We start from the raw sequence: 57,671 nt of genomic DNA on the forward strand, positions 1-57,671 counted from the left end.
GCTACACATCGATAACAAGTTAAGTGCAAGTCATCTGTATACGGAGCATCAGCGGGAAGCGTTGATTCGCGGTGGTATTCAACCGCTTTACAAAGGCAACCTAAAATCCGGTGATTACACTATTTCTGCTTTTATAACTGGCCTTGGGCCCGAAGGGCGCGAATACAAGCGGGCAGCCAAGTTGGAATTGAATAAAAGTGATGAGCCCGCCGTTATTGAACTGGTTATCTCAGACAACTCCGGAAAACAACAGCCGGAGTTTGAGTTGGTGCAGTGGCCAACGCCCTGATTAGCCATGTACTACCCATCTTTTACCCGCACCCTATCCCTGGCGCTCATCCTTGCCGCAAGTAACCTTTGCGCTCAGGAAGCTGATACTGTGGCCGAAACAAACGGTCCCAGCAATGAGCAGCGAGCCCCACAAAAATACCAAAGGGCTCAAGACCTGGCTTATGGCGCTACGCTTTACGAGTATTTTCAAGGGAATTACTTTGATGCCCTGAGCACACTGCTGGTTGCTCAACAGCGGGATTCAATTCAAATTCACAGGGATAACGCCGCATTGATAGAGGGCGGGATCAGCCTAGGGTTTGGTTTACATAGACGAGCAGCTGAACTTTTTGAACAGCAGAGTAATGTCGAGGCTGCGCCAAAATATCGCCGCACTGCCTGGTTAAAGCTGGCCGAATTAAATTACCTGAACGGTGATTTTGTCAGCGCAGCAGCACACTTGGAAAAGTCAGGGGTTGCCGAGGAGTCCTCTCTACCTCTCAACTTAGCGCTGCGCAATAAAGACCTCACCACGGCTCAAAAATTACTGGAAACCAGCGATTTATACCCTGCGGAAAAGTTATTGGGACATATCAACTTAGGCGCTGCCTTTGCCAGGTCCGGCCAATTGCCTGCAGCAATTCACGAATATCAAGTCGCTGTTGATTTTGCAGAAACAATTGATATTCCTTCATCTGAAATTCCCATACTCATTGATAAAGCCCATATTGGTATGGGGTACGCCCTGGCTCTTGCAGAGCAACACAGCGCAGCTAAAGAAGCCTTTTCCAGGGTTCGCCTCAACACGCCCTGGGCAACTCGCGCACTCCTGGGAATGGCTTGGTCCTCTATCAATGGTGAGGACTACCAAGCGGGCATAGACGCACTGCAATTTTTACTGGATAAACACCGCTACAGTCCCGCCGCACGGGAAGCGATGGTAGCCCTGCCTTATGGTTACGAAAAACTGGAAAATCGCTCTGTAGCCCTCAGAGCATATCAAAGCGCTGAAGCTTATTACCTGGAAACGCTTACTGAGTTACACCAGTTACAACAAGACCTGGCGACGGAACCGCTGGCCTATGATCCTGTTCAGCGCGAGGCTTGGCGCTATGGCTGGTTACAACTAGCCCAGGCCTCTCCCCTATTGCGCGATAACCAACACTTTCTGCGGCCAATCCTACAAAGTGACCACTTCCAATTGCGGCTCACCGAACTGCGCGATCTGCAGCAGCTCACCCAGGTCCTACAGACCTGGCAAGATAAACTACCCCAATTTGCTGACCTTATCGAAGAGCGTCACCTGCGCCGTACAACGATTATTGATAACTACAATAGCGCCCAGTTTGACCAGCAGTTGCAGATGGCAACACAGCAATATGATCATTTGAGGGCAGCTCTCGAGCATATTGAACAGGAGCGCGACGCACTCACTTTATTGGCGACCACCGCCACTCCAAATGAACAAAGTGAAACCCTCGAATTACTGGAAATTCTCACCGGCGCTCAAGAACGTCTTAAAAAAATCCAGCACAGCGGCAAGGCCAGCCAACAACAAGCAGAAACCCTGGCGAAAGCCCGGGGGATTTTGCTCTGGCAAGCCAGTGAACAGTATCACGAGAAGTTGTGGCAGCAGCAAAAATCCCTACAACTGCTCGAAGAGCAGTTACGCAGGGGGCGGGAACAACGCAAGAAAACAGATACCGAAGCACAGCGGGGGCCACAACTTCGCCAACTAGCCTATCGGGTGGTCACCGCCGGTGACGAAATTCCAGCTCAGCAAGCGGCGATTGGTCGAGCCAGCGAATTGATTGAAGCCGACCTACGCCGAGAGGTTATCGCCCAGCTGGGTAGGGAGCAGCAGCAAATTCACAATTATATGGCCCACACACGCCTGGCTATCGCACGTCTGCAAGACGCTGAAATGCAGGCGATCCCCGCAACCTCTCAGGCTAACAGTGACACGGATAATACCGGGGCCTCAGACAATGAATAACGCCCCTCACCCGGCAGCTGTGTTTGCCCTGCGCTCCCTGGCTATTGGTATTTGCTGTGCCCTGACAGCCTGTGGCAATCAACCGGTACAAACCCTGGCTGACCTGCCCCGCGCCAACCCACCCAGCCCCCAGGAAGAGGCACCGCAAAGTCCGCCCGTGCAAACCGTTATCGCGTTGGAAAACCTGGTGCAAAGTTACCGCATGGCACTGGAGAGCCACACCGATCCCAAGGTTCGGCAACAAATCCATCTGCGCCTGGCTGACTTGGAAATGGAACGACTGGAGCAAAAACAGTCCGACAATCCGGATACTATTGTCGACTACTCCAGCGCGGTCGATTATTACCAAAGCCTCTCTGCACAGCGCCCAAAAGATGATTACATTCTCTATCGCTTAGCCCGCGCCCGAGCACTGGACGGGGAAATGCCTGCGGCCTTACAGGCATTGGAAAAGATTGCCGGTAGCGCACCGGACTCACCGTTTATCGGCGAAGTCTTATTCCGCCGTGGCGAGGCGGCATTCAACCGCAAAGACTACCCCAGTGCCGCCCGAGATTTCCGTGCATTGCTCAAGCAGGGGCCGAGTCCATTTACGGATAATGCTCGCTATATGCTGGCTTGGTCAGAATTTAAATCGAGCAATTACCGCGCATCCACAGAAATTTTTCTCCAGTCGCTGGATATTTTGCACAGTGAGGAACAGGGGGAGGAACTCCCTGTTGGGCGGCAACGCCTGCGTGAAGACAGCCTGCGCGGGCTCGCATTAAACTTCAGCTACCTGGGAGGTGCTGAAGCCATTGAGCCTTTTAACCTCAATGGAGAGCCACGTCCCTATCAGCACCAGCTATACAGTGCACTCGGTACCTGGTATCGGGAAAAAGAGTTGTTCCGCAATAGTGCCGATACCTTTTTACAATTCGTCAATCACTACCCACAAACCCAGCAAGCCCCACAGCTTCATCTTCTCGCCGTTGAAACCTTGCAAGCGGGGAGACTACATAAGGAAGTTCTGCCCACGAAGCGGGACTTTGTGCGTCGCTATGGTGTGAACAGTGATTACTGGCAAGCAGCAGGTGAAACTCAACAACAGGAGTTGGCCAAAACCCTGCAACCATGGCTGTATGAATTGGCCCAGTTTGACCACGCCCGCGCTCAGGAATTGGCTCAGCAGGTCACAAAACTACCCGCGAATAAGGTGAAAGAACGTCGCCTTGTCAGCGCACAATCACTGGGTGCCTATCGCAGCGCCGCCGCGTTATATCAGGAATACGCGCAGACTTTTCCACAAGATCCACGCACGCCATCCATGGTTTTCCTGATGGCGGAGTGTCTTGAGCAGGCTGCAGATCACCCCGCCGCCTGGCGCGCTTACAGCCAGGTCGCCTGGGAATACCAAGATCCCAAGTATGCTGCCGAAGCCGGCTACGGAGCCATCCTCAGTGCAGCCAGAGTGCATGAACAAACTCCGGATCAAGAGTCGGAACAGAAAATCCTGTGGCTCGATCGCAATATCGAAGCGAGCCTGAAATTTGCACAGAGCTGGCCCCAAGACCCGAGAGCTCTGCCAGTACAGCTGGCCGCTGCCGATAAGTTGTTACAACAATCGCGCTTTGCCGAAGCCATCGCCGCTGCCGAGCACGCCGATCAATGGCAACCGCCAGCCAATAGGCAACAGCAAATAAGTATTGCAATAATACTGGCCCACAGCCATTTTTCCCTGAAGCAATATCCCCAGGCAGAGGCTGCCTATACCCGCGCGCTCGGCTACCAGCCAGACGATAAGCTGCGCAAAGACGCATTGCGCCAATTGCAGTTATCCATCTATCGCCAGGCAGAAATCATTTTGGCCCAGCGCGAGAGTGAGGATGCCGCTCCCAGTGAGGAAGCCCTCAATCACCTGCTGCGTATCCGCGATAGCGGGCGCACAGAGGTTGCGGCCACCGCCCAATATGATGCGATTAATTTTCTTATTCAATTAGGGCAGTGGCAGCGCGCCAGCACAGAACTCGCTGATTTCCGCCAGTTTTATCCCGCGCACACCTTGACGCCGACACTGGCTGCCAAAGCCATCGTTATCTTTGAAGCTCTGGAAATGCCGGCGGCTGCCGCCACAGAATTACTGCAATTAGCCGCTACAGATCCGGATCGGGAAGTTCGCCGTCAATCCCTGTTTATGGCAGCAGAAAACCTGCAAAAAGCCGGTGAATACAACAGGGCTATTGAAAGCTATCGCAACTACAGCAAATTGTGGCCAGAACCCGCCGAGCAACGTCTGGAAGCGCAATTTCAGCTGGTCGAAATCTACGCTCAGACCAAAAAGCCCACTAAGCGGAATTACTGGCTACAACAACTTGCACAGAACTCGCTGCAGTCACCCCGCGGGCGTTACCTGGCCGCTTATTCTCAAAGTGAACTGGCGGAACAAAGTTATGCGAAATTTGCTGAACTGGCACTGCGCTTGCCGTTAAAGACCAGTCTCGCTAATAAAAAGCGGGCCATGCAAACCACCGTGGCGGATTACCGCAAAGTCCTGGAGTTTGGCATCGCAGAATTCACCCCTCAAGCAAACTATCGCCTCGCGGAAGTTTACCGACAGCTCAGCCGTGACCTGATGGACTCACAGCGCCCTAAAAGCCTGAACGAGCTGGAATTGGAACAATACGAAATTCTGCTGGAGGAACAGGCCTATCCCTTCGAGGAGAAGTCCATAGAACTTCACGAGGCCAATATCCAGCGCACAGTTGAGGGTATTTACGACGACTGGGTTAAACGCAGCTTCCATTCACTGGGAGAGCTGTTACCCGCACGCTACAAAAAAGAAGAAAAAACCCTGGAGTGGAGTGATGCACTGCACTGAATCGAGCACCCAGAAATTAACTTCAATCGCACGGTTATTCACTACTGCGCTATTGGTTTTTTTACTCTCCGCATGTAGCGGTCTGCAAAAGACAATATCGCCCGCAGATAGTGACACCGCGCAACAACTGACAGAAAACCCCTACTTGCGGGATGGTAAAAGAGTACCGCAACAGGCCCGTGCGGCAATGGAACTGGCTCGCCAGAATTTTCAGGCAAATGATTTACCTGCGTCTGAATCGCAACTGCTCCAAATTACTGAAAAGTGGCCGGAGCTCTCTGGAGCCTGGCTTAACCTGGCAATCGTGCAACAGTCCGGCGAGAAATACGAGGAATCCGAGCGCAGCTTTCGCCAGGCTATTGCTGTAAACGATAACAATGTATTTGCCTGGAATCGTCTTGCCGCGCTGATGCGTGACCGGGGGCGGTTCGAAGATGCAGAGCAATACTACAACGCCGCCATAGAGCGTTGGCCACACTATGCCGATGCACACCGCAACCTGGGAATCCTCTACGACCTTTACCTGCAACAACCCGAGCGTGCCCTTCAGCATTATATGGCAGCGCAAGATTCCGGTACTGAACAGGATAAATTGCTCAGTGCATGGATACTCGAGCTGGAGCGGAGACTTTAACAATGAAATTATTTTCTAGCCTCATACTGAGCCTGTCTATCTTTGCATACGGCGCAACAGCAGAGGAAATAACAACGCTGGAGTCCACCGTAATTGGCAGTCAGGAACAACCTAAGGTTTTATATATCATTCCCTGGAAGCAAGCCGACAGTTTACAAAGGCTCGACAGCGTTCTGCCGCAAACTTTCTCCTCTGTATTTGAACATCAGGAATATTCTGAATTTCGGCGGGAAATAAAGCTGTTACAAGCTGAACAGGAAAAAACCGATTAGGCTGGCCCAGCAAAATTAAAAATAATTTTTTGCAGCGTATGGAAGCGGCACTGCTGAATTTATACAGCGAAGACATGGACCGCCGCAGCAGGCTTCAACGTCCCGCGGCCCTCTTTATACACCAAGGGTGGGAACTCAATCGCTCTCCCTTTGCACTACAAATTTATAACTTTATCTGTGGAGAATTAAATCATGGAATTCACTCAAGCGATGCTGCGTTTTTTCCAAAATGGCGGACCCTTCATGTACCCAATTGCAGTGGTCCTGGTTATCGGACTGGCAATGGTAGTAGAGCGCTGGATATTTTTATCACGCGCGCGGAATGCCAATAAAAAGGCGTATCAACAAGTATTGCCCATGTTGCAAAAACGCAGCTATCAAAGTGTCTTGCAGCTGGCCCGAGACAACGATGCAGCAATGGGCCGTATCGCCGCAGCGGGCATCAACACTTTGCAATTTGCCAAGCGCGAGGAAAATATTGCCCTGGCTATTGAGGAAGGGATTCTCGAAGCTGTTCCCCGTCTGGAAAAACGCACCAGTTACTTGGCCACTCTCGCTAATATTGCCACTCTGCTGGGCCTACTCGGCACTATTATGGGTCTGATTGCTGCATTTACTGCAGTAGCCAGTGCCGACCCATCTGAAAAAGCGACCATGCTCTCCACCAGTATTTCCGTAGCGATGAACACTACAGCATTCGGTTTGATTTCTGCCATTCCCCTGCTGTTGTTTAACTCAATGCTACAAAATAAAACCAATGAGATTGTCGATAGTTTGCAAATGGCCGGGGTTAAATTCCTTAATCTGCTGACCATGGGACGCCCACAGAAAGCGGAACAACGCACCGCTAACAGCTAAGGGATACCGCCATGCTGAACATAAATATTCGCCGGCGTGGATATGAGGAAGCGGAACTCGATATCACCTCGTTTATGAGTTTGATGACCATTTTGGTTCCTGTGCTACTGCTAAATATGGTGTTTTCCCATATCTCCGTGCTCAAGCTGAACCTGCCGGGTATCAGCGATGGAAGTTCCAGCAGTGTGGAGGAAAACCGCCAGCTCGAACTCGTTTTGCGCACGCAGTATGTCGATATCAATTATCCCGCTGGGCAGCGGGTTAAACGCATCCCACACGAAGAAAACTCACCGGATTTCGCCACGATATCTATCGTTTTACAGCAGATAAAACGGCAGTTGCGAGAAAAATCTATCGACAAAGATGATCTGGTGATCCTGTCAGAAAAGGGAACGCCTTACAAAACTCTGGTCACCGCCATGGATACTGCACGCAGCTACCGGGCTGTAGTGGCCGCATCTGTTGTTGATGCAGAACTGTTCCCCCAGATATCTCTCGGCGATGCACCGGAGCAGACAAAATAGCGGGGCCAAACTATGAAGATAAATGCAGCCGCAAAACTGCAAGAGCGCAGGCAAAGGCAAAAAAAGCAGCAGTCAAAACTGAACCTGGTATCACTGATGGATATCTTCACCATCCTGGTATTTTTCCTTCTGGTGAACTCAACCAGTGATGTTCAGGTTCTGCAGACTGATAAAACCATAAAACTGCCCAAGTCCACCTCACAACAGAAACCCGAGGTGACTACTGTAGTGCGGGTCAACAATAAACAGCTGTTTGTCGGGGACCGATTTATCGCCAGCATCGATGACATCGATCCCAGCGCAGAGAATATTGAAGCCCTGGTAACAGAGCTTAAATACCGTGCTGAACGAGCGGGAGAGCTGAGCGAAGCCCAGAAAACTCTGGGCCGAGCAGTGACTATTTTAGGTGATGAACAAGTTCCCTATGAGTTGCTGAAGCAGATCATGCACACCTGCGCAGCCGCAGACTTCCGCGATATGTCTTTCGCCGTAGAACAAACAGCGCCGGAAGATCCCTCGGGGGTGGAATCCTGATATGAGTACAGCAACCATTAGTTACGCCCCCTGGCAACTACAGGAAACAGTGCTTCCCTGGTCCGCCTCAAGAGAGGAGGATCAGCGCTTTATCAAATTGCTGCGCGGTGGCCTGATAGCCCTGGCCATCAGTGGCATTGCCGTTGCACTGGCGCCAGTACCCGAACTCACCCGGGAACAGGCCGAAAGGGTGCCACCACAGCTGGCCAAAGTGATTCTGGAAAAAAAGGAATTGCCAAAACCCAAGCCAAAGCCGAAACCCAAAGAGCAAAAGAAGCCCGAGGAAAAGAAAAAGCCCGAAGAGAAACCCAAAAAGAAAGCGGAAACACCCGACAAGCCCAAGCCTGTGGAGAAGCCGCGCAAGGTTGAAAATCCCCCGGTTGCCAAGGTACAGCAGGCCCGGGAGAAAGCGGCCAATAGCGGCCTGAATGCACTCGCCGATGATCTGTTGGATATGCGCGAGAGTTTTAATACATCGGATATTAGCCGGGGCCAGCTCAGCTCGGGGAATGCTACTGCCACTAAAATAGAACGCAGTATGATCGCGGATAAGTCAAAAGCCTCCAGCGGCGGCGTTGCCGCCGGCAGAGTGAGTCGCGATACCGGTGGTGTCTCACTGGCCGGGCGTGAGAACACCCGAGTGCAAAGTACCCAGGCAAAGGGTTCAGCCAATGAAGCGGTGGCCAAGGCCAGAGGGCAAAAATCCATACGTACCGACGATTCCATTCGCAGTGTTATGGAAGCCAATAAAGAGGCTATTATTGGAATCTATAACCGTGCGTTGCGCAGGGACCCAACTCTGCAGGGAAGGCTCACCGTACAGTTGGTGATCGCACCGAATGGTGCTATCGCGTCGATCAAATTGGTAGAGAGCGAGCTCAATAACCCGGCACTTGAACGCAAGTTGCTGGCGAGAATCCGCATGATCAATTTTGGTTCTGCCAACGTTGAGAGTACTACCAAGAACTACTCAATCGACTTCCTGCCTTCTTAAGTTCCGAGTAGCTATCTTGTCTGTAGCGTGGCGACACAGGGACGTGCCGCCATTTGAAGGGAGTTAATAGGTGGACAAGAAGCTGATCCACCCAATTAACTAAAGTAAATCCAGCGCATAGCGACGCAATGTTTGCATAGGAATAATTTCCAGCGCCTTCACATGTGTACTCTGTAAAAATACCCGGGGAGCCATATCCAATTTCTCCGCTTCGAGCCAGCGCGCGGCACAGAGACACCAACGATCCCCTTCCTTTAAACCGGGAAAATTAAACTCCTCTACCGGCGTACTCAAGTCATTGCCGCGACTGCGGGAAAATTCCAGGAACTTATCAGTCACGGCAACGCAAACGGTGTGAGAACCGAGATCCTCTTTACAGGTGTTACAGCAGCCATCGCGAAAGAAGCCTGTCTTCGGGTCCAGGCTACAAGGCACCAGTGGATCGCCAAAGACGTTGACTGAATTTTCTATCTCCATTCCTGACTCTCTCCACTTTTATCACCAATTAGCTGGATATCCACCAGTTGCCAGCGCAGACCATTGCGTTGCATCAACAGACGCAATTCAGGGCGGCCATGCTCACCATATTCAACACTCAGATGATTGAGGTCGGTAAAATGCCACCCCATGCGCTGCCAGGAATCTTCATCTTCTTCCGCTGCAGAAGTCTCATTCCCGGAAATATCCGGTGTTTCACTACCCTGTCGATAAATTTCCCGCTGAAATGCCTCCAGATCCTCTCCCCCACGAAGAAGGTCGGCAATGCCCTCAGGAGTAATAAACTGTTGTAAAAGTGGATCCATAAAGAAATTTGCACCAGCACTCAGTAATTCATCAAATTCCTGAGGAATAGAATTACTTAGGGAGTTCCTAAGTTGCTGCTGTATGCGGATCTTTAAATTGTCACGTAAAACAGGAAAATCGACATAATGCTCTAACGTGTCGATACTCTCAGTTCTAACCTGCGGCTGATCGGATTTAGCCATTTTCGCCGCACGTTGCAATTGCTCGATGGAATAAAACGGCAAGGCGACATATCCAGCGGCAATCAATACCAAAACCAGACCGCTCATCCACAGTATTTTTTTCATCAATTCTATTCCTTAGTCACTCCTCGGAGATTTTATGCTGAGAAAGATGTATCACCTAATTTGCCGATGTATTGGCGTGGCATTGTTCGCCACTCCCGCCTATGAGATATTCCCCTCCCAAGACTCTGCACCCCATAAATAATCTAAATCTCAATAAGGACAGCTAACAGGATGAGTGACATCTATAAGGCCCCTGAAGCAAATTTGGCCAATAGCCCAGTGAGTGACGACTCAGGCTCTATTGAAAAGGGCATTGCCGGGGATTATTCGTTTTCTATTGGGGAGACTCTTAGCGAAGCTTGGCAACGCACGAGTGGTAATAAAGGCACCGTTTGGGTGGGAGCATTGCTTTATTTCGTTGCCATTATTGCAATTACTATCGTCGCCACCTTAATTACTGGCGGCACTGCGGCTTTCAGCCCCGACAGCAACCCAGGCCCATTTGCCGAGGCTCTCTCTCAGCTGATCGTGACCTTTGCCGGCGCACCCTTGGCGGTGGGTATGACAATGATTGGTATCAAGATCGCCCGCGACGAGCAGACTTCTGGTACCGAGGTGTTTGCTCATTTCGACAAGATAGTGCCTCTCGGCTTTGCGACCATCGTTATGTATCTACTAATTGGGGTTGGTCTGATATTGCTGATAATTCCGGGTATTTACCTAATGATTGCTTATCTGATGACAATGCCCCTAATTGCCGATCGCAATCTGAGCCCCTGGGAGGCTCTGGAAACCTCCCGTAAAGCCATCACTAAGAACTGGTTTGCCTTCCTTGGTTTCGCAATTGTTATGATACTGATCTTTTTAGCTGGCAGCATTCCTCTGCTTATCGGCCTGATTTGGGCAATCCCCCTTTGTAGTATCGCTTTTGGTGTTGCCTACCGAAAAGTTTTCGGCGTTCCCAATCACAATTAAATTTCTCTACCAGACAGGAGCGGTGGCTTGCTGGATACCACCTATAACGTCGAAACACCTGAGGGGATCGATTTGCGCGCGCGGGCCGCTGGGCCCGTGCCACGTATCCTTGCGTATGCAGTGGATGTGTTTTATCGATCATTGATATTGGCCGCGATCGGCTTTGCCTTGCTATTTGCCGGCTTTGCCGGTGCGGGCATCTGGCTCGTCTGCGCCTTTCTTCTCGAGTGGTTTTACCCGGTGCTTTTTGAAGTTTTACGCGGTGGGCAAACACCGGGCAAAAAGGCCTTTGGCCTAATGGTGGTCAACGACAACCTTACGCCGGTATCCTGGGGAGCATCCATCGTTCGCAACCTGTTACGCTTCGCGGATTTTATGCCATTTGCCTACGCCACTGGCGTAATAAGCATGACACTGGGGCGTCACTTCCAGCGCCTTGGCGACCTGGCAGCAGCCACCCTGGTGGTCTATCGCGAAGAGGAAAAGGCACCAGTTACCCTGCCGGATACTACCCCGCTCCCACCACCGCAAAACCTCCGCCAGCAAGACCAACAGGCACTGGTTAGCCTTTTGGAGCGCCACCAGGATTTAAGCGAAGCGCGTCAGCAAGAGCTCGCAAATCTGCTCGAGCCGATTACTCGGAAAAGGGACAGCGATGCCTTGAGCTACCTGCGCTCCGTAGGCAGTTGGCTACTCGGTGGCAGGGGATAGGCAGAGTTACCTATGAAGCAGAGAGACTTTGAGAATCGCTACCGCGACAGCTGGGAGCAATTAGAAGCCTGGCTGAAAGCGGATCGGAACAAGTCCGAAGTTGCGGCCCTGGACCTACCCGTCGCCTATCGCAACCTTTGCCAGCAGCTGGCAATGGCTAAGGAGCGGCAATATACCAACCGCCTGATAGACCACCTCAACCAGCTGGTTATGGCGGCACATCACCGTGTCTACCGCCAGGAAACCTTGCGCCGCAAGGGATGGTTGCACTATTTGTTGGCAGGTTTTCCCCAAGCCGTGCGCGCTAATAGCCGCGCAGTACTGCTGGCATCCGCTTTGTTTTTAATACCTGGCCTGATCCTGGGAATCGGCACTTACAACAACGATGCCCTGGTGTACGCAGTAATGTCACCGGAACAGGTTATGGGTTTTGAATCCATGTATGATCCGGGCAACCGGGTACTGGGCCGCGAGCGCGGCTCTGATACCGACCTGTTCATGTTCGGTTTTTATATCAAAAACAATATTGGCATCGCCTTTCGCACCTTTGCCGGCGGTGTACTGTTTGGCCTTGGCTCAATTTTCTTCCTGGTGTTTAACGGCATCTATATTGGCGCAGCGTTTGGGCATATCACCCGGGTGGGCTTTGTCTCCACCTTCTACCCATTTGTGATTGGCCACGGCGCCTTTGAGTTGACCGCCATAGTCCTGGCGGGAGCAGCGGGCCTGATATTGGGACGCTCTCTAGTGGATCCGGGCCAGCACAGGCGCACGGTCGCACTGCGCTTGGCCGCTGTCGAAGCAATGAAGATTATGTACGGCACTTTCCTAATGCTGGTGATTGCCGCTTTCCTTGAAGCCTTCTGGTCCTCCAGTGCCAGCACACCGATTGCGATCAAGCTCGGGGTAGGCGCCCTGTTTTGGGTACTGGTCTTTGCGTACTTCATCCTGGCGGGACGCAGGGAGGGCGCAACTCATGCAAATTAAGAATCTGGCCGTGCGAGCCCGCTTACGCTCTCCCTGGGAGTCTGTCGATCTCGGTATCGCCCTGGCACGAAAATACTGGTGGCAACTTTTTATAGTCTACCTGTTGCCTGCAGCACCGCTATTTGCTTTGTGTTATTGGCTGTTTCCAGAGTCACCAACGCTCTCCATCTTATTTATTTGGTGGCTGAAACCCGTATTTGATCGGCTGCCCCTGTTTATGATCAGCCGCGCATTATTTGGCTCACCGGTATCCATTGGTGAGGCATTGAAGCATTTCTTTAGCCAGAATCGTCGCGACTGGTTAATGTGGCTTACCCTCCGTCGGCTGAGCCCCACACGCTCTTTCGATATGCCAGTTACCGTGCTGGAGCAATCCACGGGCAAGGCCCGTACCTCGCGCCTTGGGGTACTGCACCGCAAACACTCTGGGGCCGCCACCTGGCTAACACTAACGCTTTACCATATTGAGATATTTCTACTTGCCGCATTAAGTGTGATGGCATTTCTGTTTATCCCTGAACAGTATTCCGATGGGATCGATTGGATCCCTCTGCTCCAAGGGGACACTCAATGGCTGGAATGGATATATAACGGGCTCTACCTGTTTGTTATGGCAACAGTAGCCCCCTTCTATATCGTTAGCGGATTTTGCCTTTATATTGGCCGTCGTATTGAATTGGAAGGCTGGGATATAGAAATCCAGTTTCGGGACCTGCTGGAACGCCAGCAGCGTGAACAGGAGTCTCACCGCAAAAGAAAACCAAGCACTGCTGCCCTAATCCTGATCTGCGGGCTCACCTTTGGCTCATTAATTCCAGCGCCCCCCGCCAGTGCCGCATCCTTGGAAACCCCGCAGCAGGCCCAAGAGCATATTGACGAAATTCTCGCCGGCGATGACTTTCATCAAATGAAAGAGATCAGTGGTTGGCGCAAAAAAGACAAATCTGAAACAGAAGCCGTCAAAGAAAAGTTCCCCGAGTGGTTAATTAACTTTATCGAATGGCTTTTTGAGAACTCTAAAGATGCGCCTGAAGTTGACGATGAAGTTAAATGGGGCCCAACAATTGCGAAAATCCTGGAGCTGCTGCTTTGGATTGGCTTGGTATTCGGCCTGGGCTATCTGCTTTGGAGACATCACGATAAAATTCTTCAGAGCTTGAAATGGCAGCCTAAGCCAAAGAAAAAGCAGCCCGTCCCCGAAACCCTGTTCGGCCTGGATGTACGCCAATCGAGTCTGCCCGATGACGTTTGCGCGGAGGTCATGCGCCTGTGGACAGAGGGAGACAAGCGAGCCAGTTTGGGACTATTGTACCGCGCCACCCTCTCTCACCTGATTGAAGACTTCGAGTTTTATTTTGGCGATCACCTTACCGAAAGTGAATGCGCACAGCTGGTACAAGTAAGGCAACAGGAGCCGAATGAAGTACAGCGCCCAGTAAGTCCCGCCCTGAGTCAATTTGTACAAGAGCTTACTGCAAACTGGCAGCAGCTTGCCTATGCCCACCGGCCGCCAAAAAAGGCTCAGGTAAGCTCACTTTGTAGCCAATGGCAGGAGGAATTTGGCAATGACCGCTAAGAGAATTCTGTTGGCAGCTTTGGTCATAAGTGGCGTTGCACTTGTATGGCTATTCCTCACTTTCTACGAGCGCTACTCCAAGGAGATCGACAGCGGCTGGAGCATGGAAGCCAGACGAAATCCCTACCTGGCAGCAGAAAGATACCTCACCGATATCCAACTGGCGCCGCGTCAGGCAGATAATATATCTGTACTCCAAGGCCTCTCCTCCGATGCCACCCTGTTTATCAGCAGCTCCAGCCAGGTCTATAACCCCACCAAGGCCCAAGAGCTTCTCGAGTGGGTCGAGCGCGGTGGCCACGCCATCGTTGTAGCCTATACCGGCAACTTCGACAGCGACTCCGGGCGCAGTGAAAACCGCGATTGGCTACTTGAGTCCATGGACGTCTCCATCGAAGAGGGGCACAACAAGTTCGAACTGCAAGAAACCCTGGAGCAACTGCTCGGGGAGGATGCGGTACTCGAGCCTGAGCAGAGCCCCGCTGATGCCATGCGGGAGCACAATCGCAAACTGGACGAAGGCGAAACGGAAGATGAGCCGAAGGAACAAGAGGAGCCTCGCAACCCCGATGTGTCAGAAGAGGATCTGGTAACCCTGCCTGTTGAGGGCGGCAGCGAAATACAGCTATACCTCGATGCCAGCCACCTGCTCTACCATCCTTCGTTTAATGACGAGACTATCGACGGTGGGCCTGTTTTCTGGGCTAAGGTACGACGCGATGATGTCGGCGTACCGTTTATGCAGTTCGAGCGCGGCAACGGTGTGATTACCTTGATGACTGACAGTACCCTGTGGCAGTCCCAGCGTATTGGCCACTTCGATCACGCCTATTTCTTACAATTGCTGGCCGGCGAAGGAGAGTTTGTCTTTCTCACCCGCCCCCGCTTTGAAACCCTTTCTAAGGTTGCTCGTCAATACGCTGCAGAGTTTTTTCTCGCCGGCGCACTGGCCTTACTCGCTTGGCTATTACTACACGGGCGCCGCTTCGGCCCCTTGCAGCCGGAGCCAGAAGTGTCCCGCCGTTCTCTGCTAGAACATATATCCGCCTGCGGCCATTACTACTGGCAGGACGACCAGGGGGAAACCCTTCTGCGCGGCCATCGGGAAGAACTTCTACGTCGCCTTGGCGCCACCCATATCAACGCCACTAAAAAACGCAAACTGTGCGACAAGCTCTGTGCCTCCACCGGTATGGATGAACGGCTAATAGTTGAAACCCTGTGGGGCAAGCCCCCCACAACCGAAGAAACATTTACTGAACACATGCGTAATCTGCAGCGAATTGAGGCAGTCCTATGAACGAGACCACCCTTCAACCAGAACAACAAACCACGGGGCTATCACCTGACTGGCAGGCTGCGTCCGCCAAACTTCAGATACTGCGCAACAATATCAACCGGTTGCTGATTGGCCAGGAGCAGGTGGTTGACCAGGTACTCGTAGCTCTGCTGGCTTCTGGCCACGTACTGCTCGAAGGTGTACCCGGACTCGGCAAAACCCTTCTGGTGCGCACCCTGGCCAACTGCTTTGGCGGCAATTTCCGCCGCATCCAGTTTACCCCGGATTTGATGCCCGCCGACGTTACCGGCCACGCCATGTACAACATGGGAGAGAGCCGCTTTGAGGTGCGTCGCGGGCCGGTATTTACCAACCTGCTGCTGGCGGATGAAATCAACCGCGCCCCCGCCAAAACCCAGGCCGCCCTGCTGGAGGTGATGCAGGAGAAGCAGGTCACTATCGACGGCCAGGCACTGAAAGTACCCAGTCCATTTATGGTACTCGCCACTCAAAACCCCATCGAGCAGGAAGGTACCTACCCGCTGCCAGAGGCGGAACTGGACCGATTCCTGCTGAAAGTCCTCATCGATTACCCCAGCCTCGAAGCGGAACTGAAATTGGCCGCCGCCGCCAGCAGTGGCCGAATTGAGCGCAGCCTGCAGGAAAAGCTGGCCGGGGAAATTACTGTCGAGGGATTGCAACAACTTCAGGCCCTGGTGCCCCAGGTGGGATTGGACGAACAGGTATTGAATTACGCCGTGCGGCTGGTGCGCGCCACCCGCCAATCACCGCAGCTGCGCAGCCCCGCCGGCCCGCGCGCCAGTATCGGCCTGCTGCAGGCAGCCCGCGCCAATGCGCTGTTACAGGGACGGGAATTTGTACTGCCGGATGATATCAAGGCCATGGCCATCCCGGTAATGCGCCACCGTATCGGCCTATCTCCAGATATGGAAATTGACGGTGAAACTGCTGACACGGCGCTGGCAATGATTATCGACAGTGTTGAGGCGCCGCGACTGTGACACAGACTGTAGCTGCAACAGAGCAACAGGCAGCACCAGCGCAAAGCGGTCGCACCGGCCCGAGTCCGCGCCTGGTCAAACTGCTCGGCTACTGGTGCCTGGCGGCTCTGGCAATTACAGCAGCGCGAATTTGGTTTCCGCAAGCCAGCTCATTTATCGGCAACCTTTGGTGGGGAGCGAGTGCCCTGTTAATCAGCGCCACCCTGCTGGACTATCTCACCGGTTACCGTGTAACCGGTCTGCAGGGGCTGCGGCGATTGCCCGGCAACCTGGCCCTGGGCGTACGCAATACTGCGCGGCTAAAACTTCACAATACCGGCCCACGCCCACTATTACTCCAGGTTTCCGACTCAATCCCACAGCAACTGGGATCGACAGGGCTGCCGCGCTCCGCACAACTTAACCCGGACCAGGAAATCACCATCGAGTACGACCTGGTACCCCGTCGCCGCGGCAGCGCCTCTTTTGGGCGAATCGAGGTACTGGCCAACTCCCCCTGGGGACTCTGGCAGACAAGGGTATGGTTGGGACAGGAGCAGACCGTCAAGGTCTACCCCAATTTTCTCGGTATCTCCTCGCTGCAGTCTCTCTCCACCGAACAGAGCCTGCGCCTGATGGGATTGCACCAGCAGCAGCGTCGCGGTGAGGGCATGGACTTCCGCCAGCTGCGGGAATACCGCCAGGGAGACAGCCAGCGACAAGTGGATTGGCGCGCAAGTTCACGGCTGCGCAAACTGATCAGCCGTGAATACCAGGACGAGCGCGACCAGGAAATTATTTATATGCTGGATTGCGGCCGCCGAATGCGCGCTAAAGACGGCGAGCTGAGTCACTTTGACCACGCACTCAATGGCTTGCTGCTTTCAGCTTATGTCGCCATCAAACAGGGGGACGCGGTCGGCTTGCAGGCATTTGCTGCGGCACAGGAGAGCAGTGGTGGACAGCTGCCTCCAGTAAAAGGCGAAAGTGCAATCAACCTACTGTTGAATAATGTCTACGACCTCCACTCTGGCACCAGTAGCGCAGATTACACTAGCGCCGCACAACAGCTGATGGCCCATCACAAGCGCCGTGCCCTGGTAATCCTGATTACCAACTTGCGCGATGAAGATAGTGATGAACTCCTAGCCGCAGTCAAATTGCTGTCGCGCAATCACCTGGTGATGATTGCCAGTCTGCGGGAGACTTCTGTGGACAAATTGCTGCAACAGCCGATTCAGAGCTTTGATAGTGCAATAAACAGTGCAGCAGCGAGGGACTTCCTGCGCCGCCGAGAGCAATTACTTCAGCATTTGCAGGCACACAATGTCATAGTGGTTGACTCGAGGCCGGAGCTTTTGCACCAGTCTCTGGTAGAGGCCTATTGGCGCCTAAAGCGCAGCGGCAGAATCTGAATCGTCAAATTCACCGAGTGGGGACTCTCCGAGCCCCCACTATTTAAACCTTCTCTATAACCTTCCCACTAACCGCAATAATCCAGGGCTGTCCGGGAACTCTCCCCAATCCCGGGAATCTCTTATTGAGCGCGCTACCTCCTGGAACCTTTAGCTTCCAGCAAAGTTAGATTTATTTTTAGAATGCGCTGAAGAAAAGAAATTAAATTCCGACAAAACCTGATAAAGCTCAATTTACCTCGTATTAGTTCGCAAAAGTTAACTTGGGGCAGTGGCACTTTGCTGTATCACCCGTTAACCTCTTGTTACTCATCTCCGGGTATTTAAAATGGGCCCGGGAAAAGTACAGACCTTCTTATTTATGAGCGGTAAGCGCACCATCCAATACTGTTCCCGTCTGTCCCAGTGGCAGGCGCTATTGCTATTGCTGGTATTTCTCAGCGCGCGAGGCCTGGTTCCTGCAGGTTTTATGCCGGCAGATTTTGCAGCGGGAACGCCCTATGGGCTCTGCCATGGCGATAGCCGCAGCGCTTTATTGCTCAATGCCCTCAAAGCGAACTCTCACAGCGATCATCACGGCGACCACTCTTCAAGCCACAACCACGATACGCTTACCGCTCACTCATTTGCCGATAACCATTGTAATTTTTCCGCCGCTGCCAGTATTGCCAGCGCACCAACTACAGAACTGGAAATAGTCCTACCCGGTTTTACTCAACCGCCCTCTTATCCGGCTTTTTTCCGCGTTATCTCTAACGCTTACAGCCGCCCACTAATTCGCGCCCCCCCGGTTTAATTCCTTTTTTATTCCAACATCATCACTCCGCAGTTCGCTGTGGACCGCAAGTCTCATTGCTGTCTTAACATTTTCAGCGCTTTGAGCCTTGCCAAAATACGACCACTTTTTCAGGTGGGGATATGTCGCGTGCGCCAAATATTACTCAGGCCTGCGCGCTCACTGCTGCGTGTTCGAAACGCCAGCGAAAAGGATTGAAAACCATGCATCAGAGCATCAACGCAAAAATTTTTCTGAAAAAACCTCTCAGCCTGGCACTTGCTGCCTGCTGTACCTTTTCAGCACATCTCGCAGCGGAAGAATCCGAAGAGTCAGAACCATTAAAAGATAGTGAAATGGAACAAATGGTGGTTACTGGGGTAAAGACTGAACTCCCCCTCAATCTGGTAACCGACCCGAAAAAACCCCGTCAGCCATTACCTGCCAATGACGGCGCCGACTACCTGAAAACAATTCCGGGATTTTCCGTAGTGCGTAAAGGCGGTACCAGTGGCGATCCGATGCTTCGCGGAATGGGGGGCTCGCGCCTGGGAATGGTAGTGGATGGAGAAACAATGGCGGGTGGTTGTCCCAGCCGAATGGACCCACCTACAGCCTATATTTTTCCCGAGGCAATGGACGAAATTGAAGTTATTAAAGGGCCACAGAGCGTCCTCTATGGCCCGGGAAATTCCGCCGGCGTAGTTGTATTTAATCAGCAGCAGGAGCGCCCCACTGAAAGCGACTGGAATATGCATGCGAGCCTGCTCGGCGCCAGTGCCGAGCGTCGCGATGGTCTATTCGATATCTCCTATAGTTCGCCGCAGTTTTCTATCCGCAGCTCCTCGACCTCGGCATCTGCGGACGACTACGAAGACGGGGATGGCAATGAGGTAAATTCCAGTTATGAGCGCTGGAGCAGCCAGGTCAATTTGGCCTGGACACCCAGCGACGATACACGGGTCGAGTTTGATACTGCATTTAGCGATGGTGAAGCTGCCTATGCAGATCGGGGAGTCGACGGTTCCAAGTTTGCCCGTGAGAGCCACAAAGCGAAATATGTCCGCAGCAATATCAGTAGCTGGCTCGACTCAATTGAGCTCCAGGCCTACTACAACTATATCGACCACATCATGGATAACTACAGCCTGCGCGAGCTATCCAGCACCGCTACCCCCATGGTCATGAATCTCGATAGTGAGACCACAGGTTTCAAGGTGGCTCTGGTGTTTACGCCTATGGACGATGTGGAATTGACCAGTGGAATTGATGCCCGGGAAAATCGCCACACCGGCCGCTCGACCATGAACCAGTCCACCATGGACTACCGGGATATGAAGCGAGAGGCCGATGCCGAATTTAGCCAGCTGGGGTTATTTTCTGAGGCCAGCTGGCAAGTCGCAGCCAATCAACGCTGGATCGCCGGTGCACGAGTGGATGATTGGGAAGTAAAAGACCTTCGCGATGAAGTTGCTCTATCCATGATGTCCTCAGTGGATAACCCCACTGCGGGAGAAACTCGCTCAGAGCTATTGAGCAGCGGCTTCCTGCGCTATGAATATGGTCTCGAAAGCGGCCCCAATAGTTCTGCCACACTCTTTGCCGGGCTCGGCTACACTGAGCGCTTCCCCGATTATTGGGAAATTTTCTCCTACGAGACAGCAGACTCCTACAGCGCACTGGATATCGAATCAGAAAAGACCACCCAGCTGGATATCGGCTATATCTATCGCGGAGAAAAACTCTCTGCCAGTGTCTCCGGATTCGTCAATCAGATTGATGACTACCTGATGATTGAGAAGGATTACGAAAAAGCGGCAGTAATGAGTAGCATGGACTCTATGGGTAGTATGAATATGGATACTATGGACTCCTCCGATATTCGCACTACCTCCATTGTCAGAAACATCCAGGCGCGCTCCTGGGGTTTGGAGTTTGACTCCTCATATCAGCTCAACGAGCAGTGGCGCACTGAATTCACCGTAACATCTGTTCGCGGTGCCAACGAAACCGATGGCACTACCTTGGCACAACTGCCGCCTCTGGAGGGCCGCCTGGGACTCTACTATGAACAGGCCCAGTGGTCAGCAGGTGTTTTATGGCGCGCTATCGCAAGCCAGGACCGGGTGGATATCGGCAAAGGCAATATTGTTGGTCAGGATATTGGTGCAACCGACTCTGCCAACGTCGTTTCCATCAATGCCGGCTGGAAACCCAGTAAAAGTGTACTGGTAACTACCGGTATCGATAACCTATTCGATGAGACTTACGCTGAACATATCAGTCGCTCTGGAGCCAATATTATTGGTTTCGATCAGTTGACCCGGGTTAACGAACCGGGACGCACCTTCTGGCTGAAAGCCATTTATCGAATTTAAAAGCTATTGGGGCCCCAGGGCCCCTTTTCCATTCTATAAAAAAATCAGTATTTAATTAAGAAATTTCTACGAATAAATTATTGAGAAAAATAGGTTAAAAGGCGGAGGGCATACTAAAAGCGGTAGGAAAAATTCAAACTCAGGGTACGCAGATGCCCGAGGTTAACACGTTCTATTTTGCCAATATTATTGTAGTTATACTCTAATGAAGTATCGAAATCCTGAGTCCACATAATTCGGTAACCCACTCCGGCGTTCCAAAAGGTATCACTGCCACTGGCATCAATAACATAGATATATCGATCATCCGGATAAAATGGTGGGTATTCTCGATACCAATAGCCTCTTCTTATAACATTGTTCAAATCCACATCGGCATAATTATATCCCACCATCCAATAGAGACATTGAACGTGACAATTCAGGGTAAAATCAATTTTAAAATTTAAACCTACCTGATCTACTGTGACATGATTGTCATCAAAATGTGACGCCCGCAGCTCAACTTGCCAGACTCCTACCGCCGGCGTAATTCCAAGGCTGACATAGCCAAAAGAATCCCGCTGCTTATTTAACTGCTGCTCGCCACTCCCAAAACCAACGGTACCGATAATCCGGTACTCTCCCGTGGCTACACCATCAAAAGGATTATTCGCCTCGAATCCATAACTGGACGCAGCTATAAAAAAGGAAAGCAGGTAGACGGATAGCTTTATCATCGCCACTCACATCAAAAAGCCAGTCATCAAGTTCAAGCTCAGTGAATTATTTCAAGTTGTTTCTACATCAATAATGGCCCAGACGCCTCCTACAAAAGCCGGGTTTTTCTTCAGGTTGTCTACATCACCTGCTTGCGGCATTGGCTGTCCAGCCTGACGGAGCTCTTCCAACCGCTGAAAAATCGTTTCAGCCATTTTTTGCAGGGTCCCCTCAAGGGTATCGGCATAGCAGTGGCAATGCGGCAGATCCGGTGCAATGGCACCAAATCCGGCATATTCAATATTGTGCACCACAACCGGGTAGCGCATTGAAAAATACTCTTATGTATTAGCTTTCCAAAGCGTAGACTGCTTTACATTTTACGGGGGAATTTGGCAAGGAAATTAGCTAATTAGCTGGGAAATAATATTTCGCGCTGGCACAGATTCAACACTATAAGTGACAGCACTTAGCAGGAAGAACTGCCGTATTCAAATTAAAACCTGCAGCACTACAGTTTTTCACACAAGAAAATATTTGGAATTTAGTTAACGGGGCATTCTACCTAATAGGGCCCGGCGGGAAAATAGCATGCTGTTATAGGTGCGCCGCAGCGCAATATCATTTGCATCGACTGCATTGGAGAGGGCTTCAAAATGCCGCTGCAACCAGTTTATTTCCTCCTCCAGTTCCCGACGCAAACAGCGAATTTCACCTTTATCCTGGTTAAAGCGCAGATCGGGTCCAGACATCTGTGAGCCTCCTGAATTTGGAAATATCCAGATCCCCTTTAAAGCCTCCACCAGTGGTGGTGGAGGCACAAATATACTCTCTATATGTTTACTGGCGTCACACCCTAAGCAGCGGACTTATCCAGCAGTAGGGATTGCCAATCAAAAGAAGAATCGCCAATTACATAGAAAAAGGGATTCAGCAGAGAGTCTTTGGTGTTGTAGCGCAACAAATTAAACTCTTCGTCCACAACAATACCACCTGCTGCTTCAACTACAGCCTGAGCTGCCGCAGTATCCCACTCGCAAGTAGGAGCGAGACGCGGATACAAATCTGCTGCACCCTCAGCAACCAGGCATAATTTCAGCGACGAGCCCATATTTTTGCACTCGACAGCACCCAGTTCAGACTCGATACGTTGTACCAACTGGTCGACGGTGCCGGTTCCATGGCTGCGGCTGGCCACAAGCTCAACAACTTCACTATTATCCAGGCGCGGCCTCAGTGGACGCACCCGAATTTCAGTTTCGCCATTGGCATCGCGCTTAAAGGCTCCTTCGCCCTTGCAGCCGGCATAAGTGATATTCAGTACCGGTACGTAAACCACCCCCAAAACGGGCTCGCCATTTTCGATTAACGCGACATTTACGGTAAATTCACCGTTGCGTCGGATAAATTCTTTGGTGCCATCGAGCGGATCGACAATCCAGTAACGCTGCCACTGACTGCGCTCTTCGAACGAGGGCATTTCCTGCTCTTCTGATAAAACCGGTACTCCCTCGATAAGCTGTGCCAACGCCGGTTCCAGTACTTTGTGAGCGGCCAGATCTGCGGCAGTTACTGGGGAATCATCTTTCTTTGTCTCGACTTCCAACTCAGCGCTGCTGTGATAAACCTCGAGAATCGCCTCTCCCGCGCGTTTGCAGATCTCTATCACCTGCTCCAAAAGTGCTTTATCCATTACAACTCCATACTCTTTGAATTCACCATTATAAAATCTTAGGCGGAGAAAAGGTCCTGAACGGACAGATAGCGCTCACCAGTGTCATAGCTGAACACCAGTACCCGGCTGCCCGCATCCATCTCCCCCTCGCGCTTTTTCAGGGCCGCAAGGCTGGCACCGGAGGAGATACCCACAAAAATTCCCTCTTTTAATGCGCAACGACGCGCCATTTCAAAACTGTCTTCCTCACTCACCAATACAGTACCGTCGAGTACTTCCGTATTGAGTACCTGGGGTACAAAGCCGGCGCCGATACCCTGCAAACGATGCAGGCCTTTTTCTCCACCGCTAATCACCGGTGATTTCTCCGGCTCTACCGCATAGACCTGTAATTTTGGAAAGTGCTCTTTTAATACTTCACCACAGCCTGTGATATGCCCGCCAGTACCCACACCGGTAATCATATAATCCAGCCCCTCAGGAAAGTCTGCCAAGATTTCCTTGGAGGTAACATCCCGGTGCACCTGGGCATTGGCGCGGTTATTAAATTGTTGGGGCATCCAGCTATTCGCATGTGAGGCCAATAACTCCTCCGCCTTAGCAATAGCGCCGCCCATACCGCGCTCTTTAGGTGTAAGGACCAATTCTGCGCCCATTGCTTTCATGACCTGGCGACGCTCTACCGACATAGACTCCGGCATGGTCAGGATCAGGCGATAACCCTTCACGGCAGCAACCATCGCCAGTCCAATACCCGTATTACCAGAGGTCGGTTCGATTATTACCCCACCGGGCTGCAGGGCTCCACGACGCTCAGCATCCTCAATCATCGCCAAGGCAATTCGGTCCTTAATACTGCTGCCCGGATTAAAGCGCTCTACCTTCATCCAAACTTCTATATCGGGGCGGAAGAGGTGATTGATTCTTACGTGAGGGGTATTGCCGATTGTTTCCAGAATATTGGCCGCTTTCATCGGTGAGGCTCTCCATGACTAGTGCTCAAGGCAAACAACTGCCGGGCATGTATTTTCGATGTTCCATATTACCCCAGAAATGTCCCGCGGCCGGCACTGGAGAAAACTCAATTGGAATTAGAGAGTACAAGCTATCGATGATGCGGAGGAAAAGCGTTAAATTGATGGGGAGGTATACAAAATAAAAATAAGGTAAGTACCTATGTCCGTAGAAAATTCCGTACCCCAGCACAACTTTCGCAATTACCTGGTACCGATGTTCCTGGCCAGTGCCACTTTATTCATCTTTCTGGATACCTGGAAGCTAGATAACTTGTGGATGCCCGCGCTAAAAGCGCTGCCGATACTGTGCCTAATGATGATTGCCAGACTGGAGCTGCGGGGCAAAACCCTGCTTTTCACTTTTCTAGCCCTCAGTTCCTCCGCCATCGGGGATGTACTCCTCGAAATGCAATTCCCCCAACACTTTGTGTTTGGACTGGGTGCTTTTCTTATTGCCCAGCTAATCTACGCGCTGGGCTTCCTGCGTTTTGCGGAGCCCCCCAATCGGCGCAACCTTATTCGGACACTGCCTATAGTGATTGCCGCACTGCTTTTGGCTCAAATTATCCTCCCTGCTGCTGGGGATTTAGCCCCGGCGGTATTAGCGTATCTGCTGGCTATCCTCGCCATGGCAGTCGCCGCCGCAATGCACAAGGGTGACGCCACCCTGCTATTTGCCGGGGCGGTCATCTTTATGGCTTCAGATACATTGATTGCTATTAACAAGTTCATCACCCCTCTACCGCTAGCCGATGCCGCCATTATGCTCACCTACTACAGTGCGCAACTATGTATCCTGTACGGAATCCGCCGCGCCCAGGCATAATGCAAACGATCCGGGAAGGCAGTGGCAAGCCAACTAAACTTGTCTTCCCGCCCCATTTCAAAGAGGTACATAGCTCCCATGCTCGATTGGCGAAGTATCGATACCGTATTGCTGGACATGGACGGCACCCTGCTGGATTTGCATTACGACAATCATTTTTGGCTCACGCACCTGCCCAAGCGCTACGCTGAAGTCCACGGCTTTGACCCACAGGAAGCCCAGCAGAAGCTCGAGGCTGAGATCAATGCTCGCCGCGGTACGTTGGAGTGGTACTGCCTGGACTTCTGGGCGGAAAAACTGGAGCTGGATATCCTCAGCATATTGCGCGAGATTGAGACCCGCATCGCCCTGCGCCCTCACACTGAGGCGTTTCTGAGCGGCCTGCAACAACTGCAAAAGCCCACCTACCTCGTGACCAATGCGCACCGTCACGGGCTGGATCACAAGCTGGAGATCACCGGTATTGACCGCTGGTTTGACGGCATCATCTCCTCCCATGATTATGGACATGCCAAGGAGAGTGCCAATTTCTGGGACTCTCTGCGAGATAACCTGGAATTTGACCCGGAGAACACCCTGTTTGTCGACGATAACCAATCTGTTCTGAGCGCGGCCCAGGACTACGGTATCGCCCACCTATTGTGTATTCGCCAACCGGATAGCCGCGGGCCCAAACGGGAAATCACCAACTTCCCGGCGATCCATCATTTTGATGAGATCATGGCTTTTAACCGCAGCAGACTGGACACCGGGTCCGCCTGATTTCACAAGGAAACCATGGAAAAAGTACGTATCGATAAGTGGCTCTGGGCCGCGCGCTTCTTTAAGACTCGCAGCATTGCCAAGCAGGCGATCGAAGGTGGAAAAGTCCACGCCGATGGCCAGCGGGTCAAAGCCAGCAAGGAAGTCACTACCGGTGTCAAACTGAGCATCCGCCAGGGCTGGGATTTACTGGAAGTTGAAGTAATCGCTCTATCGGATCAGCGGCGCGGCGCCGAGATTGCGCGCACCTTATACCGCGAGACCGAAGACAGTATCGCCCGTCGGGAAAAAGAGAAAACCGAGCGACAGGCAGCCAATGCCGGGATACAACAGGAGCGGCCCAATAAAAAGCAACGCCGCCAGATACACCGCTTCCTGCGGGAACAAGAGTAGACTCAGCAGACAAAAGTGGTGAAATTTCCGCCATTTCCCACTTTAGCTGCTAAACTGCCCCCACTTAACCGGATAGAAAACAGCCATGTTGAAACGACTGATCGCCATTTCCCTGCTGGTTTTGCTCGGTACCCAAACCGCCCTAGCAGACAGCCGAGAACACGAGCAGCTCAAGCGCTCAATCATCAAGATTTACACCACCGCCGCCGCCCCGGATTATTTCAATCCCTGGGCCCTGCTCAACCCCAAGCAGCTGTCCGGTTCCGGTGCCGTCATCCGCAACCAGCAAATCCTGACCAACGCACACGTAGTGGCCAACGGCAGCTTTATCCAGGTACAGCGCCACGGCGATGCAAAGAAATTCCGCGCCCGAGTGAAATTTGTCTCCCACGATGCCGACCTCGCCCTGCTGACCGTCGATGACGAAAGCTTTTTCAACGATACCCGCCCTTTGGCCCTCGGAAAATTACCCGACCTGCAGGAAGAGGTCACCGTCTACGGCTACCCAATTGGTGGCAAATCCCTTTCGATTACCCGCGGAGTACTCTCCCGCGTGGAGCACCAATATTATGCCCATGCGGAAAGTTACCTGATGGCGGGCCAGATAGATGCGGCCATCAACCCGGGCAACAGCGGCGGTCCGGTTATCTCCAATGGCCGCATCGTCGGCGTGGCCATGCAAACCAACCAGAGCGCTGAAAACCTGGGTTACTTTGTCCCCCCCAGTGTGATCGCTCATGTCTTAGAAGATGCCAAGGACAATGTGCACCAAGGGTTCCCCGAACTGGGACTGGTAACCCAGAGCCTGGAAAGCCCATCGATGAAAAAGGCCGCCGGTCTCGAGGAAGACCAGGATGGTGCCATGGTCGTTAAAGTATTCGACAACTCCCCCGCAGCCGAAGTGTTCAAACCCGGCGATGTCCTGCTCGAAGTCGATGGCTTTAAAGTAGCGGCGGACCGGACTGTGGAGTGGAGGGAAAACCAGCGCACCAACTACCACTACGCCGTGGACCGCCACCATGTCGGTGAACGTTTACCGGTGCGCTTCTCCCGCGATGGTAAAGAGCAGACCGCTGAGGTCACGCTGGCCGCAACACCTCCCTCACGCGCTATGGTGCTGGGAGAGCAATTTGACCGCCAGCCCCGCTACTATATCTACGGCGGTGTTGTCTTTGTGCCCCTGAATATGAACCTGATCAAACGCTGGGGCAAAAACTGGCACTCCAAGGCGCCTATTGACTACCTCTATGCCCGCAATCAATGGAGTGACGAGGAACGCCGCGAGCTGGTCGTCGCCCTGAAAGTACTGCCTGCCAATGTGAACCTCGGTTACCACGACTGGAAGAACTGGATCATCGACTCAGTAAATGGCCACAGCATCAAGGACTTCGACGAGTTCGCTCAATTGATGGAAGGCAACAAGCAGGACTTTGTAGATTTGCGCGACCGCTCTGGATACCGGATGGTCTTGGATTCGGCAGAGGCCCAGGAACAGCAGCCTCTGATACTGCAGACCTACCACATCCCCCAGCGTCATTCGCAGGGGTTATTCAGCCAGCTGGCCAATAAAGAAGAATAGAAATATAGAAAGGCATGGAGTAGCCGTGAAATTACTGTGTCTACGTTCCGTAATAGGCGGCCTTATACTGGCCGCTAGTGCAACCGCAAGCAGCGCAGAGATGTACCGCTGGGTCGATGAAAATGGCCGGGTACACTTTGGCGATCGCCCCCCGACTGACGCCAAAGCCGAGGATGTTTCGGGGGATCTGGCCCCGATCAATTCTATTGGCTCCAATGGCAGTCGGCGGCCTATTTTAACAACCGCAACGAGATCGAGAGTTTCTCAAAAGGTTGATGATGAATACCGCGAGCGCCAATTGCGCGAGAAACAGGAAAAGCAGCAAAAGATGAAGAAAGCCTGCGACAAGGCCCGCAGTGACCTTGAGGCCATTCAAGGGCGGGTTGTGTTTCTCGACAATAACGGCAAAGAAGTGCGTCGCACCGAGCGGGAGAGACAGCAAATAGCTGAAAAGCTCCAGCGGGAAATTAAATACTATTGCGGCTAGTTACTTTCCTACTTGAGCGCTGACCCATTGTGATAAAGGGGTAGCGCTCTACATTCTTCCTCTACTGCACCAGCAATGATCAGCGACAGCTACCATTTAGGCATATCCACCTCTAAAATCCTGCGGTTTTAATACCGAGAGCCCCCGACCTATGTCCGATCAGCTGGAACGCTTTATTTTCTCCAAACACGATATTCGCGGACAGGTGGTGACACTTACTGATTCCTACCGCGATGTACTGGAACACAACCCGCTGCCTACGCCAGTGGCCCGCCTGCTGGGGGAATTCCTCACCGCAGCCAGCCTGCTTTCAACCACACTGAAATTCGAAGGTGTCCTGAGCCTCCAGGCCCGTGGCGAAGGCGATGTGCCGATGATTATGGCGGAGTGCACTCACCACAGCGACCTGCGCGGCATCGCCCGAGTTGCTGAGGGTGCACAAATCGACGAAAACGCCACCCTGCGCGATATGATCGGCCCCCGTGGAGCCCTGGCCATTACCCTTGAGCCAAAGCGCGGTGAGCGCTATCAAGGTGTGGTTCCCATGGAGCAGGACAACCTGGCCGGCTGCCTGGAAGACTACTTTAAGCAATCGGAACAGCTGGCTACCCGTGTATGGCTGGAAAGCAGTGACAATACCGTCGCCGGTCTTATGTTACAGATTCTGCCAGGCAATAATGCCGCCACGGAAGAAGAAAATCAGGACGCCTGGGAAACAGCGATTCACTTGGCGGAGACCGTAACTGACGAGGAGTTATTTACCGTTCCCCACCCAGAGCTGATTCACCGCCTATTCCACCAATTGGAGCCGGCAACCCTGGGTACCGACACTATTCGCTTCAAGTGCAGCTGCTCGAGAGAGCGCAGCGCCCGCGCGCTGGTTTCCCTGGGTGCAGAGGATGTCTACCGCCTGCTGGAAGAGCAGCAGGGTGAGATTATCGCGGACTGCCAATTCTGTAACACCCAGTACCGCTTTGACCGGGACCAAATTGAGTCGCTCCTCAACGCTCCCCCCCACACTCTTCACTGATCCTCGAAGGGCTGCGCAACCGCCGAATCCTCAGCGCAGCCCTACCACCTGACACCCCTAACCCCTCCATTAAATTCAAAAAAAAGAATAATTAGGGGTGTAGCCATAAATGGTGTGAATTTAGGTCGACATTATTTTCCATGACAGCGCTGTCATTGACTACAAAATAGCCATAGTTGGTATCCGCATATTTTGAATTTTGCAATAATGCGCCCCCAAAATTTTCTACGGCTGCCTAAACCTTGGGCAGCCCCATTTTATTTACTGTCCAACTTTCACGGGTATTCCACGAATGGCACAGATCGACGACTCCGCGATGGTCTTCAAGAACCTATCACCGGCACAATTGGTAGAGCAGGCTCTGACGCGCGGCGAGGGCAAGCTGTCAGATACAGGCGCTCTGGTGACTGAAACCGGCGCACGCACCGGTCGCTCCCCGGCTGACCGCTTTGTTGTAGAAGAGCCCTCCACTGCCGACAGCATCGCCTGGGGCAACGTCAACCGTCCTTTCCCGCAGGATAAGTTTGACGCCCTGTGGGATCGTGTAGAGGCTTTTGTTGCTGGTCACGATACTTTTGTTCAGCACCTGCATGTGGGCCAGGATGAAGACCACTACTTGCCAGTGGTAGTGACCACCCAAACTGCATGGCACAACCTGTTCGGCCGCAACATGTTTATCCGCGCCGAAAAGTACAACCCCAAGTCCAAGGAAGAGTGGCAAATCCTCCACGCTCCTCACTTTGTCTGTGAGCCCGAGCGCGATGGCACCAACTCCGAAGGCTGCGTAATTATCAACTTCGGCCAGCGCAAAGTACTGCTGGCCGGCATGCGTTACGCCGGCGAAATGAAGAAGGCCATGTTCTCCGTACAGAACTTCCTGCTGCCAGAAAAAGACGTAATGCCAATGCACTGCGCGGCTAACGTCGGCGAAGATGGCGATACCTGCCTGTTCTTCGGCCTGTCCGGTACCGGCAAGACCACCCTGTCCGCGGATCCCGAGCGCTACCTGATCGGTGACGATGAGCACGGCTGGACCAAGGGTGCCGTCTTCAATATGGAAGGTGGCTGCTACGCGAAAACCATCGACCTGAGCCAGAAAAATGAGCCGGTAATCTGGGATGCCATCCGTTTCGGTGCCATCGTTGAAAACGTGGTAACCAACGATCACGGCACTGCTGACTACTGCGACACCAGCCTGACTGAAAACGGCCGCTGCTCCTACCCGCTGGAACACGTCGAAATGCGTCAGCTGGAAAACCGCGCTGGCGAGCCGAAGAACGTTATCTTCCTGACTTGCGATGTATCCGGCGTACTGCCACCGGTATCCATCCTCTCCAAAGAGGCTGCGGCTTACCACTTCCTGTCTGGCTACACCGCCCGCGTAGGCTCCACCGAACTGGGCGCAGAGGCCGGTATCCACCCGACTTTCTCCACCTGCTTTGGCGCGCCGTTTATGCCCCGTGCACCGCGCGAATACGCAGACCTGCTGATGAAGCGCATAGAAGAGTTCGGCTCCAAGGTCTACCTGGTAAACACCGGTTGGACCGGCGGCTCCGGCGACAACGGCAAGCGCTTCCCGATTCCGGTAACCCGCGCTGTCGTTGCCGCTATCCAGAGCGACGCCCTGGAAGGCGTTGCCACTGAGCACCTGGATGCCCTGAACCTGGATATCCCGATGGAAGTGCCCGGCGTGGACAAGTCTTACCTGAACCCTCGTGAAGCCTGGGCTGACAAAGCTGCTTACGACGATCAGGCAGGCAAGCTGGCCAAGCTGTTCGCCGAGAACATTGAGAAGTTCAATGTCAGCGAAGACGTTAAAAATGCAGGCCCTAAAGCCTAAGTAGAGGTTGTCGGGCACAGTGCGCTGTCCGTGACCCAAAAGCCGCTGCTCCCCCAGGAGCAGCGGCTTTTTTTGTGGCTGATCCCAAGCCCGCGGCCCGTCGATTTTTGCGGCTATAGTGAGTAAACAGGCGCCGACGATTTTAGCGTCGGTGGAATAACTCTCTCAGCAGCAATCGGAGCACTATGTCCGCAGGTAACTCGTTTACTCGCTTCGAAACTCTGTTCCCACACAAGCCGCCCGGGCAAAGAGTCAATCGGGTGGTCGTCAGTGCCCTCGCTTTAATACTCAGTGCCATCCTGTTTACCCTCTGGCTCTATCTATTCCTCTCCTCGCAAGAGAAGTCCTATGTCGAGCAGCGTGGCTATCGCCTCGCCAACGAGGAGACCTTTAACAAATTCCTGCGAGAGGGCAGTAACCGCTCCAGCGTACAAGCACTCAATCAATTGCTTCGGGACCGGGGTGTCGCCGAGGTTTTTCCTATTCGTGATCTTCTGCGACAGGGAGGGGACTGGCTGGAACTGGGGGAACCCCCATTCGCCATACCGCCCAGGGACCAGTGGTCCAATATTGTGAAAACCCTCACCCTGGTGCGAGATCAGGTAATGCCGCTAATTGGCCCTGTCACTGTGGTTTCCGCTTACCGCACTGATGCCTACAACCGAAAACTTGCGACCGAAGACCAGCCCCGCCACCGTGACTTTTGCGGGCTGGACTTAATTCCGAATTCCAATATCGGTAAAAACGAACTCGCTGAAGAGCTAAGCACACTGGACGCACGCCTCGGTCCCGATAGCAATGTCGGGATGGGCCTGATTAACGATGTCCTGTTTCATGTCGATACCTGTGGCTATCGCACCTGGTAATTGAGGGAGCTGCCCGATGGTTATGCAAAGTAACAAAGAGTGCGTAGAAATCGGCCAGCGTCAACTGCGCCGGCGGATCATCATCATTGGGGCAATCGCACTGGCGATTCTCACCGGTCTATTTGTTTTTACTTACGAACGAGCGCGCGAGGCTGATGACCGGGTGAAATCCCCTATCGATATCCTACCGCTGCTAATGATCCCGGAGGTTTACGATATACAGGGCTATCCGGCAGCTTCCGAGAGGGCATTCAGCCGCTTCCTGAGCAAAGGCAATAACCATGCACGCTTTACTCAACTCAAAAAATTCCTGCGCTCCAACCGGGTTGACCAGGTTGTGCAACCCTATGAACTATTGCGTCAGGGCAGTGACTGGCAGGATTTGGACGAACCCGCATTCGCCATCCCTCCCAAGGAACTCTGGTGGGGCATCGTAAATACTCTGCGGGTAATCGAGCGGGAAATAGTGCCCCGCGTCGGCCCAGTAACAGTGGTCTCCGGGTGGCGCACAGTGGATTACAACCGTAAGGCCGGGGGTTCCAAGGGAAGTAAACATCTGCATTTCTGCGGGCTGGATATAGTTCCGAAAAAGAAGTTCTCCCGAGAGCAATTGGTACCCGTACTGAGGGATATCCACAAGCGCAACGGCCGCGAGTGGCAAATGGGCCTCGGAATCTATCGGGGCATTCGATTTCACGTGGATACGTGCGGATATAGGCGCTGGTAAAACCCCACCGCATCTGCTTAGATAGAGCAAAAATTAGGCGCCCTACCACTGGGCTGCCGAAAGAGAAGCAGAGGAAGTCGCAGTGCAAGAAAAACTGGAAAGGCGCTCATTTATATTGACCTTGTTATTGGTCAGCGTAGCTTTTTTACTCCTAATAAAACCCTTCTTTACCCCTATTTTTTGGGCTTGTGCCACCGCACTGATTTTCTACCCCGTGTACCGTCTGCTGATGCAGCGCTTTCCCAATTCGCCTAATTTAATGGCTCTGCTAACCCTGTTTATGTGTATCGTTCTATTGGTGATACCCGTATTGGTAGTGGCCACCTCTTTTATTAATGAAGCGGTAACTCTGTATCACCGGATCCAGGAAGGACAAATTGATGTTTCTAAATCCTTTGAGCAGATTCGCAGTGCTTTCCCCAGGGTTAACAGCACGCTCGAAAGTATTGGCGTGGATGTCGAGGAGGCCAAGCAGCGCCTGATGGGTGGAGTGATGAATGCCGGTAGCTTCGTCGCAAAAAATGCGATTGAGGTCGGACAGAATACTGTTAACTTTTTCGTTATGTTGGGTTTAATGCTTTACCTCACCTTCTTCCTGATTCGCGATGGCGAAAGGCTGGTAAACCTGATTATCCATGCCCTACCACTGGGTGATGAGCGCGAGCACCTTTTGCTGGCAAAGTTTGCTGAAGTCACTCGCGCAACCATCAAAGGAAATCTGGTAGTCGCTATTACCCAGGGCGGCTTGGGCGGAATTATTTTCTGGGTGCTGGGCCTACCGGCACCGGTCCTTTGGGGTGTATTAATGACCCTGTTGTCATTATTGCCCGCCGTCGGTGCCGCATTGATCTGGTTCCCCGCTTCTATTTACCTCTATGCTATTGGCGAACCCATGAAGGCAACGATTTTACTCGCCTATGGTTTCACCGTGATCAGCCTGGTAGATAACCTGTTGCGCCCAATATTGGTGGGCCGAGACACAAAACTCCCCGACTATTTAGTGCTTTTCTCCACTGTCGGCGGTCTGTTTATGTTTGGAATCAGTGGCTTTGCGATAGGCCCTCTTCTCGCTGCACTATTCCTCGCCTTCTGGGAAATTTTTATGCGTGAGTTTGTGCATCCCGAAGATGTCTTAATGCCACAAAAACCTGAAGATCTTTAACCTGTTCCCCGGGGCGGAAAAGCCTTAATTCCGCCCCACCCAATTAATATGCAAAGTCAGCTCGCACAACAGCTCAGTGGGCAGCCTCCTATAGCTCTTTCAGCTGCAAATTGAGATCGCTCATCGGCGACTGATCAACCAACAGTGCTCCCTCATTTGCCCGATCCAAATCCGCCACCAGTAAAATCACTGTTGAGAAAGTCAGGGCCAAAGCTATAACTACCTGGGCAGATCCCCCGCGACTTATACCCAACTGGTATCCAATTGCCAGCATCGCCAAAATGGTCATAAAGTACAGGGAGAGCCAGAGTGGACCCGGTATACGGTATTGCAGCCCAACCACAACCCTGGCGCGGTGCAGATCTACCATCCCGTTAACCTGCTCGGCAAACTGGCGTAAATAATCGGCGTTGTAATCCTGTGCGATGTGCGCCTCGATCATACGCCAAAGAGCCTGGTGAATTTCCTCACTGCGAGCTACATCTTCCGGAGTGACGGCGATTGATGGGTCAATATCCCTAAGATTTGCATATTCAGCTATTAGGTCTCGCGCCTTATCCTGCTTATCCAATTGCAGAAAGCTCGCATTTAAATATGCGGCCTGGATGGTATTGACCTCCTGCAACAGCAATGCCTTGCGTTCATTAAATCGGTCGGCTGTCATATTAAAGGTAAATGCCAAAACGAATGCGACCAGGCCCAAAGTGGCAGCTACCGCACTGCCCAGGGAAGAATCCTCCTTGATACTGGCATTCACTACCCGCCGCTGACCCAGATAAATCCCCACAGCTAAAGCGCAAAGCACTACGGCAACTGAAATGGTATAGATCAGTGGAAGTGGCAGAGTATAGAAAAGGCTGTCAAAGCGCATTTAAGCCCATGCAAAACGGCAAGTCCATAACGGTGCATTGACGCACCAATATTCTTACTTTGGCGCATAAAGCATAGCAGTTATAGCAGAGCTATTGGCCAGTTAGGCCTTTGGGCAGTAGCATAGGCGTATCGGTAAACTTCAAGGGAAATATTCGTGAAATATCTGCTGACCCTCTTAATTACGGCGTTTATCAGCCTTCCCAGCCTCGCTCTGGAAGTTGGTGAAATGGCACCAAATTTCACTTTACAGGGGTCTGATGGCCAAACCCACACATTGGCGGACCTCCAAGGCAAAAGCGCTGTTGTGATCGCCTGGTTTCCCAAGGCATTCACCCGTGGCTGCACCATAGAGTGTAAATCGCTCGCCCAAAACGGTCACTTGATCAAAGATTATGAAGTCACCTACTTTATGGCCAGTACAGATGATCTTGACGATAACACCCGATTTGCTGAAGAGAGCGAAGCGGACTTCCCGTTACTCAGTGACCCCACCGGTGAAACGGCTAAAGCGTACGATGTACTTATTCCCGTAATGAATATCGCCCGTCGCGTTACCATTTATATCGGTAAAGATGGACGAATTAAAAAAATTGACAAAGATATTAAACCGGCAAGCAGCGCAGAGGATATAGCGCGAACGCTTGGTGAATTGGGTGTTAAAAAGGAGTCAGCCTGAAAATAAATAGTCCGGAGTGACTAAATATATGGTGGAATAGCCCAGTGCTCTATTGGGCTATTGGGAATCAATGACAAAAGATATCCCAAAACAGCAATCCCGCCCTTCAAATTCATCCAACCACTTGCAGACATTCAACGTAACCTCTCCTCGGCTGGATTTATCGACATACTCTTGCAGGTGCTCGGGTTTCCCTGAGGAAAAAACCCGATCATCCGCAGCTTTTAATGCATCAGCATTATTTGACCAAGGAAGTTCCCGGTCTGTCTTACCAGTCACTTCACCACCGGCCAATTGACATATTTGGCGATTACCCCATAGATATACGCCTGTTTGATCTTTAACCCAAAATAAAAATGGAACCTCGGCAACTACTTTCAGTTCATCAGCAGTCATATCGTCTCAATCATTTAAATACCAGCAATTAACTCTAATTTTAGCAGGCAATAAGAATATCACTCAGGATTCTATACATAGCTGCATTTTCAAATTTATTCGCTGGAACAAAAAATACCTATCTAAATAAATATTAATAGATTACTGCTAGTAAAAGACTCAATCAGGAAAAAAATAAATTAAGAGCGGCCTGATAATGAGATATGAGTATATTTCAAGTAGGTCTTCCCATCGTGTTTGGTAAGACCTCACTGTTATTTACTCTCCACCAATTTCCAATTCTTTTAACTTCCGTGTCAGGGTATTTCTACCCCATCCCAACAGATCAGCTGCATCGCGTTTACGCCCAGCTGTATGCTTTAGCGCAATTTCTATTAACGCTTTTTCAAATGCGGGAACAGCCTCATTTAAGATTTCGCGCTGCCCAGAGGATAGGGCCTGGTCGGCCCATAGGCGCAGAGCTTTTTGCCAGTCTGCAGGTGTTTCTGTCGTCGCTCCCTGCTGATGCAACTCCTGTGGCAAATCTTCAATATGTACCTCGCGTCCGGAGGCCATTACGGTAATCCAGCGGCAGGTATTTTCCAGTTGTCGCACATTACCGGGCCAATCCAGCCCAGAGAGATACTCCTCAGTTTCCTTGGTTAGGATCTTTGACTCCACCCCCAGATCTTTTGCCGCAGCATTAAAGAAATGCCTCACCAATCGCGGAATATCCTCACGGCGATCCGCCAGTCTTGGAATATGGATGCGAATAACATTCAGGCGGTGAAACAGGTCCTCGCGAAATTTATGCTGACATACCAACTCTTCCAGATCCTGGTGAGTCGCCGCAATAATACGCACATCCACTTTGACCGGGGTGTGGCCACCGACACGGTAAAATTCACCATCAGCCAACACGCGCAATAACCGGGTTTGCGTATCCGCGGGCATATCACCAATTTCATCTAAAAAGAGGGTGCCACCATTGGCCTGTTCAAAACGTCCGGCACGCTGGGAGCTGGCACCGGTAAAGGCCCCTTTTTCATGGCCAAATAATTCAGACTCCATCAGGTCCTTGGGTATAGCCGCCATGTTCAATGCAATAAATGGCTTATCCCTGCGCGGACTGTGATTGTGCAGAGCCTGCGCCACCAACTCCTTACCGGTGCCGGATTCACCGTTGATTAAAACGGTGATGTTGGAATGAGACAAACGGCCAATCGCACGGAAGACCTCCTGCATCGCCGGCGCTTCTCCAATAATTTCTTTATTACCCTGACCATTTTCCGGCTCAACCCATTCTTCAGCACTCTGTTCGCTGGCGTGCATCAATGCGCGCCGGGTTACCGCTACGGCCTCATCAATATCAAATGGCTTGGGCAGGTATTCAAAGGCTCCCCCTTGGTAAGCAGCTACCGCGCTATCCAGGTCCGAGTGCGCAGTCATAATAATTATCGGCAGGCTCGGTCGTTCAGCCTGGAAACGCTGCAATAATTTAAAGCCATCGGAGCCTGGCATACGGATATCACTGATTACTACATCCGGTGAATCGCTATAGAAATCATCTAGGGCGCGGTCGCCACTCTCGTAGCACTGGGTATCAATCCCCTCACGCGATAGCGCTCTTTCCAGCACCCAGCGGATTGATCTGTCGTCGTCAATAATCCAAACGCGATTACTCATTCTCTAGGTTCCTGTATTTGCTAATTCGGTAGTCAGGGGCAGATAAATTTGGAAAATGCTACGGCCGGGTTGGCTGTCACACTTAATCAACCCCTTGTGCTGATTGATAATGTTCTGGGAAATCGAAAGTCCAAGACCTGAACCCTCGGCGCGGCCGGAGATCATCGGGAAGAATATCCGCTCGCGAATTTCCTCCGGTATGCCCGGGCCGTTATCTTCAATTTCTATACGGCAGACCAATGGGCAATTTCGGCGGCCAATGGTGAATTGGCGCTGGATACGCGTGCGCAGTACCATCTCCCCGCTACTGAGACCAATACTTTCATCGATAGCTTGCATGGCGTTGCGGGCAATATTAAGCAGCGCCTGAATCAATTGTTCGCTATCTGCGGGGACATCGGGAATAGACGGATCGTAATCCCTGCGAATTTGAAGCTCGCCGATACACTCTGCATCCAGCAACTGGGCAACCCGCTCCAGAACCTCGTGCACATTAACCGGTTGCAGTACTACCGGCTGGCGTGGTCCCAATAAACGGTCAACCAGATTGCGCAGGCGATCCACTTCCTCAATGATAATCTGTGTATATTCGTCTAACTCTCGGTCCGGCAACTCGCGCTGCAATAGTTGTGCCGCCCCGCGGATACCACCGAGGGGGTTCTTGACCTCATGGGCCATACCGCGAACCAGGTTTCGTGTCGTTTCCTGGGCACTGAGCAGCGCATCTTCCCTGGCAATTCGCAACAGGCGATCCATCGGCTGCACTTCCACAAGTAGCACAGAAAACTCGGGAACCGGGCTGACTGAGTAATCCACGGTCCGGGTTTCAAGATTGTTCAACCTCCAACTGGCCCGGCGCACTGTATACTTCTCATTTTTGCGCAATGCTTCCCGCATAGCCTCATAGGCAGTGGGAGATTCTCGCACCACCTCCTCCAACTTCGAGCCTTTAACCCGGGTACTGGAGGCGGCCAACAAGTCCTCAGCAGCATTGTTCAAATAGCAAAGCGATAAGTTTTCATCCAGCACCAACACTGCGGAAGTCAGGCTATCGAGTAATTGGCGCAACTGGCGATCATTCAGCATTCACAAAATTTCCGATTCATTCCGAGGCTCTGACCAAACTCCCTTTGATCACCCCCAGCAAACTAGCGCTGTATCTAGTCAGTGCAAAAAGCAAACCAAAATGGCGCATAAGCTGGCATTTGTAGGCGGAAGCAGCTTCAACCGGACACAATCAGTGCGCGATTAGCAACAACGGCATTGCGAGTATTCAGTCTCAGAAATAGGATGCCGCCGACCACAGAGAGAATGCACCATTAAGGTGCACAGGTCAAAAAACAGGCAGGCGGACTTTAGAGCGAAGTAAGGGGTAGCGGGAGCTTTGCACTCCCTCAAACATTCACCCCCGAGCTATCGGGCGCTTGACATGAATTGTGATCGTTTGCGACTGGGCCAATACTTGCCCTTTGGGCCCTAGCAGAACCGCCTTGAGCGTATGGGTACCGCGGACCAGGGCGGAGATATCCAGGGAGTTACCAGCCGAACTTCCCTGCCAGCGCTGCCCATCAATAACCGCATAAAAGCTAGCGCCCTCTGGATAATTGGGGGCCACATCCACCTGAAGCGCTATCAGTGTCTGCCCTGGCGGAATAGTCGCCTCATTAATTGGACTCACAATTCGAATCGATACCGGCCCCAACTCTTCATCATCACTTTTGGGCGACAGCTTTCTTGTGGGCAGCTGGCGGGGCAGCGCAATAGGCTGGATATTGATTGGGGCTAAATCCACTTTCTCTGAGTTGCCATTTGCCGGTGGTGTATCGCTAAAACTGACCTGGCCATCGGGCCCAACCACTTTGTAGATCGCGCCAGCCTCTTCATTCTCTTGAGAAGCCGCAACTGCCACCAGAGGCATTGCGAGTAACATGGCCTTTAATTGCCAAAACCTTGCCATAGTGTTTTCGACCGCAGGGCGGACGCTCCTTTCTTCCCAGATCGGGCCAATGTGATATTCCTGAGCCTCCGCATAGCGGCACTCAATTCACTTCCACTGACAGTGTACCCGCAATAAAAAAGCCCGCACCAGAGTGGCGCGGGCTTTTCGAGAACGGCTCGACGGCATCATCGTGATGCCGCTCGCCATTACACGGAGTAGTACATATCGAACTCGACCGGGTGAGTGGTCATGTTCAGGCGCTCTACTTCTTCACGCTTCAGCTCGATGTAGGCATCGATAGCGTCGTTAGTGAATACACCACCGGCTGTCAGGAACTCGCGATCCTGGTCCAGAGCATCCAGGGCGCCTTCCAGGCTGGAAGCGACAGTCGGGTACTCAGCCAACTCTTCCGGCGGCAGATCGTACAGGTCCTTGTCCGCAGCATCGCCAGGGTGGATCTTGTTCTTGATACCGTCGAGACCCGCCATCAGCAGTGCGGCGAAAGACAGGTATGGGTTGGCGGTCGGGTCCGGGAAGCGAGTCTCGATGCGCTTGCCTTTCGGGGAGGGCACGAAAGGAATACGGATAGACGCAGAGCGGTTACGCGCAGAGTAAGCCAGGATTACCGGCGCTTCGAAGCCAGGTACCAGACGCTTGTAAGAGTTGGTGGAAGCGTTGCACAGCGCGTTCAGGGCGCGAGCATGCTTAACGATACCGCCGATGTAGTACAGAGCAGCTTCGGACAGACCAGCGTAGGCGTCACCGGCAAACTGGTTTACGCCATCCTTGCTAAAGGACTGGTGAACGTGCATACCGGAACCGTTATCGCCAACCAGCGGCTTGGGCATAAAGGTCGCGGTCTTGCCGTAGGCGTGGGCAACGTTGTGTACAGCGTACTTGAGGATCTGTACTTCGTCCGCTTTCTTAGTCAGGGTGTTGGCGGCAACGCCGATCTCACACTGGCCAGCAGTACCCACTTCGTGGTGATGCACTTCTACGCGCAGGCCCATCTGTTCCATCGCAGAACACATTGCGGCGCGAACGTCGTGCAGGGAATCCACCGGAGGAACCGGGAAGTAACCGCCTTTAACGCCGGGACGGTGACCAATATTGCCTTCTGCAAAGTTGTGACCTGAGGACCAGGCTGCTTCTTCGGAGTTGATCTTGTAGAAGGCGCCGCCCATTTCGGCACCCCAGGTGATGTCGTCGAATACGAAGAACTCGGGCTCGGGACCGAACAGAGCGGTGTCACCCAGGCCAGTGGACTTCAGGTATTCCTCAGCGCGCAATGCGATGGAGCGAGGATCGCGCTCGTAACCCTGACCAGTAATTGGGTCGACGATGTTACAGCGAATGATAACGGTGCTCTCATCGGTGAAGGGGTCGAGGAAAGCTGTCTCGTCGTCCGGCATCAGGATCATGTCGGATTCGTTGATGCCCTTCCAACCGGCGATGGAAGAACCATCGAACATTTTGCCTTCTTCAAAGAACTCACCGTCAACTTCCGACGCAGGGATGGAAACGTGTTGTTCTTTACCCTTGGTATCGGTAAAGCGCAGGTCTATCCATTTCGCTTCACTTTCATTAATCAAACCGAGCGTTTTCGCTGACATTGCAGTCCTCCAGGTCTTGAAAAGTAATTGGTCGCTATGCCTTGCTGTCGCTGCCGGCATTCACTCTCTACCTGGCGTGAAATAAAGCAAGGAGTGTGCCAAATTAGGGCAATCGCCTCATAGTCCCGGTTGGCGCCGGTGCGAGTCCCAGCAAAGTGCTGACGCAGCCAGGATAGATGTATTGTGGCCGAGCAGCCACATAAATACGCACCAAAATAGAACATACTTGCTCTCGCTTCGCCCGCAAACAGTGCACAACCAACTTGGCTCCGGCTAGTTTATAATGCCGCACCTTCTATCAACATGCGGTACCCCACGGATTCCCATGCACTTTGTCGTCAAGTTTTTTCCAGAGATCACCATCAAGAGCAACCCTGTGCGCAAGCGCATGTCGCGCCAGCTCAAGGACAACCTGCAGCGCCTGCTGCGCCAGCTGGACGACCGTATCCAGGTGCGAAAGGATTGGGAAAAGATCGATGTGATCGCGCCCGATGCTGTGTCCCACCTGGGTGGACGTATCGAAGAGGTGCTCTCTCACACCCCCGGCATCGCCAACTTCTCCCGCGTGCGCCAGTTCCCCCTGGGCGACCTGCATGACATGTACGAGAAAACCCTGTCGGTATGGGGAGACGCCCTGAAGAACAAGACTTTCTGCGTCAGGGTTAAGCGCACCGGCAAACACGACTTCCAATCCCTGGATGTGGAGCAGTACGTGGGCGGCGGCCTCAACAAGAACACCGAGGCATCCGGAGTCAAACTGAAAAACCCCGACATCACCGTTAAGCTGGAGATCCGCCACGATAAGCTCAACGTGATCGAAGAGCAGCATCCCGGCCTGGGCGGCTTCCCCCTGGGCACGCAAGACCCGGTTTTGTCGCTGGTATCCGGTGGCTTCGATTCTACCGTGGCCAGTTACATGACCATGAAGCGCGGTATCCGCACCCACTTCCTGTTCTTCAACCTGGGCGGACGCCAGCACGAGTTGGGCGTGAAAGAAGTCGCCTACTACCTGTGGAACAAATACGGTGCTTCCCATCGGGTGCGCTTTATCACTGTGCCGTTTGACGAAGTCGTGGCAGAGATTCTCGAGCGGGTCGACGACTCCCATATGGGCGTCATTTTGAAGCGCATGATGCTGCGCGCCGCCGATGTGATCGCCAAGGAACTGGAGGTGGACGCCGTAGTCACCGGTGAAGCCATCGCCCAGGTTTCCAGCCAGACCCTAAAAAATCTGTCGGTGATCGACAGTGTTACCAATACCCTGGTATTGCGCCCACTGATCACCACCGACAAGACCGATATTATCCGCACCTCCCGGGCCATCGGCACTGAAGAGTTCGCCGCCAATATGCCGGAATACTGCGGCGTTATCTCGGTAAAACCCACCACCCGCGCCAAGATTGAAAAAGTGGAGTCCGAGGAAAACCGCTTCGATTTCACCGTCCTCGATCGCGCTATCAGCAATCGGGTGATGCAAAATATTGATCAGGTGATCGAAGAAGTCGATGGCGAAGCACCGGATGTGGAGATCCGCGAAGAGCCGGGCAGCGCTGTGGTTATCGATATCCGCCACCCGGATGAGGAGGAGCTGGATCCACTGGAGCTTGGCTGTGAGGTGCAGACTATTCCTTTCTACCGTCTCAACAACAGCTTTGCCCACCTGGACCAAGAGCGTGAGTACCTCCTGTATTGCTCCAAAGGCGTTATGAGCCGCCTGCACGCCTCACACCTGTTGGACGAAGGTTTTCGCAATGTGGGCGTGCTGCGCCCGCTGATTCCCCACAGACCGGAAACCATTAAGAAGTAACTTCTGCTCAAGGCGCGGGCAATCACCGCCCGCGCGGGTTTTAAAGCGATCAGCGCCCCGGGGCGGTGATTTTTTACTCAAAATCACTCCCAATTGTCATGCGGCCCCCCTATAATCGCCGCCTTTGGCCGGAATGCTGCTGTAGAAACCCCGCAGGCCCCCGCCCCGACTTACCAAGATTTAACGCCCAGAGGCCCCCAGTGATAGAGAATCTGCGCAATATTGCGATTATCGCCCACGTAGACCATGGCAAAACCACCCTTGTGGACAAGCTGTTGTCCCAGTCCGGCACTCTCGACCGCCGCGACGAAGGCGCCGAGCGCGTCATGGACTCCAACGATCAAGAGCGTGAGCGTGGCATCACCATCCTGGCGAAAAACACCGCTATCCGCTGGAATGACTACCGCATCAATATTGTCGACACCCCAGGGCACGCCGACTTCGGCGGCGAGGTAGAGCGCGTACTGTCCATGGTGGATTCAGTTCTGCTGCTCGTAGACGCAGTAGATGGCCCCATGCCGCAGACTCGCTTCGTAACCCAGAAGGCGTTTGAGCAGGGCCTCAACCCGATCGTGGTGATTAACAAGATCGACCGCCCCGGCGCTCGCCCCGACTGGGTGATGGACCAGGTATTCGACCTGTTCGACAGCCTCGGCGCCACCGACGAGCAGTTGGACTTCCCGGTTGTCTACGCCTCCGCCCTGAACGGCATCGCCGGTCTCGACGACACCGACCTGGCCGACGATATGACGCCGCTGTTCCAGATGATTGTGGACAAGGTTGAGCCCCCGAAGGTTGACCCCACCGGCGCCTTCCAGATGCAGGTTTCCGCTCTGGACTACTCCAGCTACGTAGGCGTAATCGGCGTTGGCCGTATCACTCGCGGTACCCTGAAGCCGAACCAGCAAGTGGTAGTTCTCGATCGCGAGGGCAACTCGCGCAAAGCCAAGGTCCTGCAGGTTATGGGTTACCTCGGCCTGGAGCGTGTAGAAGTGGAGCAAGCCAGTGCTGGCGATATCGTGTGTATCACCGGTGTGGGTGAGCTAAATATCTCCGATACCCTGTGCGATCTGGATACTCCAGAAGCCCTGCCCGCCCTGAGCGTGGACGAGCCCACCGTAAGCATGACCTTCCAGGTCAACGACTCCCCCTTTGCTGGCCAGGACGGCAAGTTCGTTACCTCGCGCAACATCAAAGAGCGTCTTGACCAGGAGCTGATTCACAACGTGGCCCTGCGTGTAGAGCAAGGCGACTCTCCTGATAAGTTCAAGGTTTCCGGCCGAGGCGAATTGCACTTGTCTGTCCTGATCGAATCCATGCGCCGAGAAGGTTTCGAGCTGGGCGTTTCCCGCCCCGAAGTGGTGCAGAGAGAGGTCGACGGAGAAATCCACGAGCCTTATGAAGAAGTGGTTATCGATGTTGAGGAACCTCATCAGGGGCCCATTATGGAAGAGCTGGGCCTGCGCAAGGCCGATCTCACCAATATGGAGCCCGATGGCAAAGGTCGCGTGCGCCTAACCTTTATCGTGCCCTCGCGCGGCATGATCGGCTTCCGCTCCCAATTCCTTACCATCACCAGTGGTTCTGGCATTATGACCAGTATCTTCGACCACTACGGTCCGGTGAAGCAGGGTGAGGTGGCCAAGCGCATCAACGGTGTACTGGTTTCCATGGTCAAGGGCAAAACCCTCGCCTATGGTCTGTTCGCACTGCAGGATCGTGGTCGCTTGTTCATGGGCCACGGCGAAGAGGTCTACGAAGGCCAAATCGTCGGTATTCACTCCCGTGGCAACGACCTGGTAGTAAACCCTACCAAGGCCAAACAGCTCACTAATGTGCGCGCGTCAGGTACTGACGATGCGCTCACTCTGTCACCACCCATTCGTCACACCCTTGAGCAGGCTCTGGAATTCATCGAAGACGATGAATTGGTAGAGGTGACTCCCAACTTTATCCGCCTGCGCAAGAAAATTTTGCAGGAAAATATGCGCAAGCGTGCGAAGAAATAATTAGTATTTTCTTCAACTTTAAAAAGGGCCCTCTGGGCCCTTTTTTGTTTTTGCCATATCATGACATCTTCAATCCCTGAAGAGGGACAATCAAAAACTTCTCCGTAGCAACATTCCATAGTAAAGAGGTGATTGATTAACTCGACAGAAGCCGTGCTGCACTAAACTGCAGGGAGGCTGCCTGCAAGAGGCCGTAAATATCGCTCGCCAGAATCCGGTATTTTTTTCCGATCTCTTACCCCAAAAAGAAAATTTATTTTCTTTTGATATTAAATAATCGACCATTTTTATCGTTGATCTGCTCAAATATTTATTCCTGGAAGGTGCAATTAAATTTATGCCCGCACTTTTTATTGTCCCCATCATAAAATTACAGCGGAAATAAATATAACCACTCAGCCACTACCCTCCGTGGCTTGCACATTTATTCCACATTTCCTCGCGGAACTTTTACCTCTCCATTTATTCAAATTTTTCCACATATAACGACAAATTTCTTTATACATAATTAAGACCTATGGGAGGTCAATCTAATGTTTTCTTTCCTGCAATCTCAGGATCGAACAAGGATGTTGGTGGGCAGCCGCAGTGAACGCGGATCTAAATTTGGGTTTAAATTAAAAGCTGCGGCGGCACTCGCAGCAGCAATCGCCATTAGCGGAAACGTCAGCGCACAAGAAACCTCTAAACGTGTATCTGCCTATTGGGCCGATTGGGAATACTGGGCCGACTCATCCTTCACCCATGACAACGTGGATTTCTCCAAGCTCACTCACGTTCAGTACGCCTTTGCCTGGAATGACGAAGACGGCAACATCTACTTTACAGACCCCTACGTTTTCTACGGCCTGGGCGCCCAATCATTTTCCGGCGGCGCCGGTGATGGTCCCGTAAAATGCTCGCCGCAATTCTGGCACCCCTACAGCCAATACGATTCCAGTATTCAGCCTGCGGTCTGCCAGGGCTGGAATGACCACGAATCAGGTTTTGTAAAATCGGTACATGACGACGGTGCCAAGGCGATCCTGTCTATGGGCGGCTGGACCCTCTCCCACAAAGTCTCTGAGATGATGGAGAGCGACACCGCACGTGCAGCCTTTATCGAAAATGCAGTGACACTGCTTACTGACTGGGATTTCGATGGTCTCGATCTCGATTTCGAATACCCCGGCTATGCACCGAACGGCGGACGCTCGATCGACAAAGAAAACTTCACCACCCTGCTGCAAGAGCTGCGCGCGCGCTTCGATGAGGTTGAAGCGGAGACCGGCAAAAATCTGGAACTGACCGCTGCCGTGGCCTGTGGCCCCTCGATTGCAGAAGAGGGTTATGATTTTGCTGCTGTGGGCGAAGTCCTCGACTATGTCAACCTGATGACTTATGACTTTGGTGGCGACTGGGATACCGTAGCCCAGCATACCTCGCCGCTGTACCCCTATGAAGGCCAGGTCAACGAAGGCTTCGACGCAGACAGCTGCCGCAATATGTGGATGACTGAGGGCAATATTCCTGCTGAGAAGATCACCCTGGGTATGTCCCACTACGGCCGCAGCGTGGCTGGCGCCACCGCAATCGGTGAAGCCGCCTCCGGACAAGACGTCGCTCACTGGGGCTCTGACACCGAGACGCGCTACTACCAGATCGTTGAGAAAATGCAGAGCGACTCTTCATTCCAGACCGCTTACGATCCCGAGGCCGTCACCCACTATGGTTGGTTTGAGGATGGCGGTTTTATCTCTTTCGAAGATACGACTTCTATCGCCGCACGCGCCCAATATGTGCTCGACCAGGGCCTTGGTGGCGTGATGATCTGGCAGCTACGCGGTGGAATGCTATTGGAGAACAATGAATACCAGTATCCACTACTCGATGCCGCACTCGAAGTTTTCGGACAGGGTGGCTCCAGTGATAGCGATACCGGAGACACTGGCGATACCGGAGATACTGGAGACACCGGAGACACCGGAGACACCGGAGATACCGGAGATACCGGAGACACTGGAGACACTGGAGACACTGGAGACACTGGAGACACTGGAGACACTGGAGACACTGGAGACACTGGAGACACTGGAGACACTGGAGACACTGGAGACACTGGAGACACCGGAGATACTGGCGACACCGGAAGTGGCGGTGGCAATAATAATGGCGGAAGCAGCGCCTGCGTCGCGTTTGAGCAGCCCTATGCCGGCGACCCAGGTTATTCAGTCGGTGACGTTGTTGTCTTTGAAGGAGTCGCCTACGAGTCCACCCACGAGCCAAACTGGTGGTCTCCAGGTTCCGCGCCATCGCTGTGGACCGAAACCACCTGTCAAACTGAGGGCGAAGGCTCCGACAATGGTTCCGACAGCGGCTCTGACGATAGCAACAACAATGGCTCCGATAGCGGTTCTGACGACAACGCCAATAACGGTTCCGATGACAACACCGACAGCGATCAAGGTTCAGGTGAGACCGCTTCCTGCCCCGAATTCCAGCAGCCATATGCTGGTGACGAAGGCTATCAAGTTGGCGACCTAGTAACCTTTGAAGGCCAGGTTTATGTGTCTACCTTTGGTCCCAACTGGTGGTCCCCGGCTAACGCTCCCCAGTACTGGGAAGCGAGTTCCTGCCAGTAACCTGGATACACTTTGGCCGCCTTCTCAGGGAAGGTGGCTCAATGTTTGTTCTAATAGAAGGGCCCTTATCGGGCCCTTTCTATTTATTATTTAGTCCGCGCTTAAAATAATTATTACGGCGCACCTTGTAAGATATGCATCACTTCACCAAAGCCATCCTTTGGCAAATTATTTCTCAACCAACGAATTCCATCATTTGTCAGATTTTGCTCATACTTAATTTGATTTTGATCTCGAAGATAAATTCTGAGCCTGGTGTAAGAGGCAATAAATCTCTGCAGCTTGTAATCAATTAAACTAATTTTTTATCATCCATTCTTAAAATGTATTTTGGAACCCAGCGGCTAGGTGCCGGACCAGTGCCAGTAGCTGTTTCAACCGCCTGAATTTGACTCCAATTATACTCTTTAGGAAAAAGGGAAAATAATGAGTTAAATTTCACTCCATTGGAGCTGGCAACAAAATAACTATCTATCCCCAAGACTATCAAAGATAAAAAAACGATAGGATTCTAAAATTTTTACGAATTGATTGCCTCAACCTATAGTCCCCAATATCTTAGACTTAACTCTTTATCAAGTTCTATTTTGGCTTAGGGATTAAGTGTGTAAGCAGCTTAAAGAAGGTCGCAAACAATATTATAGAAACAAACATTACTGACCGCATTGATAAAATATATCCCTCAGTAGTAAGGCCTGCCAAGATAGCGTTCTCAGATAAAGACTGTTCTCGCTGAGATACTAAAAATTTAAAATAAGAAGTAACTATAAGAGCCACTAATGAAAGTGGTAAGCAGAATGACAATCCAGTCCTACTTACAGTGAATAATAACGCGCTGGCTATTCATAGGCGGCATGGGAAACTGTAAAAAAAGAGGATTTCTTTTCATTTTAGGGGGCACTCACCCCCGACACAAAGCACATCTATGCCCTATGCCTTCATAGATATTTTGTTCTTGTATGCAGACTTTGCAGTGGTCCATAGTTACTAAAATTTTTAGGCTTAAAAAATACATATAAAAATAATGCATATTTATTAAATTATTGACAACTATCTTTAGCGAATAGATGACTCATTACAACTAACGATTTCAATATTTAGCACGTTAGAACTAAATAGTTAGATGGAGCCATAGCACTTAATAATCAACGGAAGAGTTAGAAAAGACTGTATAGCACCTGAATAACTCTCAATTCATGAGATCAGAAGACGACTTGGTAAGTTATTGCTTGTTAGACTGGCATGCCGTGGTTCGATCTGCCTGCACCGCAGAACTACTGTATATACGCCACATTAGGTTATTGAAGGAACCATTAACTGCATGGAATCAATAGTGCTTAACTAAATAATTAACACAATAGGCTGTATCCCATTCAATTACCCGTGACACATCAATTATGGCCATAAAAGCGCTGCTCAACTTTCTGCCACTGCGCCAATGCAGTTTGTGAGTGCAAACAAACTGTGAGTCTCTCGAACCTTGAGGCATAAGCGCGTAAAACGGCCAATCCCTGATGTGCCGCAATCTCGTGAGGGAAGCGGTTAGTGCCAGCTCCCAGTGCTGGAAACAGTATCGTTTTGCAGCCGCGCTCTATCGCCAACTCTAAAACACTTTCATAGCAGTGCCTCAACAGCACTATGGCCTGGCTCCCCCATTGATCGCCACTGCTCCACTGGGGCGTAACAGTATGCAATAAGTAATCGACCGGTAAATCATAGGCTCGAGTCACGCGAGCTTCACCCACTGGGCATGCTCTTTGATTGGCACATTGGGGGGTTAACCGAGTCCCGCACTGGGCATAAATCTGCGCTGAAAGCCCCCGCCCCCGAATAAGATGCTTGTGTGCCGGACACACCAGAGCATCTCCACGCATCGTCAAGATATCGCCAGAAGTCAGTTGAATTTGTGTCACGATTTCTCAGTTCTAAAGTTTGAGTTACTGATACTGTAGCTTGCTACTTTGGTCGGTGACAGATTCCCCCTATACTCACCATTGCTTCACTCCGGTAGTGGCTACCAGCATAGTTGTATGATGCAGGACGGTCCCGAGCAAGCGGAAGGTTGCAGTCGGTATAGCAACGGGAATGACTATGAGCTCAGGGTATAACAATCAAAACCCCGCGATATCCACCTCTATTGATGAAGTGCAGCGCATAGATCTGCGCAGACGGATATTGGCCTCCTCTTATATGCTGATATTCGCTATGGCTATCACCGGAGCCATGGCGATCATCGCCCTTACTGCAACTAATATTCTGCAGGCATCGACGCTTTTTATCGTCGCGGTGGTTATTTTATTTGCGTATATCACTGTCAATATCATCGGTCCTACCGAGAAAACACCATTATTGGTGGGAATTCTTTTATTGGCGCTGTATTTCTACTTACTAATGACTGGTGGCGTAAACAATACCGGATTGATGTGGGCAGTTATGCTGGTCCCCGGATTTATCAACCTTTACGGCTATAAAACCGGCACCACTGCACTGCTCGGCATAGGTCTCGCTACGGCAGCAATCCTGTTTTATCCGGATTTCCCAGGACTCACGGCCAAATATGATACGGCCTATCGTGCGCGTTTTATTGCAGTATTTGGCGCACTCACGGCTCTAACTGCATTACTTGACAGTAGCCGTCACCAAACTCAACAGCTCCTCCAGCGATTAACAGGTGAATTGGAGACCTATGCTGCCACGGACACATTGACCGGATTAGCGAATCGCAGAGAAGCATTTCGCGCCATTCATGAATTAGAACGCCGGAATGATGAGCTGAAAGATCAATATGTCATCCTTATCGGAGACTTAGATAACTTCAAGACGATCAACGATACCTACGGACACTCCTTTGGCGACCGCGTATTACAAGATGTTGCCAAGATACTGAAAAGTAACACCCGGTCTGAGGATATTGTGGCGCGCTGGGGCGGCGAAGAATTTTTATTGCTATTGCCGAATACTGACTTGAAAGGCGGCAGTGTCCTTGCAGAAAAACTTCGTCGCAGAGTATCCACCCTCAGTCGCCGCTATACACGCCCGGTAAAAATCTCAATCAGTCTCGGAGTCGTCGAAGGCAGCACCAATGGCAAGCCACTCAATCAGCTATTGGCCGAAGCAGATAAACGTATGTATCGAGCCAAGAATGGCGGGCGCAACAAAGTGGTAGCCGCATAAATATTAAGTCACCAAGTGGCGCAGTAGATAGCCAACGACGAGTGCCAGGGCCGCTGCGCTACTGCCAAAAAACAGAGTTTTTAAGCCCGCCACCAGCAGGTGGTGGGAAAACACCAGTCCTTTGCACAAGCCAATAGCAAAAAAAGCGCAGACCGACAGAACGGCGCTCGCATAAAATTGTTCGGCGGGATTAAGGCTGTGGAAAAGGTAGGGCAGCAGGGGAATAGCACCTACACACAAAAAAGCCGCGAAGGTTATCAGTGCCGCCCCCAGAGGCTTATGCTCTAAGCGGCTTATACCGTACTCTTCCGCCAGCATTGTCTCTATCCACAGCTTTTGATTCGCGGTGATAGTGGCAACAATATTGTCGAGAACTTCACCTCGAAATCCCTTTCGATAGAAAATTTGCCTGATCTCTTCCCGCTCTCCCTCGGGAATTAAAGCAATATGCTGACGCTCTGTACGCATAGCCGCGGCTCGTTGCTCACGCTCCACACTGGCAGCTTCATAATTGCTTACCGCCATGCTGAAACCATCAGCGATAAGATTGGCAAAGCCCATCACAAGCACAACCGCTTCGGAGAAGCCTGCACCAAAAGCGCCTGCAACAATGGCAAAGGTAGTTACGCAGCCATCTATCGCTCCCAAAACAAAATCAGAGAGCCACTGTGACTGTGGACGACTTCGCAAGCGCGCCTCAATACGCTCCGGTCGATGCTCCTCAATTAGCGCTTCCCGGCTTTCCTGTTGGTGTTTTGGGTTTTGCCGGTCCATAACCAGGAGAACTACTGTAAAAACCGCTGCATAACATAAGCATCTTGCAACCTTCCCAAAGGATCGGTAAATGCTCTATCTAGCGTTTTGATAATAGTGAAGCCCAGCTCGGTATAAAGGGTTATTGCGGGCTCATTGTCGCTGGGAACGTAGTTGAACTGCATTTCCAAATAGCCGGCGTCCTGGGCCCTGGCGATTGCATGCTGGACCAGTGCACGATCTACACCGCGATCGCGCACATCCGTGTGCACGAGAAAGTTGGCTGTCGCGACATGGCTATGAATACCAGGGAAATTAACCCCTAATTTATACACCCCCAGCAAGTGAGGTAACTCTTCGGCAACATAAGTCTGTAAGTCGTCATTAAGCCACTGAGCAGAAAACACTTCTCGACTGATCTTATGTGAGAAAGGCAGATCCCCTCTGTTTCGCACAACACTAAAGAGGCTCCACATGCCTTCGAGGTCACTCTCTATAGCCTGCCGAATATCCATAGGAATCCATATCTCAGACAGTTTGCCGCACTTGCCTAGCGCACAATGAAGCTCCCCCGATCTACACCGGTATTTCCAGTCTTGGGATCATAGGCATATAGCACAATTTCATAAACACCTGGCAAATCCGTCGCAAAGGGCGCACTAAAGGTATTCATAGTCTCCTGTATCTCTAGCGGCACTCGAGCAAATGATTTGCCATCTCTTTTAACCAATGCCACAACTTCTATCTTACTGCCGTCCCAAAGCCCACCATCGGTAAGTGAACATCCGCACATCATTACCACATTAGCGCGAATCTCAAAGGGACTCTGGTCCAAGCCTGTATAGAGATGGGTCTGTGGGCTGAGTAAATCTACCAACATCCCCGGAATTTCCACAATCAGCCCATCACCAGAAATAGGCTTTCCCGGAACCAGCCAAGTCTGTGTCTGCGCCACCACTCGGGCCTGCTTTTTGATATACGGCGCAAGAACTTCCACCGTCAGAAACACCGGCTCACTGATATTCAGTGTAGCGGTAAAATGTGCAGCGCCATCGGCGATAGATTGGAACCGCTCTCGGGGCGTTTTCATAATTCTGGTGGTGTCACCGGTGCTCCCTTGGGTAAGCCCCTTGGCAAGAATTTCCCCAGAATCTGCATCGCGAATAATAACCATGGCACCACCGATGGAGGAGCCAATAAACTTGGCATCCATGGCCTTGGCGCGCACGGTAATTTCAGTGGGTGTTGGCTCCGCCCATAAAGCGGAAGGAAACAGTTGTAATAGCAGAGCGACGATAATAAATCCTGAACGTCTCATAGATACTCCTCTCTTATACATTGCCCAGCAGATAATAAGCCCCAAAAATACCCACTCCCCAAAACACAGCCCCTACAGCCAACCAAACAAAATTCCAGGGAGTAAATCTCGAGTTAGCCTGTCCTGAAATATCTCCATTAACCATATTGGCAGCTTTCTGTCCCTCATAAAGTGGCCACAATGTAAAGGGTAAGAGAAGTATGCTTACTATATCGATCAATGAAATTACATCGGAGTAATAGGAAATCCTGTCGACAATAGCCCCGGCAATCGCAAAAACTACATATAACGTAGCCCAAAGTGCCGGCACCCAGCGGTAATCCACCTTATCAATCTCGATACGGCTTTGAATCCTGGAAAAGAGGGAATGAGTAAAAAAGATAGAGAATATCGCCCGCATAACCGGCCACATATTCTCTCCACTAGCACGCTGATATTCTGCCCAATGACGGTAAAACCAATAAACTGAATAGATACCCACTGTACCTAGGCTCATTACCCAGAATTTGGTTGGTGAAACTATATAAAACTGCGCTTCATCTTCTGAAACAGTATCTAATTCAGCCTCTGGGGCAGAGTAAATATTTGAATCCATTGGGACTTTTCCATAAACAATTATTTTAGGGAAAACCAGCTTTCCTCTATACACAGACGATATTCACAGAAATAAGCCCAATAAAAAAGCCGGGCTGTGCCCGGCTTTTTAAAAGAGTCAGCTAAGAAGCTTATGATTGCTTCACCGATTCCACCCAAGAGGCTACGCGGCTCTCCAATACTGGCACTGGCAAAGCACCGCCACCCAGTACGGTATCGTGGAATCCGCGAATATCGAATTTATCACCCAACTGATCTTCAGCCTGCTTGCGCAGCTCCTGAATTTTCAGCATACCGATCTTGTAAGCAGTCGCCTGGCCCGGCCACGCCAGGTAACGACGCACTTCGGAACGAACTGCAGTCTCGGGGATTGCGGAGTTTTCCAGGAAGTACTCCACCGCTTGCTCTTCACTCCAGCCTTTGGCGTGCAGGCCGGTATCAACAACAAGGCGAATGGCTCGCCACATTTCAGCCGTCAGGTGGCCAAACAGGTTATAGGGATCTTCGAAGGCCCCCATTTCTTTAGCAAGCTTCTCAGAGTACAGCGCCCAGCCCTCTACATAGACAGTAAAGTGAGCTTGAGTGCGGAACTGCGGGATACCTTCCAATTCCTGAGCAATTGAGATCTGCATATGGTGACCGGGGTTGCCTTCGTGGTAGGCCACAGTTTCCATATCAGTCGTGGAATAGGCACTCATATCGGACAGGTGCGCATAGTAAATACCCGGGCGGGAACCGTCGGGAGTGCCGGGGTAGTAATGCTGGGCACCGCCATCCTGTTCACGGAAAGACTCAACCCGCTTTACTACCAACTCAGCTTTCGGCAGAAGGCCAAAGTATTCCGGCAATTTCTTGGTAATGTTGTCCAGGAACGCGGTTGAGTCATCCAGGTAGCCCTGGCGACCTTCATCGGTATTCGGGTAGTAGAATTGGCCATCTTCGCGAATAAACTTGAAGAAGTCCTGCAGGCTACCTTCGAAACCAACCTGCTTCTTGATAGTTTCCATCTCACCACGGATACGCGCTACTTCTTCCAGGCCGATATTGTGGATCTGGTCGGCAGTCAGGTCCGTAGTTGTGGTGTTGGCCAGGCGCTGATTGTAGTAGGCCATACCATTGGGCAAGCTACTAGCACCTTGAGGCTCAGCTGAGGCCTTCTGCATATCCGCTTTGAGCCAGGTAACCAGCCCTTTATATGCGGGGAAGAACTCAGTCTCTAATGCCTTGCGCGCTTCCGCAGTCAGCTTGTCTGCCTGCTTCTGATCAATAGTACCGGCTTCGAGCAGCTCAGCGATTTTCCCTTTGGCACCGGCCCACAGAGGTGCGTCTTCACCATCGGTAAACGGTGCGCCTTCAATCAATTTACTGGACTGATCAATTGCACCCTCATAGGCAAAGCGCGGGGGACGGATACCTTCTTTGGACGACAGCTTAGCGCGGTCAAGCAACTGGTTGATCGCGCGGGAGATACCACCGATACGGGTGATATACGCCTGCATATCTTCAACGTTGTCGACCTTGTGGAAGTTCAGCAGGAAGTTGGGCAACTGCGATTGTGCACCTCCCATCTGCTCAAAGATGTAGCCGTGACGGATAAACGGCGCAGCGGCCTTGGCCTGTTCAAACTGATAAATCCAGATATCGTAGGAGGTTTTCCCTTCCTGAGTCAGCTTGCTGTAGTCGAAATTCTTCTTGAGCTCTTCAACACTTTTCTCTTGCCAAACCAAGCGGCGAGCCTCTGCGGCTTCACTCATATCGTCGATTTGGTCATAGTGGTCTTTGCGACCCAGGTAGGACAGCTGAATCGGGCTGAACTGCAGCTGTTCCTCATAACGCTCATCCAGCCACTCAGTCAGGCGCTTGGTTTCGGCAACCGCATCTACAGTTACTGAGGCCTCGGCAACCGCATTTTGGGGCTTATCTACGTTGGCTCCAGCCTGGGTACTCTTGTCACCCTGACAGCCCGCAAGGATAGCGACAGCCAGCAGGCTGGGGATCAGTGGGTTGTTCAGCTTTATCGGCATCTTCCTATCTCGATCAAAAGTTGTACAAAAAAACGCCGCTAACTTTGACACGAATTCGGTGAGGTGTCGATTCATGCCCCCCAGAACGCCATATGTTTGCGTTGAGTTGAGGCAAATCGGAGATTTTGGACTAGGTGGACCCAATACCTGGAGCAGGATATTGCCACAAGTGACCCTGCGGTAATAGACTAACGCCGGCTTGTGACCCGGTCCACGATATGTAGCTCTCGCTGGGGAAAGGGTACCGTCAAGCCTTCTGCCTCCAGTGCAGGCTTAAGCTTTTGCATCAGGGACCAATAAACATCCCAGTACTGATCATTGGCAGCCCAGGCCCGCAACTGTAAATTTACCGCGCTGTCAGCAAGCGCCTTAACAGCGAAACTTGGCTCTGGCTCAGCGAGAATACGGGGTTCCTGTTCTACCAAGCGACGTAATACTGTTAGACCGCGATCAATGTCATCGCCATAGGCGATACCCGCCACAATCTCGATACGGCGAGTCTTATTGCGACTGAAGTTGGTGAGCACTTGCCCCCAGATAGCACTGTTGGGTGCGATAATACGCAGCCCATCCGTGGTATCCAGCTCCGTAGTAAATAGCCCTACCTCGCGAACAGTGCCCATTATGTTACCGAACTGAATCACATCCCCAACGCGGAACGGCCGCAATCCCAGTAGTAGAAACCCCGAAGCAATATTTTGCAGGGTATCTTTCAACGCTAAGGCTACTGCCACACCAGTAGCGCCGAGTAGAGCAATTAAGCTGGTAGTGTTAATACCAAATACATCCAATACCAGCAGTGCGCCAACAATATAAACCGCCCAGCTCGAAATACTGCGCAGTACTGGGCGCAAGATAACATCAAACCGGTCCGGCAGACGATCAACCGCTCGGCGGGCAAGATGGGCCACAAACAGCGTCACCAAAACTATCAGTAGTGCGGCCGCCAACTTTAGGGATAATGCAGTTACTTGGGGCCAATACTCATTGAGTAAGCTATTAATATTCATCGATCCCCGAAAATAAATCCCTATTTTAAATTCAAGCCAAACCTAAATTCTGCGCCTCATCGACACAACGCTGATGAGCCGGACAAGTTTCCAAGTGATCATTGACCATTCCAGTTGCCTGCATATGCGCGTACATAATGGTTGATCCCACAAAACTAAAACCCGCTTTCTTTAACGCCTTACTCATCGCATCAGATTCTGCTGTAGTGGCCGGCACCTGTTTCATGGAGCGGGGGCGATTAACAATCACTCTTCCACCGGTGAACTGCCAGAGAAAATCCCTTAAGGATATACCGCGATCGCGCAATTCGAGGGTTGCCCGTGCATTCTTGATGGCCGATTCAACCTTGAGCCGGTTGCGAATAATTCCCGGGTTGAGAAGTAATTTCTCTACCTTTTTAGGGGTGTACCGAGCAATTTTTTCAGCATCGAAATTATTAAACAGTTTACGATAATTCTCCCGCTTATTGAGCACTGTAATCCAGGATAAGCCCGCCTGGGCCCCCTCCAGCAACAAAAACTCAAACAGGATCTGGTCATCGGTAACCGGCCTACCCCACTCCTCATCATGGTAATTTTGATAAAGTGGTGTAGACAGGCACCAGTCACAGCGCTTTTCCGCCATCATTACTTCCTTTTTATGACTAGCTTGCGCCGGAGAAAAAGTAATACTGAATAAGCTGTAAAACCAAAAGCAAGGCAACTAACCCAAAAATAATATTATTACGATTCACTTCGACTCCAACAAATTGTTCTGTACTAACCAATCGCGACATTCGCATAACATAGTATCCAAAGCCACCCCCGATTGATAACCGAGTTCACGTTCAGCCTTAGCACTACTAGCAACGACTCTCCGCGTTACCAACGTGGCCTTTTCAGGAGTAATAACCGGCTCTTGCCCACTCACACGAGACCAGAGATCGGAAAACCAGGCGATAGATTGAATTAGAAATGCCGGTGTGGTGCGTTTTGGTACAGGTTTATGCAATAACTCAGCGATCTTTCCAAAAAATTCTAAAAAACTGGCATCCGTTCCGGCCAAGATATAATTTTCACCACACCGCCCC

56 protein-coding genes (2 of these 56 cut by a window edge) are annotated in these 57,671 nt (G+C 51.9%); 33 read left to right on the forward strand and 23 right to left on the reverse strand.

Annotated elements, in window-relative coordinates; genetic code table 11:
• The 9 genes from ACJJI8_RS04685 to ACJJI8_RS04725 form a co-directional block, all read left to right on the forward strand.
• Nucleotides 1-289: the 3' portion of an AraC family transcriptional regulator gene (locus tag ACJJI8_RS04685; RefSeq protein WP_413663680.1), read on the forward strand. Its footprint begins 236 nt before the window's first position; only the last 289 of its 525 coding nucleotides appear in the window; its start codon lies beyond the left edge, outside the window; it ends in the stop codon at nt 287-289.
• 6 nt (nt 290-295) lie between these two features.
• Nucleotides 296-2,266: an ATP-binding protein gene (locus ACJJI8_RS04690; protein ID WP_444934416.1), complete on the forward strand. Its 1,971-nt coding sequence runs from the start codon at nt 296-298 to the stop codon at nt 2,264-2,266.
• A complete protein-coding gene (locus ACJJI8_RS04695; protein ID WP_444934417.1) occupies nt 2,259-5,123 on the forward strand; it encodes a tetratricopeptide repeat protein in 2,865 nt (954 codons plus the stop codon). Before ACJJI8_RS04690 ends, ACJJI8_RS04695 begins: the two co-directional genes overlap by 8 nt.
• Nucleotides 5,110-5,757, forward strand: coding sequence for a tetratricopeptide repeat protein (locus ACJJI8_RS04700; RefSeq protein ID WP_444934418.1), 648 nt, complete (start codon nt 5,110-5,112; stop codon nt 5,755-5,757). Before ACJJI8_RS04695 ends, ACJJI8_RS04700 begins: the two co-directional genes overlap by 14 nt.
• Nucleotides 5,758-5,759: 2 nt before the next feature.
• Nucleotides 5,760-6,029: a hypothetical protein gene (locus ACJJI8_RS04705; RefSeq protein ID WP_413663684.1), complete on the forward strand. Its 270-nt coding sequence runs from the start codon at nt 5,760-5,762 to the stop codon at nt 6,027-6,029.
• A gap of 192 nt (nt 6,030-6,221) precedes the next feature.
• A complete protein-coding gene (locus ACJJI8_RS04710) occupies nt 6,222-6,887 on the forward strand; it encodes a MotA/TolQ/ExbB proton channel family protein (protein ID WP_108734861.1) in 666 nt (221 codons plus the stop codon).
• Between the two features lie 11 nt (nt 6,888-6,898).
• Nucleotides 6,899-7,411 carry a biopolymer transporter ExbD gene (locus ACJJI8_RS04715; RefSeq protein WP_444915256.1) on the forward strand — a complete coding sequence of 171 codons (513 nt, stop codon included), beginning with the start codon at nt 6,899-6,901 and terminating at the stop codon, nt 7,409-7,411.
• Nucleotides 7,412-7,423: 12 nt separating this feature from the next.
• Entirely contained in the window at nt 7,424-7,945 is a 522-nt protein-coding gene (locus tag ACJJI8_RS04720) for an ExbD/TolR family protein (protein ID WP_413663686.1), read from the forward strand.
• 1 nt (nt 7,946) lies between these two features.
• Nucleotides 7,947-8,939, forward strand: a complete 993-nt coding sequence (locus ACJJI8_RS04725) for an AgmX/PglI C-terminal domain-containing protein (RefSeq protein ID WP_444934419.1) — start codon at nt 7,947-7,949, stop codon at nt 8,937-8,939.
• A 99-nt stretch (nt 8,940-9,038) separates the two neighbouring features.
• On the opposite strand, the gene ACJJI8_RS04730 is transcribed toward ACJJI8_RS04725, so the two are convergent.
• Nucleotides 9,039-9,416, reverse strand: coding sequence for a DUF2237 family protein (locus tag ACJJI8_RS04730; RefSeq protein WP_413663688.1), 378 nt, complete (start codon nt 9,414-9,416; stop codon nt 9,039-9,041).
• Complete coding sequence (locus ACJJI8_RS04735; RefSeq protein WP_444906960.1) at nt 9,407-10,030, reverse strand: DUF2939 domain-containing protein; 624 nt, start codon at nt 10,028-10,030, stop codon at nt 9,407-9,409. Before ACJJI8_RS04735 ends, ACJJI8_RS04730 begins: the two co-directional genes overlap by 10 nt.
• A 171-nt stretch (nt 10,031-10,201) precedes the next feature.
• Between ACJJI8_RS04735 and ACJJI8_RS04740 the strand changes: the two genes are divergently transcribed.
• From ACJJI8_RS04740 to ACJJI8_RS04780, 9 genes are all read left to right on the forward strand, one after another.
• Entirely contained in the window at nt 10,202-10,945 is a 744-nt protein-coding gene (locus ACJJI8_RS04740; RefSeq protein ID WP_444906959.1) for a DUF2189 domain-containing protein, read from the forward strand.
• Between the two features lie 27 nt (nt 10,946-10,972).
• Entirely contained in the window at nt 10,973-11,656 is a 684-nt protein-coding gene (locus ACJJI8_RS04745) for an RDD family protein (protein WP_444906958.1), read from the forward strand.
• 12 nt (nt 11,657-11,668) lie between these two features.
• Entirely contained in the window at nt 11,669-12,643 is a 975-nt protein-coding gene (locus tag ACJJI8_RS04750) for a stage II sporulation protein M (protein WP_444906957.1), read from the forward strand.
• The gene (locus tag ACJJI8_RS04755; protein ID WP_444934420.1) at nt 12,633-14,219 is read left to right on the forward strand and encodes a DUF4129 domain-containing protein; all 1,587 of its coding nucleotides are present in this window, start codon (nt 12,633-12,635) and stop codon (nt 14,217-14,219) included. Before ACJJI8_RS04750 ends, ACJJI8_RS04755 begins: the two co-directional genes overlap by 11 nt.
• Nucleotides 14,209-15,519, forward strand: coding sequence for a DUF4350 domain-containing protein (locus tag ACJJI8_RS04760; RefSeq protein ID WP_444934421.1), 1,311 nt, complete (start codon nt 14,209-14,211; stop codon nt 15,517-15,519). Before ACJJI8_RS04755 ends, ACJJI8_RS04760 begins: the two co-directional genes overlap by 11 nt.
• On the forward strand, nt 15,516-16,520 hold the full coding sequence (locus ACJJI8_RS04765) for an AAA family ATPase (protein ID WP_444934422.1): 1,005 nt from the start codon (nt 15,516-15,518) through the stop codon (nt 16,518-16,520). Before ACJJI8_RS04760 ends, ACJJI8_RS04765 begins: the two co-directional genes overlap by 4 nt.
• On the forward strand, nt 16,517-17,914 hold the full coding sequence (locus ACJJI8_RS04770; protein WP_444915252.1) for a DUF58 domain-containing protein: 1,398 nt from the start codon (nt 16,517-16,519) through the stop codon (nt 17,912-17,914). Before ACJJI8_RS04765 ends, ACJJI8_RS04770 begins: the two co-directional genes overlap by 4 nt.
• 328 nt (nt 17,915-18,242) lie before the next feature.
• The gene (locus ACJJI8_RS04775) at nt 18,243-18,710 is read left to right on the forward strand and encodes a hypothetical protein (protein WP_444906953.1); all 468 of its coding nucleotides are present in this window, start codon (nt 18,243-18,245) and stop codon (nt 18,708-18,710) included.
• 122 nt (nt 18,711-18,832) lie between these two features.
• Nucleotides 18,833-21,067, forward strand: coding sequence for a TonB-dependent copper receptor (locus tag ACJJI8_RS04780; RefSeq protein ID WP_444915251.1), 2,235 nt, complete (start codon nt 18,833-18,835; stop codon nt 21,065-21,067).
• Between the two features lie 113 nt (nt 21,068-21,180).
• Here ACJJI8_RS04780 and ACJJI8_RS04785 read toward each other — a convergent pair whose 3' ends face one another.
• From ACJJI8_RS04785 to cysK, 5 genes are all read right to left on the reverse strand, one after another.
• On the reverse strand, nt 21,181-21,786 hold the full coding sequence (locus ACJJI8_RS04785) for an outer membrane beta-barrel protein (RefSeq protein WP_444915250.1): 606 nt from the start codon (nt 21,784-21,786) through the stop codon (nt 21,181-21,183).
• A gap of 51 nt (nt 21,787-21,837) precedes the next feature.
• Nucleotides 21,838-22,095, reverse strand: coding sequence for a type II toxin-antitoxin system HicB family antitoxin (locus ACJJI8_RS04790; RefSeq protein ID WP_108734877.1), 258 nt, complete (start codon nt 22,093-22,095; stop codon nt 21,838-21,840).
• A 219-nt stretch (nt 22,096-22,314) separates the two neighbouring features.
• Nucleotides 22,315-22,518 (reverse strand): hypothetical protein, encoded by a 204-nt coding sequence (locus ACJJI8_RS04795; protein WP_108734878.1) that lies wholly within the window; start codon nt 22,516-22,518, stop codon nt 22,315-22,317.
• Nucleotides 22,519-22,622: 104 nt separating this feature from the next.
• A complete protein-coding gene (cysQ, locus tag ACJJI8_RS04800; RefSeq protein WP_444915249.1) occupies nt 22,623-23,459 on the reverse strand; it encodes a 3'(2'),5'-bisphosphate nucleotidase CysQ in 837 nt (278 codons plus the stop codon).
• A 38-nt stretch (nt 23,460-23,497) separates the two neighbouring features.
• On the reverse strand, nt 23,498-24,415 hold the full coding sequence (gene cysK / locus ACJJI8_RS04805; protein ID WP_413663701.1) for a cysteine synthase A: 918 nt from the start codon (nt 24,413-24,415) through the stop codon (nt 23,498-23,500).
• A gap of 202 nt (nt 24,416-24,617) precedes the next feature.
• Between cysK and ACJJI8_RS04810 the strand changes: the two genes are divergently transcribed.
• The 10 genes from ACJJI8_RS04810 to ACJJI8_RS04855 all read left to right on the forward strand — a co-directional run bounded on the left by ACJJI8_RS04810 (nt 24,618) and on the right by ACJJI8_RS04855 (nt 34,129).
• Nucleotides 24,618-25,283, forward strand: coding sequence for a lysoplasmalogenase (locus tag ACJJI8_RS04810; RefSeq protein ID WP_444915248.1), 666 nt, complete (start codon nt 24,618-24,620; stop codon nt 25,281-25,283).
• Between the two features lie 78 nt (nt 25,284-25,361).
• Nucleotides 25,362-26,045 carry a GMP/IMP nucleotidase gene (gene yrfG, locus ACJJI8_RS04815; protein ID WP_444915247.1) on the forward strand — a complete coding sequence of 228 codons (684 nt, stop codon included), beginning with the start codon at nt 25,362-25,364 and terminating at the stop codon, nt 26,043-26,045.
• Nucleotides 26,046-26,060: 15 nt separating this feature from the next.
• Nucleotides 26,061-26,438 carry an Hsp15 family ribosome-associated heat shock protein gene (locus tag ACJJI8_RS04820; RefSeq protein WP_444915246.1) on the forward strand — a complete coding sequence of 126 codons (378 nt, stop codon included), beginning with the start codon at nt 26,061-26,063 and terminating at the stop codon, nt 26,436-26,438.
• Between the two features lie 85 nt (nt 26,439-26,523).
• Nucleotides 26,524-28,017, forward strand: a complete 1,494-nt coding sequence (locus tag ACJJI8_RS04825) for a S1C family serine protease (RefSeq protein WP_444915245.1) — start codon at nt 26,524-26,526, stop codon at nt 28,015-28,017.
• Nucleotides 28,018-28,042: 25 nt separating this feature from the next.
• The gene (locus tag ACJJI8_RS04830; protein WP_444915244.1) at nt 28,043-28,504 is read left to right on the forward strand and encodes a DUF4124 domain-containing protein; all 462 of its coding nucleotides are present in this window, start codon (nt 28,043-28,045) and stop codon (nt 28,502-28,504) included.
• Between the two features lie 151 nt (nt 28,505-28,655).
• Nucleotides 28,656-29,534: an Hsp33 family molecular chaperone HslO gene (hslO, locus tag ACJJI8_RS04835; protein WP_282930825.1), complete on the forward strand. Its 879-nt coding sequence runs from the start codon at nt 28,656-28,658 to the stop codon at nt 29,532-29,534.
• A 292-nt stretch (nt 29,535-29,826) separates the two neighbouring features.
• A complete protein-coding gene (locus tag ACJJI8_RS04840; RefSeq protein ID WP_444934423.1) occupies nt 29,827-31,374 on the forward strand; it encodes a phosphoenolpyruvate carboxykinase in 1,548 nt (515 codons plus the stop codon).
• A gap of 185 nt (nt 31,375-31,559) precedes the next feature.
• Nucleotides 31,560-32,240, forward strand: a complete 681-nt coding sequence (locus tag ACJJI8_RS04845; RefSeq protein WP_444934424.1) for a hypothetical protein — start codon at nt 31,560-31,562, stop codon at nt 32,238-32,240.
• Between the two features lie 16 nt (nt 32,241-32,256).
• Complete coding sequence (locus ACJJI8_RS04850; RefSeq protein ID WP_444934425.1) at nt 32,257-32,967, forward strand: D-Ala-D-Ala carboxypeptidase family metallohydrolase; 711 nt, start codon at nt 32,257-32,259, stop codon at nt 32,965-32,967.
• Between the two features lie 82 nt (nt 32,968-33,049).
• A complete protein-coding gene (locus ACJJI8_RS04855) occupies nt 33,050-34,129 on the forward strand; it encodes an AI-2E family transporter (RefSeq protein ID WP_413663709.1) in 1,080 nt (359 codons plus the stop codon).
• Nucleotides 34,130-34,217: 88 nt separating this feature from the next.
• Here the strand turns inward: ACJJI8_RS04855 and ACJJI8_RS04860 are convergent, their stop codons facing one another.
• Nucleotides 34,218-35,000: a bestrophin-like domain gene (locus tag ACJJI8_RS04860; protein WP_444934426.1), complete on the reverse strand. Its 783-nt coding sequence runs from the start codon at nt 34,998-35,000 to the stop codon at nt 34,218-34,220.
• Nucleotides 35,001-35,156: 156 nt separating this feature from the next.
• On the opposite strand from ACJJI8_RS04860, the gene ACJJI8_RS04865 reads away from it, so the two are divergent.
• A complete protein-coding gene (locus ACJJI8_RS04865) occupies nt 35,157-35,678 on the forward strand; it encodes a peroxiredoxin family protein (RefSeq protein WP_444934427.1) in 522 nt (173 codons plus the stop codon).
• A 57-nt stretch (nt 35,679-35,735) separates the two neighbouring features.
• Here ACJJI8_RS04865 and ACJJI8_RS04870 read toward each other — a convergent pair whose 3' ends face one another.
• The 6 genes from ACJJI8_RS04870 to ACJJI8_RS04895 form a co-directional block, all read right to left on the reverse strand.
• Entirely contained in the window at nt 35,736-36,074 is a 339-nt protein-coding gene (locus ACJJI8_RS04870; RefSeq protein WP_444918517.1) for a PAS domain-containing protein, read from the reverse strand.
• Nucleotides 36,075-36,332: 258 nt separating this feature from the next.
• On the reverse strand, nt 36,333-37,739 hold the full coding sequence (gene ntrC, locus ACJJI8_RS04875) for a nitrogen regulation protein NR(I) (protein ID WP_444934428.1): 1,407 nt from the start codon (nt 37,737-37,739) through the stop codon (nt 36,333-36,335).
• A 3-nt stretch (nt 37,740-37,742) separates the two neighbouring features.
• The gene (glnL, locus tag ACJJI8_RS04880; RefSeq protein ID WP_444934429.1) at nt 37,743-38,825 is read right to left on the reverse strand and encodes a nitrogen regulation protein NR(II); all 1,083 of its coding nucleotides are present in this window, start codon (nt 38,823-38,825) and stop codon (nt 37,743-37,745) included.
• Between the two features lie 316 nt (nt 38,826-39,141).
• On the reverse strand, nt 39,142-39,696 hold the full coding sequence (locus ACJJI8_RS04885; RefSeq protein ID WP_444918520.1) for a DUF4124 domain-containing protein: 555 nt from the start codon (nt 39,694-39,696) through the stop codon (nt 39,142-39,144).
• A gap of 188 nt (nt 39,697-39,884) precedes the next feature.
• Nucleotides 39,885-41,291, reverse strand: coding sequence for a glutamate--ammonia ligase (gene glnA / locus ACJJI8_RS04890; RefSeq protein WP_108734896.1), 1,407 nt, complete (start codon nt 41,289-41,291; stop codon nt 39,885-39,887).
• A complete protein-coding gene (locus tag ACJJI8_RS04895; protein WP_444934430.1) occupies nt 41,267-41,515 on the reverse strand; it encodes a hypothetical protein in 249 nt (82 codons plus the stop codon). The genes glnA and ACJJI8_RS04895 overlap by 25 nt, the downstream gene beginning before the upstream one ends.
• 101 nt (nt 41,516-41,616) lie before the next feature.
• On the opposite strand from ACJJI8_RS04895, the gene thiI reads away from it, so the two are divergent.
• The 3 genes from thiI (at nt 41,617) to ACJJI8_RS04910 (ending at nt 47,728) form a co-directional block, all read left to right on the forward strand.
• Nucleotides 41,617-43,098 (forward strand): tRNA uracil 4-sulfurtransferase ThiI, encoded by a 1,482-nt coding sequence (thiI, locus tag ACJJI8_RS04900; RefSeq protein WP_444934431.1) that lies wholly within the window; start codon nt 41,617-41,619, stop codon nt 43,096-43,098.
• A gap of 200 nt (nt 43,099-43,298) precedes the next feature.
• A complete protein-coding gene (gene typA / locus ACJJI8_RS04905) occupies nt 43,299-45,107 on the forward strand; it encodes a translational GTPase TypA (RefSeq protein WP_444934432.1) in 1,809 nt (602 codons plus the stop codon).
• 533 nt (nt 45,108-45,640) lie between these two features.
• The gene (locus tag ACJJI8_RS04910) at nt 45,641-47,728 is read left to right on the forward strand and encodes a glycosyl hydrolase family 18 protein (protein WP_444934433.1); all 2,088 of its coding nucleotides are present in this window, start codon (nt 45,641-45,643) and stop codon (nt 47,726-47,728) included.
• 1,391 nt (nt 47,729-49,119) lie between these two features.
• Here ACJJI8_RS04910 and ACJJI8_RS04915 read toward each other — a convergent pair.
• Entirely contained in the window at nt 49,120-49,641 is a 522-nt protein-coding gene (locus tag ACJJI8_RS04915) for a macro domain-containing protein (protein WP_444895764.1), read from the reverse strand.
• A gap of 178 nt (nt 49,642-49,819) precedes the next feature.
• On the opposite strand from ACJJI8_RS04915, the gene ACJJI8_RS04920 reads away from it, so the two are divergent.
• Entirely contained in the window at nt 49,820-50,902 is a 1,083-nt protein-coding gene (locus ACJJI8_RS04920) for a GGDEF domain-containing protein (RefSeq protein ID WP_444895763.1), read from the forward strand.
• 3 nt (nt 50,903-50,905) lie between these two features.
• On the opposite strand, the gene ACJJI8_RS04925 is transcribed toward ACJJI8_RS04920, so the two are convergent.
• From ACJJI8_RS04925 to ACJJI8_RS04960, 8 genes are all read right to left on the reverse strand, one after another.
• On the reverse strand, nt 50,906-51,676 hold the full coding sequence (locus ACJJI8_RS04925) for a VIT1/CCC1 transporter family protein (RefSeq protein WP_444895762.1): 771 nt from the start codon (nt 51,674-51,676) through the stop codon (nt 50,906-50,908).
• An 11-nt stretch (nt 51,677-51,687) separates the two neighbouring features.
• Nucleotides 51,688-52,170 carry a GNAT family N-acetyltransferase gene (locus tag ACJJI8_RS04930; protein WP_444934434.1) on the reverse strand — a complete coding sequence of 161 codons (483 nt, stop codon included), beginning with the start codon at nt 52,168-52,170 and terminating at the stop codon, nt 51,688-51,690.
• A gap of 35 nt (nt 52,171-52,205) precedes the next feature.
• Nucleotides 52,206-52,973, reverse strand: a complete 768-nt coding sequence (locus ACJJI8_RS04935; protein WP_444934435.1) for a hypothetical protein — start codon at nt 52,971-52,973, stop codon at nt 52,206-52,208.
• A gap of 13 nt (nt 52,974-52,986) precedes the next feature.
• The gene (locus tag ACJJI8_RS04940; protein ID WP_444918527.1) at nt 52,987-53,568 is read right to left on the reverse strand and encodes a hypothetical protein; all 582 of its coding nucleotides are present in this window, start codon (nt 53,566-53,568) and stop codon (nt 52,987-52,989) included.
• Between the two features lie 130 nt (nt 53,569-53,698).
• Entirely contained in the window at nt 53,699-55,591 is a 1,893-nt protein-coding gene (locus tag ACJJI8_RS04945; RefSeq protein ID WP_444934436.1) for a DUF885 domain-containing protein, read from the reverse strand.
• A gap of 188 nt (nt 55,592-55,779) precedes the next feature.
• Nucleotides 55,780-56,601, reverse strand: a complete 822-nt coding sequence (locus ACJJI8_RS04950; RefSeq protein WP_444926212.1) for a mechanosensitive ion channel family protein — start codon at nt 56,599-56,601, stop codon at nt 55,780-55,782.
• Nucleotides 56,602-56,632: 31 nt separating this feature from the next.
• Nucleotides 56,633-57,226, reverse strand: coding sequence for a DNA-3-methyladenine glycosylase I (locus ACJJI8_RS04955; protein ID WP_413663727.1), 594 nt, complete (start codon nt 57,224-57,226; stop codon nt 56,633-56,635).
• A gap of 105 nt (nt 57,227-57,331) precedes the next feature.
• Nucleotides 57,332-57,671: the 3' portion of an SDR family oxidoreductase gene (locus ACJJI8_RS04960; RefSeq protein ID WP_444926213.1), read on the reverse strand. Its footprint extends 650 nt past the window's final position; the window shows 340 of its 990 coding nt (coding positions 651-990); its start codon lies beyond the right edge, outside the window; the stop codon is at nt 57,332-57,334.

Source organism: Microbulbifer maximicatervae (SeqCode) (assembly GCF_052467695.1).

Bases quoted from the DNA above. Each gene is read 5' to 3' on its own strand.
- ACJJI8_RS04690 (WP_444934416.1), top strand. From the start codon at position 296: ATGTACTACCCATCTTTTACCCGCACCCTATCCCTGGCGCTCATCCTT.
- ACJJI8_RS04695 (WP_444934417.1), top strand. From the start codon at position 2,259: ATGAATAACGCCCCTCACCCGGCAGCTGTGTTTGCCCTGCGCTCCCTG.
- ACJJI8_RS04700 (WP_444934418.1), top strand. From the start codon at position 5,110: ATGCACTGCACTGAATCGAGCACCCAGAAATTAACTTCAATCGCACGG.
- ACJJI8_RS04705 (WP_413663684.1), top strand. From the start codon at position 5,760: ATGAAATTATTTTCTAGCCTCATACTGAGCCTGTCTATCTTTGCATAC.
- ACJJI8_RS04710 (WP_108734861.1), top strand. From the start codon at position 6,222: ATGGAATTCACTCAAGCGATGCTGCGTTTTTTCCAAAATGGCGGACCC.
- ACJJI8_RS04715 (WP_444915256.1), top strand. From the start codon at position 6,899: ATGCTGAACATAAATATTCGCCGGCGTGGATATGAGGAAGCGGAACTC.
- ACJJI8_RS04720 (WP_413663686.1), top strand. From the start codon at position 7,424: ATGAAGATAAATGCAGCCGCAAAACTGCAAGAGCGCAGGCAAAGGCAA.
- ACJJI8_RS04725 (WP_444934419.1), top strand. From the start codon at position 7,947: ATGAGTACAGCAACCATTAGTTACGCCCCCTGGCAACTACAGGAAACA.
- ACJJI8_RS04730 (WP_413663688.1), bottom strand. From the start codon at position 9,416: ATGGAGATAGAAAATTCAGTCAACGTCTTTGGCGATCCACTGGTGCCT.
- ACJJI8_RS04735 (WP_444906960.1), bottom strand. From the start codon at position 10,030: ATGAAAAAAATACTGTGGATGAGCGGTCTGGTTTTGGTATTGATTGCC.
- ACJJI8_RS04740 (WP_444906959.1), top strand. From the start codon at position 10,202: ATGAGTGACATCTATAAGGCCCCTGAAGCAAATTTGGCCAATAGCCCA.
- ACJJI8_RS04750 (WP_444906957.1), top strand. From the start codon at position 11,669: ATGAAGCAGAGAGACTTTGAGAATCGCTACCGCGACAGCTGGGAGCAA.
- ACJJI8_RS04755 (WP_444934420.1), top strand. From the start codon at position 12,633: ATGCAAATTAAGAATCTGGCCGTGCGAGCCCGCTTACGCTCTCCCTGG.
- ACJJI8_RS04760 (WP_444934421.1), top strand. From the start codon at position 14,209: ATGACCGCTAAGAGAATTCTGTTGGCAGCTTTGGTCATAAGTGGCGTT.
- ACJJI8_RS04765 (WP_444934422.1), top strand. From the start codon at position 15,516: ATGAACGAGACCACCCTTCAACCAGAACAACAAACCACGGGGCTATCA.
- ACJJI8_RS04775 (WP_444906953.1), top strand. From the start codon at position 18,243: ATGGGCCCGGGAAAAGTACAGACCTTCTTATTTATGAGCGGTAAGCGC.
- ACJJI8_RS04780 (WP_444915251.1), top strand. From the start codon at position 18,833: ATGTCGCGTGCGCCAAATATTACTCAGGCCTGCGCGCTCACTGCTGCG.
- ACJJI8_RS04785 (WP_444915250.1), bottom strand. From the start codon at position 21,786: ATGATAAAGCTATCCGTCTACCTGCTTTCCTTTTTTATAGCTGCGTCC.
- ACJJI8_RS04790 (WP_108734877.1), bottom strand. From the start codon at position 22,095: ATGCGCTACCCGGTTGTGGTGCACAATATTGAATATGCCGGATTTGGT.
- ACJJI8_RS04795 (WP_108734878.1), bottom strand. From the start codon at position 22,518: ATGTCTGGACCCGATCTGCGCTTTAACCAGGATAAAGGTGAAATTCGC.
- cysQ (WP_444915249.1), bottom strand. From the start codon at position 23,459: ATGGATAAAGCACTTTTGGAGCAGGTGATAGAGATCTGCAAACGCGCG.
- cysK (WP_413663701.1), bottom strand. From the start codon at position 24,415: ATGAAAGCGGCCAATATTCTGGAAACAATCGGCAATACCCCTCACGTA.
- ACJJI8_RS04810 (WP_444915248.1), top strand. From the start codon at position 24,618: ATGTCCGTAGAAAATTCCGTACCCCAGCACAACTTTCGCAATTACCTG.
- yrfG (WP_444915247.1), top strand. From the start codon at position 25,362: ATGCTCGATTGGCGAAGTATCGATACCGTATTGCTGGACATGGACGGC.
- ACJJI8_RS04820 (WP_444915246.1), top strand. From the start codon at position 26,061: ATGGAAAAAGTACGTATCGATAAGTGGCTCTGGGCCGCGCGCTTCTTT.
- ACJJI8_RS04825 (WP_444915245.1), top strand. From the start codon at position 26,524: ATGTTGAAACGACTGATCGCCATTTCCCTGCTGGTTTTGCTCGGTACC.
- hslO (WP_282930825.1), top strand. From the start codon at position 28,656: ATGTCCGATCAGCTGGAACGCTTTATTTTCTCCAAACACGATATTCGC.
- ACJJI8_RS04840 (WP_444934423.1), top strand. From the start codon at position 29,827: ATGGCACAGATCGACGACTCCGCGATGGTCTTCAAGAACCTATCACCG.
- ACJJI8_RS04845 (WP_444934424.1), top strand. From the start codon at position 31,560: ATGTCCGCAGGTAACTCGTTTACTCGCTTCGAAACTCTGTTCCCACAC.
- ACJJI8_RS04850 (WP_444934425.1), top strand. From the start codon at position 32,257: ATGGTTATGCAAAGTAACAAAGAGTGCGTAGAAATCGGCCAGCGTCAA.
- ACJJI8_RS04860 (WP_444934426.1), bottom strand. From the start codon at position 35,000: ATGCGCTTTGACAGCCTTTTCTATACTCTGCCACTTCCACTGATCTAT.
- ACJJI8_RS04870 (WP_444918517.1), bottom strand. From the start codon at position 36,074: ATGACTGCTGATGAACTGAAAGTAGTTGCCGAGGTTCCATTTTTATTT.
- ntrC (WP_444934428.1), bottom strand. From the start codon at position 37,739: ATGAGTAATCGCGTTTGGATTATTGACGACGACAGATCAATCCGCTGG.
- glnL (WP_444934429.1), bottom strand. From the start codon at position 38,825: ATGCTGAATGATCGCCAGTTGCGCCAATTACTCGATAGCCTGACTTCC.
- ACJJI8_RS04885 (WP_444918520.1), bottom strand. From the start codon at position 39,696: ATGGCAAGGTTTTGGCAATTAAAGGCCATGTTACTCGCAATGCCTCTG.
- glnA (WP_108734896.1), bottom strand. From the start codon at position 41,291: ATGTCAGCGAAAACGCTCGGTTTGATTAATGAAAGTGAAGCGAAATGG.
- ACJJI8_RS04895 (WP_444934430.1), bottom strand. From the start codon at position 41,515: ATGTTCTATTTTGGTGCGTATTTATGTGGCTGCTCGGCCACAATACAT.
- thiI (WP_444934431.1), top strand. From the start codon at position 41,617: ATGCACTTTGTCGTCAAGTTTTTTCCAGAGATCACCATCAAGAGCAAC.
- ACJJI8_RS04910 (WP_444934433.1), top strand. From the start codon at position 45,641: ATGTTTTCTTTCCTGCAATCTCAGGATCGAACAAGGATGTTGGTGGGC.
- ACJJI8_RS04920 (WP_444895763.1), top strand. From the start codon at position 49,820: ATGAGCTCAGGGTATAACAATCAAAACCCCGCGATATCCACCTCTATT.
- ACJJI8_RS04925 (WP_444895762.1), bottom strand. From the start codon at position 51,676: ATGGACCGGCAAAACCCAAAACACCAACAGGAAAGCCGGGAAGCGCTA.
- ACJJI8_RS04930 (WP_444934434.1), bottom strand. From the start codon at position 52,170: ATGGATATTCGGCAGGCTATAGAGAGTGACCTCGAAGGCATGTGGAGC.
- ACJJI8_RS04935 (WP_444934435.1), bottom strand. From the start codon at position 52,973: ATGAGACGTTCAGGATTTATTATCGTCGCTCTGCTATTACAACTGTTT.
- ACJJI8_RS04940 (WP_444918527.1), bottom strand. From the start codon at position 53,568: ATGGATTCAAATATTTACTCTGCCCCAGAGGCTGAATTAGATACTGTT.
- ACJJI8_RS04945 (WP_444934436.1), bottom strand. From the start codon at position 55,591: ATGCCGATAAAGCTGAACAACCCACTGATCCCCAGCCTGCTGGCTGTC.
- ACJJI8_RS04950 (WP_444926212.1), bottom strand. From the start codon at position 56,601: ATGAATATTAATAGCTTACTCAATGAGTATTGGCCCCAAGTAACTGCA.
- ACJJI8_RS04955 (WP_413663727.1), bottom strand. From the start codon at position 57,226: ATGGCGGAAAAGCGCTGTGACTGGTGCCTGTCTACACCACTTTATCAA.